The organism is Clavibacter phaseoli (genome assembly GCF_021922925.1).
GTDB classification, from domain to species: domain Bacteria; phylum Actinomycetota; class Actinomycetes; order Actinomycetales; family Microbacteriaceae; genus Clavibacter; species Clavibacter phaseoli.
Genome location: NZ_CP040786.1, coordinates 1590638 through 1645505, shown reverse-complemented (window position 1 = coordinate 1645505; position 54868 = coordinate 1590638). Strand labels below are relative to the sequence as shown.

Sequence of the window (54868 nt, the reverse complement as noted above, 5' to 3'; positions counted from 1 at the left end):
GCCAGCCGCCGAGCCAGGGGCGCTTCCGCCAGTCGAGGTCGCCGAGGCGCACGCGGCCCCAGAGGTTCGCGCGGCTCGCGGTGCCGATGACGCGCACGGGCGTCTCGTCGGCGCCGAGCGCCGCCTGCGTCTCCTCGAGGCGGGGGAGGAGCAGGCGCGTGAGGAGGAACGGCGCGAGGACGTTGCGTTGGAAGGTCGTCTCGTGGCCGTCGACCGTCATGGCACGCCGCGGCACGAGGCTGCCGGCGTTGAGGGCGAGCACATGGATCCGCGGGCACGTCTCCAGGAGCGTCGCCGCCAGCGCGCGCACCTCGGCGAGCCGGTCCATGTCGGCGAGGACGTGCCGCGCGCCGAGCTCGGCGGCGACGCCGCGCGTGCGCTCGGGATCCCGCCCGACCACGACCACGTCGGCGCCGCGCGCGTGCAGCTCGCGGGCGGCGATGCGGCCGATGCCCGAGCTCGCGCCCGTGATGACGACCGTGCGGCCGTCGAGCGGGCCGGTCACCGGTAGCCGCCCTTCTCGAGGCCGGCCTCGACCTCGAACCGGTTGCGCAGCGGATCCCGCCCCGCCCACCAGTAGAGCAGCGGCATCAGCAGTCCGTACCGGCGCCACTGCACGACGTGCACGGCCTCGTGCTCCAGCACCGCGGGTCCGGCGTTGTCACGCGTGAGGTAGACGCGGCCGACGCACGTGCCGCCGCGCCCGAAGGCCCAGGCGGGCAGACCGGTCAGGACGATGAGGTCGCCGTGGCGGCGGACCTCGCCCGTGCTGAGCGGCAGGCCGATCGCGAGGCCGACGCCGGTGGCGACGCCGCTGCCGGCGCGCGAGACGGCGGAGTCCAGCAGGACGCCGCGGACGGCTCCCGCCGCGGCGCCGATGCCGGCCCGGATCACGCGGTCGGCCGCCCGTACGTCTCGAGCAGGCGCAGCCACACCTCGCTGATGGTGGGGTACGAGGGCACCGCGTGCCAGAGGCGCGTGAGCGGCACCTCGCCGACGACCGCGATGGTCGCGGAGTGCAGCAGCTCGGCGACGTCCTGCCCGACGAAGGTGACGCCGACGACGACGCCGCGGTCCTCGTCGACGACCATGCGCGCCTTCCCCGTGTAGCCGTCGGCGTGCAGGCTCGAGCCCGCGACGGATCCGAGGTCGTAGTCGACGACGCGCGTGCGGATCCCGGCGTCGTCCGCCGCCTTCGCGGTGAGGCCGACGCTCGCGACCTCCGGGTCGGTGAACGTGACCTGCGGGACGGCGCGGTGGTCGGCGGTCGCGACGTGGACGCCCCAGGGCGCGTCGTCGACGGTGCCGCCGGTCGCGCGCGCGGCGATGACCTCGCCGGCGGCGCGTGCCTGGTACTTGCCCTGGTGGGTGAGGAGCGCGCGGTGGTTGACGTCGCCGACGGCGTACAGCCACGGCGTCTCCGCGTTGACCTCGCCCGTGACGAGCATCGTGTCGTCGACGTCGAGGTACGCGCCGGGCTCGAGGCCCACGGTGTCGAGGCCCAGGTCCTCGGTGCGCGGGGTGCGGCCGGTGGCGACGAGCACCTCGGCGGCCGTGACGGAGGATCCGTCGGAGAGCTCCACGAGCACCTCGTCGCCGTCGCGCGTGACGCGGGAGGGCGAGGCGCCGAGGCGCACGTCGACGCCCATCTCCTTCAGGCTGTCACCGACGAGCTCGCCCGCGAAGGGCTCCTGCCCGGTGAGCAGGCCGCTGCGGGCGACGATGGTGACGGCGCTGCCGAGCGACGCGTAGGCGGTGGCCATCTCGGCCGCGACCACGCCGCCGCCGATGACGACGATGGAGGTCGGCACGACCTCCACGCTGGTGGCCTCGCGGCTCGTCCAGGGCTGCGCCTCGGCGAGCCCGGGGATGTCGGGGAGGAGCGCGGCGGTGCCGGTGGAGACGGCGACCGCGTGGGTCGCCTCGTGCTCGGTGACGGATCCGTCGGGCGCGGTGACCGAGACGCGGCGCGGCCCGGAGATGCGGCCGTGACCGCGCGCGAGGTCGATGCCGATGCCGTCGAGCCAGCTCGCCTGGCCCTGGTCATCCCAGGAGCTGGTGAAGGAGTCGCGGCGCCTCAGCACCGCGGCGACGTCGAGGTCGCCCGTGGCGGCCTCCTTCGAGCCGGCGACGGCGCGCGCCGCGCGGAGGGCGCTGCCCGAGCGGAGCAGCGCCTTGCTGGGCATGCAGGCCCAGTAGGAGCACTCGCCTCCCACGAGCTCGGACTCGACGACGAGCACGGAGAGCCCGCCCTGCTTCGCGCGGTCGGCCACGTTCTCGCCGACGGGGCCGGCACCGATGACGATGAGGTCGTAGGAGGTCATGATCCCGACCCTACGCCCGGCCCCTGACACGATCGCCGGGCGGGTTCGGTCGGCGGATCAGCGGCCGACGAACTCCGCGGGACGCCTGGTCGCCGCGGCCCGCATGCCGCGCGCCGCGTCCTCGGATCCCGCGAGCCGCACGAGCTCGGCGGGGAGCGCGGCGGCCGCCGCCCCGTGCCCGTCGCGGACGGCGGCGCGGGCGTTGCGGAGGGTCGCCTGCACGGCGAGCGGCGCCTGCGCGGCGATGCGCTCGGCGATGGCGATGGCGGCCTGCAGCTGCTCGCCGTCCGGCACCACGAGCTGCACGATGCGCATCCGCCGTGCCTCCTCCGCGTCGAACGGATCGCCCGTGAGGATCCAGCGCATGGCGTCGCCCCAGCCCGCGACCGCGGGGAAGCGGAGGGTCGCGCCGCCGAACGGGAGGATCCCGCGCGCGACCTCGATCTGCCCGAACCGCGTGCCGGCGGCCGCCACCACGACGTCGCTCGCGAGGGCCAGCTCGATGCCGAGCGTGAGGCACGTGCCCTGCACCGCCAGGACGACGGGCTTGCCGGTGCCCTGGTCCGCCATGCGCCACGGGTCGACGCCGTCGGCGGGCACCGCGTCGAGGCCGCCGCCCGGACCCCGGCCGATGTGCGGGGCCACGTCCGCGAGGTCGAGCCCGCCCGTGAAGTGGTCGCCGACCGCGTGCACGACGCCCACCCGCAGCTCCGGGTCGCGGTCGAGCAGCCCGTACGCGCTCGCGAGCTCGCGGAGCATGCGCATGTCGGCGGCGTTGCGCTTGGCGGGCCGGTCGAGGCCGATGAGCAGCAGGCGGCCGCGACGCTCGACGCGCACGCGGGGCGCGCCGTCGGCCGGCTGGGCAGCGGTGGATGCGGTGCGGGCGTCGTCGCTCACGGCGGTCTCCTTCGATCGTCCTCCCCAGCCTCGCAGGGCCGGGCGCGCGGCGCGACCCGCCGCGGGGATCAGACCGGCCCGGTCAGCGCCCCGATGATCCGCAGGATGGTGCCCATGTCGTCCACGGCCGCCGCGGGGGACGAGGGCGCGAACTCGGTGATCCCGGCGCCCGCGAGCCGGAACGACCGGCGGAGCGCCTTGATCGACTCGGTGACGGCGTGGACGTCGAGCCCGAACGGCTCCGGTTGGCCGACGCCGGACATCCCGCCCGGGTCGAGCACGTCGAGGTCGACGTGGACGTACACGTCGGTGGCGCCGGTCGCTCGCACGGCCTCGACGAGCGCCTCCGGGTCGACCGCGTCGGCGCCGACGAGCGCGATGCCGCGCGACTCCACGAGGTCGGACTCGGCGTCGTCGAGGGCGCGCACGCCCGCCAGCACGACGCGGTCGGCGGTGACGGCGCCCGCGGGGAGCTCCAGCCCGTCGACGCCCTCGCCGATGACGGCGCGCAGCACCATGCCGTGGAAGGCGCCGCTCGGGGAGGAGGCGGGGGAGTTGAGGTCGGCGTGGGCGTCGAGCCACACGACCGCGAGGCCGGGATGCGCGGCGGCCGCGTGCCCGATGGACGCGATCTCCACGCCGCAGTCGCCGCCGACGGTGACGACCGGGGACGCACCGGACGCCGACGCCGCCTGCAGGGCGGCCTCCTGGCGCGTGCGCACCGCGAGCAGCGACGCGTAGCGGAGGACGCCGGTGCCGAGCGACTCGCCGGCCTCGACGGGCACGTCGACGACGTGCGTGGCGGACGACGGCAGGTCGCCGCGGATGGCCTCGGCGCCGTCCGCGAGCCTCATGGCGCGGGACGAGCCCGAGCCCTGCCATTGGGGGACGACGACGAAGGAGGCGGGCACACCCCAGTATCCCGCGGGAGGCCGGACATGGCGATGCCCGCCGTCTCCGCCGGGGCGGGGAGGGCGGGCATCGGCCGGGAGGACCGGGACTACATGTCGCGGTAGCGCTTCGCCTCGGCGAGCGCCTGGCGGAGGCCGTCGGCGTCGAGCCTCGGGCCGTAGCCGGGGGTGTCGCGCTGGATGCGCCAGCCCTCGGCGAGCGGTCCCGCGTCGACGGCGTCGTAGCCGAAGGAGTCGAGGATCGACGTGACGGTCGCCTTCGCCTGGGCGTCGTCGCCCGCGATCACGAGGGCGCGGCGGTCGGGCGTGCCGGCGGGGGTGCCGTGCTCGGTGAGGTCGGCCGCGTAGATGTGGTTGAACGCCTTGACGACCTTCGACTCGGGCAGGTGCCGCTGGAGCATCTCCGCGGTCGTCGTGGTCTCGTCGTCGAGCTCGGCGATGTGTCCGTCGCGCTCCGGGTAGTAGTTGTCGGTGTCGATGACGATCTTGCCCGCGAGGGGCGCGACCGGCACGCTGTCGATGTTCTTCAGCGGGATGGTGACGACGACGATCTCGCCGGCCTCGGCGACCTCCTCGACCGTGGCGGCGCGGGCGTGCTCGCCGAGCTCGTCGATCAGGTCGGTGAGGGTCTCCGGTCCGCGCGAGTTCGCGATGACGACGTCGTGGCCGGTGGAGGTGAAGAGGCGGGCGAGCTGGCTGCCGATGAGTCCGGCGCCGATGATTCCGATGTTGGTCATGGGGAGGGGAACCGGATCCACGGAGGCGGAATTCCCCCGGGACGACGACGGGCGCCGCCCCGGAGGACGGCGCCCGTGGATCCGGTCGAGGGCTACTCGCCGGACGTGACCTGCTTCGGCGCGGATCCGCCGGACTTCAGCGCGGCGAGGCGCGCCTCCACCTCGGTCAGCTCGCCGAGGTCCTCGAGCTCCTCGAACTGCGCGTCGAGGCTGGACGCCTGCAGCTCCTCGGCGCCGCGGACGCGGGCCTCCTCGCGGCGGATCTTCTGCTCGAAGCGGCTGACCTCGCTGGTCGGGTCCATGATGTCGATGCTCTTCATCGCGTCCTGCACCTGCGACTGCGCCTGCACCGTCTTCTGGCGGGCGTTCAGCTCGTCGCGCTTCGACGACAGCTGCTGGAGCTTGCCGCGCATGGTGTCGAGGCCCTGCTTGAGCTTCTCGACGACCTCGGTCTGCGACGCGATGGTGGGCTCGGCGCCCTTCGCCTCGCTCTCCGACTGCATCTGGCGCTGCAGCGCGACGCGGGCGAGCGCGTCGAACTTGTCGGCGTTCGGGGTGTTGCCGGCGTTCCGGTACTCGTCCGCCTTCTGGCTCGCGGCGAGGGCCTTCCGACCCCAGTCGCCCGCGGCCTGGACGTCCTCGCGGTGGTCGTCCTCGATCATCCGGAGGTTGCCGATGGTCTGGGCGACGGCGCTCTCGGCCTCGCGGATGCTCTCCGTGTAGTCGCGGACCATCTGGTCCAGCATGAGCTGCGGGTCCTCGGCCTGGTCGATGAGGTTGTTGATGTTGGCCTTCGCGAGCTGGGCGATGCGGCCGAGGATGGACTGCTTGGACATGGGTGCTGCTCCTTCTCGTCTGGTGCTTCGTCGGAATGGGTTGATCATGGGTCGCTCTCGTTCTCGTCGTGCTGCTGGTCGTGCGCGCGATGCGGGTGGGGCGTCGGGCCGCTAGGAGCTGCCGCTAGAAGCTGCCGCCTCCGAAGCCACCGCCCCCGCCGCCTCCGAAGCCGCCACCCCCGAAGCCGCCTCCACCGCCTCCGAAGCCGCCGCCTCCGAAGCCGCCGCCGCCTCCGCCTCCGCTCCAACCGCCGCCACCGCCGCCGCTGAGCAGACCGCCGATGATGCCGCCCATGATCGCGCCGCCGAAGGCGTCCCCGCCGCCGCGGCCGCCCATCATGCCGCCGCCGTATCCGCCGCCCTGGTCGAGGTCGCGCTGCGCGGCCTCGATGGCCTGCGCCGCGTAGGAGGTCGCGGCCTGGGACGCGGCGACCGCGCGCACGGGATCCCGCGGAGCGGCCTCGTGGGCGTCGTCGAGCGCGCGCTGGGCGTGGGCGAGGCGCGTGCGCGCCTCCTCGCCGACGCCGCCGCGACGCGTGGAGATGAAGTCGCGCGCCGTGGCCACCTGGCTCTCGGCGGTCGAGAGCGCCCGCGGCAGGTAGCCGATGGCGCGCTGCACCTGCTCCTGCTGCTCCCGCACGGGCGCGAGCGCCTCGTCGAGCCGGGCCTCCGCCTCCTGCAGCAGCGTGACGCTCGTGAGCGGATCAGCCAGCCGGCCCTGCAGCGGCTTCGCGTCGGCGATGGCCTGCTCGGCCGCCTCGACCAGGCGGGCCAGCTCCGGCATGCGCCCGCCGCGCTGGGCGGCGCGGGCGTCCTGGATGTCGCTGCGGACGTCGGCGATCTCCTCCTGCACGCGCGTGGACGCGTGCTCGAGGTCGGAGGACACGCGGTCGACGCCGTCGAGGAGCTTGCCGGCCTGGCCGACCGCCTGCTGCGCCGCGCGGACCTTGACCGCGATCTCGCCCGTCGAGGTCCGGTCGCCCGCGCGGATGGCCTCGGCGGCCTCCTGCGCGGTGTCGGTCGCGAAGGAGAGGAGCGAGCGGGCCTGGTCGACGTTGCCGGTGACGGTCGTCATCGACGGGCCGGCGTAGCGGCGGCCGAGGAGGTCCACCGCCTCCTGCGTCCGGTCGATGCGCGACTTCAGCGTCTCCGCGTCGGTGACGATCGCGGCGAGGGTCTGCGGGGCGTTCTTCTCCAACGCGCGCAGCTCCTCGAACGACGCGGCCTGCGCGTCGAGCTCGCCGCGCGCCTCCTCGCACAGGTCCACGATGCGGGCGGCCCAGGTGCGCCGCTCCTCGTCGGTGTCCTCGATCGTGTCGTCGAGCTTCTGCTTGAGGGCGAACGCCTCGCGGACCTTGCCGCCGGCGGACACGAGCACCTCCCTGTACGGGCCGACCGCGCCGGATCCGAACTCCGCCTCCGCGAAGCCGACCTCCTGCTCGCTGGTCTCGAGGGCGTCGTCGAGCTGCACGAGCATGCTGCCGGCGCGCTGCTCGGCCGTCCTCATCTCCGCGAGGGCGGCCTGGCGCTTCGCCGCGACGGCCTTCTTCTTCTTGCGGCGGCCGACGAGGGTCGTCGCGACGGCGGCCAGCAGGATCGCGCCGAGCACGTAGAGGAGGACGAGGCCGAAGTCGACGCCGGATCCGCTGTCCGTGGAGGGCGTGGAACCCGTGCCGGTGCCCGTCCCCGTGCCGGAGCCGGTCTGCGTCTGCGACTCGATCCCCTGCGCGGCGGCCACGGCGGCGCCGGCCCAGTCGCCGGACTGGAGCTCGGGCGTGATGGCGTTCTCCACGAGCTGGTCGCGGGCCGACTCCGAGAGAGCCGAGGGCGCCCCGAACGAGATCTCCCGCCCCTCGACGGCTACAGCCAGCAGGGAGTCCGTGCTGCCGAAGCCGTTGGCCGTGTTGGTGGCCTGCCCCCACGCCGCGAAGTCCGCGGGATCCGTGAACGTGTCCACGTAGGCGACGTGCAGCGTGATGCCCGTGTCCGCCTGCAGCTGGTCGATCGCCTGCTGGATCTCCTGCTCCTGCGCGGACGTCACCGCGTCGACCGGGTCGAGGATCGTCGCCCCGCCGAAGTCGACCGGCTCCGTCGCCTGCGCGGCGGTCGGCACCATGGCCCCGGCCAGGCCGAGCGCGAGCGCGGCCCCGATCAATCTCGCGGACCGCGGCATGCGACTCCTCCGTCGTCTCAAGGGCGTGCTCCATCCAGGCTAGTGGCGCGGGTGCGTGCGGTGGCCGTGAGGATCGCGGCCTCGCGGGTCACGCCAGCTCCGTCACGGTGCGGTCGCGCGGATCCCAGCGGCGGAGGCCCGCGGCCGGGGCGTCGAGCGGGTCGACGCGGCCGAGCGCCGCCACGGCGGAGCCGAGCTGCTCGGCGGTGAGCCGGAGCGCGAGCGAGACGTGCGGGGTCCACGAGCCGGGGCGGGTGTGCGGGACGACCGCGACGGGGTCCGCATCCGGGTCCGGGTCGGCGGGCGCCGCGTCGACGGCCGCGTGGATCCGCGCGTGCAGGTCGAGCAGGGCCCGGTCCACGACGACCTGCCGCGCGAGAACGAAGCCGCGCGGCGGGACGCCGAACACGACGAGCCCGCCGAGCCGGAGCGTCGGCAGGGGAGCGGAGGCGACGATGTCGCGCACGGCGTCGTCCGCGGATCCGCCGAGGCCGTCGGCCGCCAGCAGCGTCACGTGCGGCCGGTTGGTCTCCCCGGCGTGGTCGGCCAGGCTCGGCAGCCCGGCGTCGGCGAGGGCGCGCCAGGACGCACGGACCGCGGCGTCGGACGCCGCGTCCAGCGTGAGCTCGAGGCTGCCGGCGCTCAGCGGCGGGGCGGCGTCGCGGGCGGGACGGGACCCTGGCCGCCGCGGCCGCCGTCGGGGCCGAGCTTGCGGAGCTGGTCGTCGGCGGCCTGGCGCGCCTTCTGGATCTTGTCCGCGTGCTTGCTGCCGGTGGCCTTGTCGGCGATGCCGGACACCTTGTCGATGGCGGTGCGGCCGACGTCCTGGCCCTTCGACGTGCGCAGGAAGCCGGTGGCGGCGGCGGCGATGCGGGACAGCTTCACGGGTGGTCTCCTCGTTCAGGGGATCGGGTGGGCCGCCGTGCCCGGGCGGCGCGGCGGTCGTCCTGGGACCATCCTGGCGGTCCGCGCCTGTGCTGGAGCGGGGAGTCTCCCCGGGAGAGGGAATGCGTCGACGATGCCGGCCCGTGGCGGCGGCGCGGCGGGCCTCGCCGCCGGTGCTACCCTGGATCCGCGCTCGCGCGCACCCTGGCCCCCATAGCTCAGGGGATAGAGCACTGCCCTCCGGAGGCAGGGGCGGAGGTTCGAATCCTCCTGGGGGCACACCTTCCCATATCCCGTGTTGGTGCGGTGAGAGGCCGGTCCCGTCCGCGGGGCCGGCCTCTCGTGCGTCCGGGGACCCGCACCCGCCGCCGAGTCCGCCCGCCGCGGATCGACGCTCGCCGACGGCGACGGCGACGGCGACGGCGACGGCGTGCGCGCGGAAGCGAGGGCCATTTCGCATCGACTCGACGCACGGTCGCGGGGCGGCACGGGCGGAGGACGCGGAGAACACACGCGGCGGGGCCCGAGACGGGTCTCGGGTTCCCGCCGCGTGGTGCTGGGCCCAACTGGGGGAGCGGGCCTGAGGAAGAACCTACTCACGGACGGGCGAGACGACCACGCCGGCCGGTACTGGAAAAATCCAGTGGCAGGCGGACCAATCCGATTCGCGCAGGACGTCGAAGACGCGCCCCCGCGTGGGGCATCATCCCGCGCGGGGGCGTGCGGACCGGTGGTGCCGTCCGATCCGATCCGGTCCGCGTCCCCGGGCGTCCGCGGTCGGTCGGCCTAGGCTCGGCGCATGGCTGACGACGACGACTCCACCCCGGTCCGCGACCTCCTCAAGGGCGCGAAGCCGAAGCCCCACGACTTCCCCGGGCTCGACCCGGCCCATCTGCCGGATGACCCGATCGACCTCGTCATCGCGTGGATCCGCGACGCCGTCGCCCACGACGCGGCCGAGCCGAACGCGGTCGTCCTCGCGACGGCCGACGCGGACGGGCGCCCGAGCGCGCGGACGCTGCTGCTCAAGGACGTGACGCCCACGGTCGACGACGAGCCGGGCGCGCTCTGGTTCTCCTCGCTCGCCGACAGCCCCAAGGGGCGCGACCTCGAGGCCAACCCGCGCGCCGCGCTCGTCGCGTACTGGCGGGAGCGCGGGCGCCAGATCCGCGCCACCGGCCCCGTCTTCCACGGCGACCGCGAGGTGAGCGAGCGCGACTTCCTCGCCCGGCACCCGTCGTCGCGCGCCGAGGTCATCGCGGGCGACCAGAGCGAGCCGATGCCCGACGACGCCGAGCGCGACGCGCGGATCGCGCGGGCGCGCGAGGCCGTGGAGGAGGATCCGGAGCTCGTGGCCGAGTCGTGGCGCGCCTACGTGCTGCAGCCGACGGTCGTCGAGTTCTGGCAGGCGACCGAGGACCACGGGCAGCTGCGGATCATGTACCGGTCGGGGCCCGACGGATCCTGGTCGCACACGCTCGTCTGGCCCTGAGGCCCGCATTCGCCGACGCGTGTTGCGGAACATGACGCGCGGCGTGCGATCCCGGGGGCGACGCCGCAGACTGGAACCATGCCCACCCCCCTCCGCCGCCTCGCCGTCGTGCAGGTGACCCGCTCCCGCCCCGAGGCCGCCGCGTACAACACGCTCGTGCAAGGCCTCAACGCGCGCGTCGCCGAGGTCGCCGACGAGGCCGGCTGGCTGGTCGAGAACATCGCCGCGGAGGACGAGGGCGTCGAGTCGCTGCTCGCCCGCACGCGCGAGGCGGACGCCGTCGTCATCATGGGCGGCGAGGACGTCGCCCCGCGCTTCTACGGCGGGCCCGCCGAGTACGAGGGGCGCTCGACGCACCGCGAGGTCGCCGACGCCGGGCAGATCGCGCTCGTCCGCCGCGCGGTCGCCGAGGGCACGCCGCTGCTCGGCATCTGCCGCGGCGCCCAGATCGTCAACGTCGCGCTCGGCGGCACCCTGCAGCAGCACATCGAGGGCGTGGGGGAGCACCGCAACGACGCGACGGAGATCACGGCCGTCATGCGCGACCACGACGTGCGCGTCGCTGCCGGCAGCCGGCTCGCGCGCGTGCTCGGATCCACCGACGTCGTCGTGCGGAGCGCCCACCACCAGGCGGTCGACCGGCCAGGGACGGGGCTCCGCGTCGTCGCGGTCGCGCCCGACGGCGTGCCGGAGGCGGTCGAGCACGAGAGCGCGCCCGTCATCGGCGTGCAGTGGCACCCGGAGGACCCGGGCGCCGCGCGCGACCAGCTCCCGGCGCTGCTCGACGCGCTCGCCGAGGCCTGCGCGCTGCGCGAGCCCGCTGACGCCGCGCGCACCGCGGCCGCCTGAGCCGCGCGGCGCCCGACCCCGCGCACCCACGGACGCCACGCGGGTGTCGCCCGCCCGTGCGCGTCCTCTCGGGCGGATCCAATGCCACGATGGACCCATGCGCCGCGACGTCTCCTCCATGCTCGAGCTGCAGGTCTCCGGCGAGAGCGAGATGGCCTTCGCGGTCGCCGTCGCCCGCGGCGCCGACATCGCCTCCGAGCACCTCGCGTTCGCCCTCGACGGCCGGCCGATCGAGGCGGCCGAGGTGGTGGACCGGCACGACACCCGCCTGCACGTGCTGACGACCGGCGCGGGCGTGCTGACCATGGAGTACCGCGCCACCGTGACGGGCCGGCGGGATCCCGCCCCGGTCGACGAGGTGGACCTCTGGATCTACCGCCGCCCGAGCCGCTACTGCGAGTCGGACACGCTCTTCCCCACGGCGCGCGGCGAGTTCCGCGGCCTCGACGGCCTGCCCCTCCTCGCCGCCGTGCGCGCGTTCGTCGCGGAGTCGCTCCGGTACGCGCCCGGATCGAGCCTCCCGACCGACGGCGCCGTCCGCACTCTGCTCGCCCGCCGCGGCGTCTGCCGCGACTACGCCCACCTCGTGATCGCGATGCTCCGCGCGCTGGACGTGCCCGCGCGCCTGGCGGCCGTCTACGCGCCGGGCCTCAGCCCCATGGACTTCCACGCGGTCGCCGAGGCGTGGGTGGACGGCGCGTGGCACGTCGTCGACGCCACCGGGCTCGCGCCCCGCCAGAGCCTGCTGCGGATCTCCACGGGTCGCGACGCCTCCGACACCGCGTTCCTCACGAACACGCGGAGCCTCGTGACCATCTCCCGCATGGAGGTGCTGGCCACGGTCGACGAGCTGCCGGTCGACGACGTGGCCGCGCCCGTCCGCCTGGGCTGAGAGGCCCGCCCGGGCTGAGCCGTTCGCCCGGGCTGAGCCGTTCGCCCGGGCTGAACCGCCCGTCCGCGCAGGCGCCCGGCCGACGGCGCCGGGTCAGCCGCCGACGGTCGTGAGCACCGCGTTGCCGAGGTCGGCGTGGTCGCCGGGCTCGTAGAACGACGCGGAGCGCATGACCACCATGTGCTTCGCGGAGTAGATGGTCGCGACGCCGACGGCGTCCTCCAGCTCGAAGTAGGCCTCGACGCCGGACGGGTAGCCCGCGATCGGGTCCGTCCGGAGGATCGCCGCGTCGCGCCGGGACTGCAGCTCCGCGGCGACGGGCTGGGCCACGTCGATCTCGACCGCGGTGCCGTCCGACGAGCGGAAGGCGCAGGCGATCCCCTGCATCGCGAGGACGTCGTCGCGCAGCCCGTCGGTGGAGGTGTCGGCCGGGAGGGCCTCGCTCGCGAAGCCGGGCCCGAACTCCGCGAGGTCGGGCAGCAGCTGGTCGCACGTGGTGGTGACCGGGGTGCCCTTCGGCGGCGCGGGCGTGGGGGAGGCGGTCGGTCCGGTGCCGGATCCGCCGCCCTGCGCCTGGCCGCCGCCGGCGCTCGCCGAGGGCGCGGGCGTCGCCGGCTGGAGCGGGGCGGGGTTCGAGCAGCCGGCGAGGAGGAGGGCGATCGCGAGGCCGGTGGCGGCCGCGGGGACGGCGCGCGCGCGGCGGTAGCGGAGGGGCGCGGGGAGGCGGACGGGCATGGTGGTGCTCCTTCGGATCCGGGCGCGCCGCGGATGCGACGCTCGGCGCGCGGCGACGTGCCACGTGCGGGAGGCGGGATCGACACCCTACCGAGCCCGGTCGGTGCCCCGCTGGGACGCTCCGTCGCGCCGGGGGAGGCCCGGGCGGGCGCGTGCCACGGGCGGGGCGGGGCGCGCCCGCCGGTAGGATCGATCCCCATGACGACCCCCGACCTGACCGGCGCCCTGTTCGAGATCGTGGCCCGGACGGCAGGACGACGACCGGGGGGCGACGCCCTCGTCCTCAGCCCCGAGATGGTCGTGCTCGAGCGCCCGCGCAACCGCGACCACGGCGACTGGGCCACCAACATCGCCATGCGGATCGCGAAGCCGCTGGGCGAGGACCCGCGCGCGCTGGCGGCCGACATCGCCGCGGCGCTCGGCGAGCTGCCGCAGGTCGCGAAGGTCGACGTCGCGGGTCCCGGCTTCATCAACATCACGCTCGAGGCGGCGGCCGCGGGCGCCCTCGCGCGCACCATCGTCGACGCGGGCCCCGCGTACGGCCGGGGCACGACGCTCGCCGGGATCCGCATCAACCTCGAGTTCGTCTCCGCGAACCCGACCGGCCCCATCCACCTGGGCGGCGTCCGCTGGGCCGCCGTCGGCGACAGCCTCGCCCGCATCCTCCAGGCGGAGGGCGCGGACGTCACGCGCGAGTACTACTTCAACGACCACGGATCCCAGATCGACCGCTTCGCCCGCAGCCTCCTCGCGAGCCACCTCGGCGAGGAGACGCCCGAGGACGGCTACGGCGGCGCCTACATCGGCGAGATCGCCGAGCGCGTAGTGGAGGGGTACGACGGCGACATCGACGCGCTCTCCCGCGAGGAGCAGCAGGAGGTGTTCCGCAGCGCGGGCACCGAGCTGATGTTCGGCGAGATCAAGCAGAAGCTGCACGACTTCGGCGTGGACTTCGACGTGTTCTTCCACGAGGACTCGCTGCACGAGTCCGGCGCCGTCGACCGCGCCGTCGCGCGCCTGAGGGAGCTCGGCCACGTCTTCGAGGAGGACGGCGCCGTCTGGCTCCGCACCACGACCTTCGGCGACGACCGCGACCGCGTGGTCATCCGCTCGACCGGCGAGCCCGCCTACATCTCGGGCGACCTCGGCTACTACCTCGACAAGCGCGAGCGCGGCTTCGAGCAGAACATCATCATGCTGGGCGCCGACCACCACGGCTACGTCGGCCGCATGATGGCGATGGCCGAGGCGTTCGGCGACACCCCGGGCGTCAACCTGCAGATCCTCATCGGCCAGATGGTCAACCTCCTGCGCGACGGCGAGCCCGTGAAGATGAGCAAGCGCGCCGGCACGATCGTGACGCTCGACGACCTGGTCGACGCGGTTGGCGTCGACGCCGGCCGCTACTCCCTGGTGCGCTCCTCCGCCGACCAGAACCTCGACATCGACCTCGCGGTGCTCGGCAAGCGCACCAACGACAACCCCGTCTTCTACGTGCAGTACGCCCACGCGCGCACCTGCGCGGTGGACCGCAACGCGGCCGCGTCGGGCGTCGACCGGAGCGCGTTCGCGCCGGAGCTCCTCACGCACCCGACCGAGTCGGCCCTCCTCGGGCTCCTGCAGGAGTTCCCGCGCATTGTGGCGCAGGCCGCGGAGCTGCGCGAGCCGCACCGCGTCGCGCGCTACATCGAGGAGCTCGCGGGCTCCTACCACCGCTGGTACGACAGCTGCCGGGTCGTCCCGCGGGGCGACGAGGAGGTCACCGACCTGCATCGCACGCGCCTGTGGCTGAACGACGCGGTCCGGCAGGTGGTCGCCAACGGGCTCGACCTCGTGGGCGTCTCGGCCCCCGAGCGCATGTAGGGGAGCGGATCATGGCGGGGCGGTTCCAGGGCACGGAGGTCTTCGAGGCGCCCGAGCGCCGCGACCCGCGGGAGGCCCGCCGCCGCCGTCGCGGCCCGCGCGGCGGCACGGTGTTCATCTGGCTCCTCGTGCTCGCCGTGATCGGCGTGGGGCTCGCCTTCGGGCTGCGGATCGTCGACCAGACCGTGCGCGGCGTCGCCGAGGACCAGGCGGAGAAGCAGATCGCCGACCAGCTGCCCGGCCAGATCACGGGACGCGTGAACGTCTCGATCGAGGGCGAGTGGGTCATTCCGCAGCTCATCCGCGGCACGCTCGACCGCGTCGTGCTCGACGGCCCGAACCTCCAGGCCGACGGCACGCCGTTCCAGGCGCACATCGTCGCGACCGACGTGCCGACCGACCAGGAGCGCACCGTGGGGGACGTGGTCGCGACCGTGTCGATGGACCAGGATCCGGCGAGCGCCCTGCTCGCGAAGACCGCCGGCACGCCGCCCGACCTGCGCTTCGGCGACGGCACGCTCGGCTACTCCGGGTCCACGCGGGTGCTCGGCCTCACGCTCGGCTACACCGTGGCCGCGGAGCCGGTCCTGCGCGACGGATCGACGGTCGTGATCACGCCCGCGCAGGTCGAGCTGCAGGCGGGGTCGCTGAAGGTCGACCTCGCGCAGACCATCCAGGGGATCCGCGACATCACCTACCCCGTGTGCGTCGCGCAGTACCTCCCCGCGGGCGTCCAGGTGCAGGACGTGACCGTCGCCGACGGACGCGCGTCGATGACCGTGCGGTCGTCCTCGGTGAAGCTCACGCGCGACTCGCTCGGCGTCACCGGCAGCTGCGGCTAGCGGCCCCGGCGGGGCTCCGGCCGGGCGCCGGGAGCCGTCGTCACATGGGCGGGGGCCCCGTCCCGCCTCGGTAGGATGGCTCGCACCGCCCCCCTCGGCTCCAGGGACCACACCGGGTCCGCTCGCCATCCCGCACGTCCGCCCCGCGCCCGAAGAGGTGACCCGAGTGACCGCGAACCCGCTGGCCCCGTCCTGGCTGCGGCCGCCCGACGACGCGAACGCGCTGGATCCGGCCGTCTGGTCCCGCGGCGCCGCCCGCGACGACGACGGAGTCCTCCGCATCGCGGGCGTGCCCGCGCCCGAGCTGGCCGCGCGCTTCGGCACGCCGCTGTACGTGATGGACGAGGACGACGTCCGCGCCCGCGCCGCCGAGACGCTCGCCGCGTTCACCCGCGAGGCCGCGGCCGTCGGCACGAGCGCGCGCGTCTACTACGCGGGCAAGGCGTTCCTCAGCATCGAGGTCGCGAGGTGGATGGTCGAGGAGGGCCTCCACATCGACGTCTGCTCCGGCGGGGAGCTCGCCGTCGCGCTCGCGGCCGGCGCGGATCCCTCCCGCCTCGGCTTCCACGGCAACAACAAGTCGGTCGCCGAGATCGACCGCGCGGTGGGCGCGGGGATCGGCCAGGTCGTCATCGACAGCGCCATCGAGGTGGAGCGCGTCGCCGCCGCGGCCGCCGCGCACGGCCGCGTGCAGTCCGTGCGCCTCCGCGTGAACAGCGGCGTGCACGCCCACACGCACGAGTACCTCGCCACCGCCCGCGAGGACCAGAAGTTCGGGATCACGCTCGCCGACGCGCCGGACCTCGTCGCCCGCATCCGGTCGCACTCGTCCCTCTCCTTCACGGGCCTGCACGCGCACATCGGCAGTCAGATCTTCGAGACCGACGCCTTCGTCGAGTCCGCCCGCCGGCTCCTCGACCTGCACGAGCGACTGCTCGCCGACGGACCCGTCCCCGAGCTCAACCTCGGCGGCGGCTTCGGCATCGCGTACACGTCGGTCGACCGGCCGGTGCCCGTGCCGGAGATCGCCCGGCGCCTCGCGCGCATCGTCGGCGACGAGTGCGGCCGGCGGGGGATCGCGGTGCCCGTCATCGCGGTCGAGCCCGGCCGCAGCATCGTCGGACCCTCCACCGTCACCCTCTACTCGGTCGGCACCGTCAAGGACGTGCTCGTGACCGTGGGCGGCGTCGACGGCGCGGTCGCGGAGGCCGAGTCGGCGACGGGCGACGTCGAGGACCCGCGCGTCGCGGAGGAGGCCGAGACCGCCGTCCGCCGCTACGTGAGCGTCGACGGCGGCATGAGCGACAACGCGCGGCCCGCCCTCTACGGCGCCGACTACTCCGTGCGGATCGCGGGCCGCGCCTCGGCCGCGGATCCCGCGCTCGTGCGCATCGCCGGCAAGCACTGCGAGAGCGGCGACCTCGTCGTCCTCGCCGACTACCTGCCGGGCGACGTCCGCCCGGCCGACCTCCTCGCCGTCCCCGCGACCGGCGCCTACTGCTGGGCGCTCGCGAGCAACTACAACTGGATCGGCCGCCCGCCCGTCGTCGCCGTGCGCGACGGCGAGGCGCGCGTCATCGTCCGCGGCGAGACCGAGGCCGACCTGCTGGCCCGCGACATGGGCACGCCCGCGGCCGCATCCCCCGACGTGAACGGAGCACGATGATCGAGTACCGGAACCTGCGCGTCGCCCTGCTGGGCTGCGGCTCGGTCGGCACCCAGGTGGCGCGCCTCATGCGGGAGCACGGCGACGAGCTGGCGCAGCGCGTGGGCGCGCGGCTCGAGCTCGTGGGCATCGCGGTCCGCGACCAGGACGCGCCGCGCGACCCGTCGGTGCCGCGCGAGCTGCTCACCACGGACGCCGAGTCGCTCATCCTCGGCGCCGACATCGTCATCGAGCTGATGGGCGGCATCGAGCCGGCCCGGGCCCACATCCTCGCGGCCATCTCCTCCGGCGCCGACGTCGTCACGGCCAACAAGGCGCTGCTCGCGACGCACGGCCCCGAGCTCTTCGAGGCCGCCGAGCAGGTCGGCGCGCAGCTCTACTACGAGGCCGCTGTGGCCGGCGCGATCCCCATCATCCGGCCCCTCCGCGACAGCCTCGCGGGCGACCGGGTCGAGCGGATCCTCGGCATCGTCAACGGCACGACGAACTACATCCTCGACGAGATGGACGCCCATGGGCTCGGCTTCGACGAGGCCCTCGCGACCGCCACGGAGCTCGGCTACGCGGAGGCGGATCCCACGGCCGACATCGAGGGCTACGACGCCGCCCAGAAGGCCGCCATCCTCGCGAGCCTCGCCTTCCACACGCGCGTGCCGGTCGAGGCCGTGCACCGCGAGGGCATCACGGGCCTGTCGGCCGCGCAGTTCGACTCCGCCCGCAAGGCCGGCTACGTGATCAAGCTGCTCGCCATCTGCGAGCGCCTCACGGATCCCGCCACCGGCCGCGACGCCGTCTCCGCGCGCGTCTACCCGGCGCTCGTGCCGCGCGACCACCCGCTCGCCGCGGTGCACGGCGCGAACAACGCCGTGTTCGTCGAGGCCGAGGCCGCGGGCGACCTCATGTTCTACGGCGCGGGCGCCGGGGGAGTGCAGACCGCGTCCGCCGTCCTCGGCGACGTCGTCTCGGCCGCGCGGCGCCACGTCGTCGGCGGCCCGGGCGTCGCCGAGTCGACGCACGCCGACCTCGAGACGCTGCCCGTCGGCGCCATCACGACCCAGTACCAGATCACGCTGCAGGTGGCGGACGAGCCGGGCGTGCTCGCCCGCATCGCGCACCTGTTCAGCGAGCACGGCGTCTCCGTGGAGACGCTCGAGCAGACCACGCACCAGGCCCCCGTGGCGGGAGGGGCGGGCGACCGGCCCACCGCTAGCCTGGTGATCGGCACGCACCGCGCCACCGACGCGGCCCTCCGGGCCACCGTCGACGCGGTCTCGAACCTCGACGCGGTGACGGCAGTCGCGAGCGTCCTCCGAGTAGAAGGAGCCTGATGGCCCACCAATGGCGCGGACTGCTCCGCGAATACGCCGACCGACTCGACGTCACGGACGCCACCCCGATCATCACGCTCGGCGAGGGCGGCACGCCGCTCATCCCCGCGCCCGCGCTGTCCGCCCGCACGGGCGCGAAGGTCTGGGTCAAGTACGAGGGCATGAACCCGACGGGGTCCTTCAAGGACCGCGGGATGACCATGGCGATCTCGAAGGCCGTCGAGCACGGCGCGAAGGCCGTCATCTGCGCGTCGACCGGCAACACCTCGGCGTCGGCCGCGGCGTACGCGACGCACGCGGGCATCACGGCCGCCGTGCTCGTGCCCGAGGGCAAGATCGCGATGGGCAAGCTCAGCCAGGCCGTCGCCCACGACGCGCAGCTGCTCCAGGTGCGCGGCAACTTCGACGACTGCCTCGACATCGCGCGCGAGCTCAGCGCGAACTACCCGGTGCACCTCGTCAACTCGGTCAACAACGACCGCATCGAGGGCCAGAAGACGGGCGCGTTCGAGGTCGTCGAGGTGCTCGGCGACGCGCCCGACTTCCACCTCATCCCCGTCGGCAACGCCGGCAACTACACGGCGTACACGCGCGGCTACCGCGAGGACCTCGAGGCGGGCAACGCCACGAAGCTGCCCCGCATGTTCGGCTTCCAGGCCGCGGGCAGCGCGCCCATCGTCGACGGCGCCATCGTGAAGGACCCCGACACGATCGCCAGCGCGATCCGCATCGGCAACCCCGCGTCGTGGAAGCTCGCCCTCGAGGCGCAGCTGCTCACCGACGGGTACTTCGGCGCGATCTCCGACGCCAAGATCCTCGAGGCGCACCGCATCCTCTCCGCGGAGGTCGGCATCTTCGTCGAGCCCGCGTCGGCCATCAGCGTCGCCGGGCTCCTCGAGCGCGCCGAGGCCGGCCAGATCCCGAAGGGCGCGACGGTCGTCCTCACGGTCACGGGCCACGGCCTCAAGGACCCGCAGTGGGCGCTCCGCACCGCGGACGGCTCGGACGTCGCCCCCACGAGCGTGGGCGTCGACATCGCCGAGATCGCGGGCGTGCTCGACCTGGTCGCGTCGTGACCGACGGTCCGATGCGATCGGCGCTCGCGACCGGCCGCCGCGTCCAGGTGCGCGTGCCCGCGACGAGCGCCAACCTCGGCCCCGGCTTCGACACGCTCGGCCTCGCGCTCGCGCTGTACGACGACCTCACGGTGACGGTGCGCGACGCGCCCGGCGCCACGGTCGACGTGCGCGGCGTGGGCGCGGGCGAGGTGCCGACCGACGAGCGGAACCTCGTCGTCACGGCCATCGCCCACACGTTCGCCGCCTTCGACCAGCCGATGCCCGGCCTCGACCTCGTGGCGGAGAACCGGATCCCGCACGGCCGCGGCCTCGGGTCCTCGGGCGCCGCCATCGTGTCCGGGATCATGGCGGCCCAGGGCCTCCTCGCCGGCACGGTCGAGATCGACGCCGACGCGCTGCTCCGCCTCGCCACCGAGATGGAGGGCCACCCCGACAACGTCGCGCCCGCGCTCTTCGGCGGCCTCACCATCGCGTGGGTCGACGGCCAGGGCCCGCAGCACAAGAAGCTCGCCGTGCACCGCGGCGTCTCGCCGCTCGTGCTGGTGCCGGTCGCGACCATGTCCACGGCGCTCGCGCGCAGCCTGCAGCCGGAGTCCGTGCCGCACGAGGACGCGATCTTCAACGTGTCGCGCTCGGCGCTGCTCATCGCGGCGCTCATCCAGAGCCCCGAGCTGCTGCTGGCGGCCACCGAGGACCGGCTGCACCAGGACTACCGCGCCGCCGCGATGCCCGAGACGAACGAGCTCGTGCACCTGCTGCGCGAGCGCGGCTACGCGGCCGTCGTCTCCGGCGCGGGTCCTTCGCTCCTCGTCCTCGGCAGCGACCCGGGCCAGCGCCTCACGGCCGCCGAGCTCGTCGCCGAGCGCAGCGCGAACCCGTGGACCGCGCTCATGCTCGCCGTCGACGTCAAGGGCTCGACCGTCCAGGTCGTCGACGAGGGATCCGCGCCCGCCGCCTAGCCGGATCGCGCGGGTCCCGCACCCGGCGCGTCGTTCCCTCCGCGGGCGGCGCGCCGGGTGCTAGGCTCTGCTCGACCCCGGAATCAACGGATCCACGCATGCGCGTCGGAGATCCGGTCCCGGTGGTCGTTCTCACCACTCATCCGCTGTCGTCTCTGCAAGATCCCGTGCCTTCGTGCCCGACAGCAGCTCCGGACGGAATCAGACCGTCCGCCGCTTTCGCAGAGACACACGCGATCGGCTCTCCTCCGCACGGGCTTCGTCCCGCCGGATCGGGGAAAGGACCCACGCACATGACCGATGTCGACACCCGCGCCACCACCGCGGACCTGAGCGCGCTCCGCGTCTCCCAGCTCCAGGCGATCGCCTCCGAGCTCGGGATCCCGGGCGGCTCCAAGCTCCGGAAGGGCGAGCTCGTGACCGCGATCTCCGAGATCCAGGCAGCCCGGGGGCTCACCGTCCCCGCCGACGCGACGGCCCCCGAGGCCGCCGCGCCCGCCGAGGCGAGCGAGGCGACCCCCGCGGTCGCCGAGCCCGCCGCCGTCGTCGAGGAGGCCCCCACCTCGGAGCCCGTCGTCGCCGACGCCGCCCCGACGGCCGACGCCGCCCCGACCGCGGAGGCCGCTCCCGTCGCAGATGCCGCCCCGGCCGCGGACGCGACCCCCGCCGAGCAGCCCGCGCGCTCCGGCCGCGGATCCCGCCGCGCCAGCACCGCCCGCATCGTGCCCGAGCGCATCGCGGAGCCCGTCGATGCGCCCGCCGCGGTCGAGCCCGCCGGCACCGGCCTCGAGGCCCGCATCGCCGAGGCCACGAGCGGCCGCACGCAGGAGCCCCGCACCGAGGCACCCCGCGCCGAGCAGCCCCGCACCGAGGCGCCCGCCGGACGCCGCGGATCCCGCCGCGCCACGAGCTCCGGCGTCGTGGACCCCGCCGCCGAGGCCCCGCGCCAGGCCGCGCAGCACGTGAACAGCGGCCAGACCGCCGACCAGCTCGTCCCCGCCGACGCCGAGGCGCCCGCCGCCGAGGCGCCCGCCGAGGAGCAGGCCCCCGCTCAGCGCTCCGGCCGCGGCCGTCGCCGCGGAGGCCGCGACGCCCAGGACGGCGCCGACCGCGGCGCCGCGCAGGACGCCCCCGCGCAGGACGCCGCCGACGAGGCCCCCGCCGCGTCCGAGCAGGCCGACGCGCCGCGTGACGAGCGCGACGCCGACGACCAGGGCGGACGCCGCGACGAGCAGGGCCGCGAGGGTCGCGAGGGCGGCCGCAACCGCAGCCGCAACCGCCGCAACCGCGACCGCGGTCGCGACCAGGACGACCAGCAGCAGGGCGGCCGCGACCAGGCGCCCCGCGACCAGGCCCCGCGCGAGCAGGACGCCGACGACGAGGCTCAGGAGGAGGCCCGCACGGGTCGCCAGCGCCAGAGCGGCCGCGGCCAGGGCGACCGCACGCAGGACGTGCGCGCCGACCAGGCCCGCGCCGACCTCGGCCGCGACGACGACCGCGGCGGCCGCAGCCGGTACCGCGACCGCAAGCGCGGCCGCGGCCAGGGCGGCGACGACTTCGAGCCCGAGGTCACCGAGGACGACGTCCTCCTGCCCGTCGCGGGCATCCTCGACGTGCTCGACAACTACGCGTTCGTCCGCACGAGCGGCTACCTGCCCGGCACGAACGACGTCTACGTCTCGCTCGGCCAGGTCAAGAAGCACTCGCTGCGCAAGGGCGATGCCATCGTCGGCGCGATCCGCCAGCCGCGCGAGAACGACAGCCAGAGCCGCCAGAAGTACAACGCGATCGTGAAGATCGACTCGGTCAACGGCCTGCCGCCCGAGGAGGCGGTGAACCGCGTCGAGTTCGGCAAGCTCACGCCGCTCTACCCGCAGGACCGCCTCAGCCTCGAGACCGAGCCGGCCAAGCTGACCACGCGGATCATCGACCTCGTGTCGCCGATCGGCAAGGGCCAGCGCGGCCTCATCGTCTCGCCGCCCAAGGCCGGCAAGACGCTCGTGCTCCAGGCCATCGCGAACGCCATCGCCACCAACAACCCCGAGGTCCACCTCATGGTCGTGCTGGTCGACGAGCGTCCCGAGGAGGTCACCGACATGCAGCGCACGGTGAAGGGCGAGGTCATCGCCTCGACCTTCGACCGTCCCGCCGAGGACCACACCACGGTCGCCGAGCTCGCCATCGAGCGCGCCAAGCGCCTCGTGGAGCTCGGCCACGACGTGGTCGTGCTGCTCGACTCCATCACCCGCCTCGGCCGCGCGTACAACCTCGCGGCGCCCGCGTCGGGCCGGATCCTCTCGGGCGGCGTCGACTCGTCGGCGCTCTACCCGCCGAAGCGCTTCTTCGGCGCCGCGCGCAACATCGAGCACGGCGGATCGCTCACGATCCTCGCCACGGCGCTCGTCGAGACCGGATCCAAGATGGACGAGGTCATCTTCGAGGAGTTCAAGGGCACCGGCAACATGGAGCTCCGACTCTCGCGCGCCCTCGCCGACAAGCGGATCTTCCCCGCCGTCGACGTCAACGCCTCCGGCACGCGCCGCGAGGAGATGCTCATGGGCGCCGACGAGGTCAAGGTCACCTGGAAGCTGCGCCGCGCCCTCGCCGGGCTCGAGCAGCAGCAGGCCCTCGAGATCGTCCTCAGCCGCCTCAAGGAGACGACCTCCAACGTCGAGTTCCTCATGAAGGTCCAGGCCTCCATGCCCAATACCGGCAACGGCGTGTCCCACCAGAGCCACGGGCACGGCGCGCACGAGAAGGGCTGACGCGTGTTCGAGTCCGTCGTCCAGCTGCTGGAGGAGCACGAGGAGCTCCAGCAGCAGTTGGGCGACCCCGAGCTCCACGCCGACGCGTCGCGATCCCGCAAGGTCAACCGCCGCTACGCGGAGCTGAGCCGGATCGTCGCCGCGCACGCGGAGTGGACCCAGCTCGGCGACGACCTGGCCGCCGCGCGCGAGCTGGCCGAGGAGGACCCGGCGTTCGCCGACGAGATCCCCGGCCTCGAGGAGTCGCTCGATGCGGCGCAGGAGAAGCTCCGGCGTCTCCTGATCCCCCGCGACCCCGACGACGCGCGCGACGTGATCATGGAGATCAAGATGGGGGAGGGCGGCGCCGAGAGCGCGCTGTTCGCCGCCGACCTGCTCCGGATGTACCTGCACTACGCCGAGTCGCGCCGATGGAAGACCGAGGTCCTCAGCCAGACGCAGAGCGACCTCGGCGGGTACAAGGACGTCCAGGTCGCCATCAAGGGCACGTCCGACGACCCCGCGCTCGGCGTGTGGGCGCACCTCAAGTACGAGGGCGGCGTGCACCGCGTGCAGCGCGTGCCGGCGACCGAGTCGCAGGGGCGCATCCACACCTCGGCCGCGGGCGTCCTCGTGATCCCCGAGGTGGAGGAGGTCGAGGAGGTCGACATCAACCCCAACGACCTCAAGATCGACGTGTACCGCTCGTCCGGCCCCGGCGGCCAGTCTGTCAACACGACCGACTCCGCCGTCCGCATCACCCACCTGCCCACGGGCATCGTGGTCGCGATGCAGAACGAGAAGAGCCAGCTGCAGAACCGCGAGGCCGGCATGCGCGTGCTCCGCGCGCGCGTCCTCGCGAAGCAGCAGGAGGAGATCGACGCGGAGGCCTCGGCCGTGCGCCGCAGCCAGATCCGCACGATGGACCGGTCCGAGCGCATCCGCACGTACAACTTCCCGGAGAACCGCATCGCGGACCACCGCACGGGATACAAGGCGTACAACCTCGACGCCGTGATGAACGGCGCCCTCGACCCGGTCGTGGAGTCCTGCATCCTGGCCGACGAGGAGGCGCGGCTCGACGCGCTCGGGACCGACGCGTGACCGCCGCGCCCGGCCCGCTCGCCCGTGGCTGACGAGGAGGGCGTCCCGGTCACCGTGGACGCCCTCCGCATGCGGGTCGGGCAGGCGCTCGCGGCCGCCGGCATCGAGGATCCCGCGGTCGACGCGGAGCTCCTCGTGGGCCACGTCCTCGGGCTCTCGCGGGGGCAGGTGCAGTCGCGCGCCGTCACGCGCGCGGCCGTCGACGCCGCGGACGCCGCGCGCGTCCTGGCGCTGACCGCCCGCCGCGCCCGCCGCGAGCCGCTGCAGCACATCACCGGCGTCGCGCACTTCCGCTCGCTCGAGCTCCTCGTGGGTCCCGGCGTGTTCGTCCCGCGGCCCGAGACCGAGCACGTGGCGCAGCTCGCCATCGACGCGCTCTCCGCCGCCCCCGGCGAGGCGCCCGTCGCGGTGGACCTCGGCACGGGATCCGGCGCGCTCGCCCTCGCGCTCGCGACCGAGGTGCCGCACGCGCGCGTGCACGCGATCGAGGTCTCGCCCGAGGCGCACGCCTGGACGGCCCGCAACGTCGAGCGCATCGCGCCCCGCGTCGACCTCGTGCTCGGCGACCTCGCCCACGCGTTCCCGGGGCTCGACGGCACGGTCTCGGTCGTCGTCTCGAACCCGCCCTACATCCCGGTCGACGCGATCCCGCGCGACCCCGAGGTGCGGCTGCACGATCCCGCGCTCGCGCTCTACGGCGGCGCGGACGGCCTCGACCTGGTGCGGCTGGTCTCGACGACCGCCAGGCGGCTGCTGCACCCGGGAGGCGCGCTCGTGATCGAGCACGGCGAGCTGCAGGGCGACGCGATCCGCGCCCTGCTCGACGCCGACGGCTGGCGCGCGACCGCGACGCACCAGGACCTCACCCGGCGCGACCGCGCGACGACCGCGCTGCGCTGACGCGGATCCGCCGGCCCGGCGCCGCGGATCAGCGCGCCTGGGCCTGCGTCCGCGCCTGCGCCCGGATGAAGTCCTCGACCGCGGGCAGCAGGTCCCCGTCGCCCCGCACGTGGTGCGCGGTGATCCCGAGCGCGCGCGCCGACGCGACGTTGTCGGCCCGGTCGTCCGCGAAGAAGGTCCTCTCGGCCGGATGCCCGTACGCGGCGAGCACCCCGCGGAACACGGCCGGGTCGGGCTTCCGCGCGCCGTACCCGCTCGACGTCCGCAGGTGCTCCACGCCGAACAGCGGGACGAGCTCGGGCGCGAGCTCCGGCAGGTGCCGGGCGGCCAGCGCGTTGTTGTTCGTCAGCAGCGTGATCCGCCCCGCCTCGCGCGCCCGCGCGACCGCCTCGAGCGCCGACGGCCGGACGACCATCGACGCGCGGCGGCGGCGCACCCACTCGTCCTCGTCCATCTCGACGCCCACCGCCGCGCAGAACGCGTCGAGGTAGGAGTCGGCGTCGAAGCGGCCCGCCTCCGCGGCCCACTCGCCCTCGTCGTTGTACCAGCGGCGCCGCAGCTCCGGGAGGTCGTGTCCGGTCGCCGCCGTGATGCGGTCGGCGGGCCCCCGCCAGTCGTGGTCGTACAGCACGTCGTCCATGTCGAACACGAACAGGAGGCCGTGGGGGCCGGGGGAGGAGGGCGCGGAGGTCACGAGGCCCAGTATGCGGGCGCGGGCGCCACGCGGATCGCCCGCTCAGGGCGCCGGCCATGCGCTCGGCTACGATGAGCGACGACATGGCGCGCATCTACGACTGCTCAGTCGACACCGACCTCCTCACCGGCATGAGACTCGCCCGACAGGCGGTGGGCCGCGGCGAGGTCGTCGTCATCCCCACGGACACGGTCTACGGCATCGCCGCCGACGCCTTCAACCCGGACGCCGTCCAGCGCCTGCTCGACGCGAAGGGCCGCGGGCGCGACGCCCCGCCGCCCGTCCTCATCCCCGGGCAGTCGACGCTCGACGCCCTCGCCGACTTCGTGCCCGACGTCGTCCGCCGCCTGGTGGACGAGTTCTGGCCGGGCGGCCTCACGGTGATCCTCGTGGCGCAGCCCTCCCTCGTCTGGGACCTCGGCGAGACCCGCGGCACCGTCGCGCTCCGCATGCCCGCGAACCCCTACGCGCTCGAGCTCCTCGCGGAGACCGGCCCGCTCGCCGTCTCGTCCGCCAACAGGACCGGCCAGCCCGCCGCCGCGACCGCCCAGGAGGCCGTCGACCAGCTCGGGGAGTCGGTCGACGTCTTCCTCGACGGCGGCGCCGCCGGGGGAGCGGCCTCCACCATCGTCGACGCCTCGCGCGTCACCCAGGCCGGCGGCCGCGTGCGCATCGTGCGCGAGGGCGCCGTCACGCGCGCGCAGATCCAGCAGCTCATCGGCGACGAGCTCGAGCCCGTCGTGGCGGCGCCCACGGAGCCCGAGCGGGAGCCGGAGCAGGCGCCCGCCCCCGACCAGCCGGAGGGCCCCCGCGGCACGGCGAGCGGCGCCGAGCCGGTCGACGGATCCGCGGACCCCGCCGCCGTGCGCCCCGCCGCCGAGCCGACGACCGACGCCGGCCCGACCTACCCCGAGTTCGTCGAGCCCGCCGCCGCGCCCGCCGAGGCGTCGCCGACCGCGGCCGCCCCGGACGACGCGGCCGCGACCGAGCCCCCCGCGGACCCGCCCGCGCACCCCCGGTGACCTACTACGCCGCCATGGCGGTCGTGTCGGCGGTCATCACGCTCGTCCTCTCGATGGTCGTCATGAAGCTCGGGTACCGCTACCGGCTCTACCCGGCGATCCGCGCGCGCGACGTGCACACGCGTCCCACGCCCCGGCTCGGCGGCGTCGCCATGTTCGCGGGCATCCTGGTGGCGTTCGCCGTGGCGTCGCAGGTCTCCTGGTTCGGCCTCGTCTTCGACCGCCCCGGCCCCGTCATCGCGATCCTCGGCGCCGCGCTCATGATCGTGGTCATCGGCGTGCTCGACGACATCTACGACCTGGACTGGATGATCAAGCTGGCCGGCCAGATCCTCGCCGCCGGCCTCCTGGCCTGGCAGGGCGTCGCCATCTCGTCCCTCCCCATCGGCGGCCTCACGGTCGGCTCCTCGCAGATGTCGATCATGCTGACGATCTTCGCGATCGTGCTCGTCATGAACGCCGTCAACTTCATCGACGGCCTCGACGGCCTGGTCGCCGGCGTCGCCATCATCGCCAACGGCGCCTTCTTCCTCTACAGCTTCCTGCTCTCGGACACGGCCACCGGCCAGACCGAGCGCTTCAACCTCGCCTCCCTCATCAGCGCGATCCTCATCGGCGCCTGCCTCGGCTTCCTCCCGTTCAACTGGCACCCCGCGAAGCTGTTCATGGGCGACGCGGGCGCGCTGCTCGTCGGCCTCCTCATGGCCACGAGCGCCATCGCCGTCACGGGCGAGATCGACCCGAACCCGGAGACCTTCGGCCGCTCGCAGCTGCTGCCCGCCTTCCTGCCGATCCTCCTGCCGTTCGCGATCCTCATCGTGCCGCTGCTCGACTTCGCCCTCGCGGTGTTCCGGCGGCTGAAGGCCGGCAAGTCGCCCTTCAGTGCCGACCGCAAGCACCTGCACCACCGCCTGCTCGACATGGGCCACTCGCGCCTGCACGCGACGCTGATCTTCTACGCGTGGACCGGCGTCGTGTCCGTCGGCTGCCTGCTGATGTTCGTCGTCCAGCCGTACGCGTGGGGCGTGGCCTTCATCGCGGTCGGCATGGTCGCCTGCGCCGTCGTCACGCTCTCCCCGCTCAGCCGCCGCAAGCGCCTCGAGGCCGCCGCGCAGCTCGTCCCCGCCGACGCCGAGTCCGAGGACGCCGCCGCCTTCGACCCGCTCGACGAGGCCGCGGTCGACCGGCCCCTCGCGCGCCTCACGGAGTCCGAGCTCGAGGCCGTGGAGCGCGATCACGCGGAGCTCGCCACGGGATCCATCGCGACCCGACCCACCGACGCCCCGCACCCGGGGACCACCAAGGAGACGACATGACCGACAGCCCGAGCGCGCCCGCCCCCGCGGAGCGCCCCGCGAAGAGGGACGTCTTCCAGCGCATCCTCATCGGGGGAGCGATCCTCGCCCTCGCCATCGCGGTCGTCGGCGGCATCGTCGGCTTCGCGGTCGACGGCGGCCGCGGCCTCCTCAGCGCCGTCATCGGCAGCGCCATGGCCCTCGTCTTCCTGGGGCTCACGGCGGGCAGCATCCTCTTCGCGAACCGCTTCCAGTCCTCGCCGATCTACCCGACCCTGTTCTTCTCGGTCGTCCTCGGCGCGTGGCTGCTGAAGTTCGTGGTGTTCCTCGCGGTCGCGATGGTGCTGAAGGAGCAGCCGTGGATCAACCTGGTCGTCCTGTTCGTGACCGTGATCGTGGGCGTCGTGGGCGCGCTGGTCATGGACATGATCGTCATCACCAAGGCCCGCGTCGGCTACGTGAGCGACGCCCACCTGCCGGGGAGCTAGGGCGGTGCCCGGGGCGGTCCACGCGTGGGACGCGATTAGTCAGGGCACCCTCATTGTTGATAGTCTCTCTCGTGACGATTCCCGTCGGGCCGTGCCCAGATCCACCTCACGCCGGCGTCTTCTCACCCCATCCGTTCGTCGCCGCGAGAGCTCGCGCTCCACGCCCCGAAACAGGAGATAGCGCTGTTAGCCACCGCTGCACCCAGCATCATCACCCTCGCCGCTGAAGACTCGGGTGAGGGGTTCCACGCTCCCACGCTGTCGGAGTTCTTCCCGCCGATCGCCTTCTTCGAGGGCACGGGCTTCGACCTCAACCGCATCATGCTCATCAGGCTCCTGGTGATGGCGGTCCTCGTCGTCCTGTTCATCGTGGGCACGCGCAAGCTCGCGCTGGTCCCCGGCCGCGGCCAGAACCTCATGGAGATGGGCGTCGACTTCGTCCGCGTCAACATCGCGGAGGACATCCTCGGCAAGAAGGACGGCCGCCGGTTCCTCCCGATCCTGATGACCATCTTCTTCCTGGTCCTCGGCATGAACCTCACGGGCGTCATCCCCTTCCTCAACATCGCCGGCACCTCGGTGATCGGCCTGCCGCTCCTGCTGGCGCTCGTCGCGTACGTGACCTTCATCTACGCCGGCATCAAGGATCGGGGCGTCGGGTTCTTCAAGAACACGCTCTTCCCGCCCGGGGCGCCCAAGGCCGTCTACCTCCTGCTCACGCCCATCGAGTTCCTCTCGACGTTCATCATCCGGCCGGTCGCGCTCACGCTCCGACTCCTGATGAACATGCTCGTGGGGCACCTCCTGCTGGTGCTCTGCTTCTCCGCGACGTGGTTCTTCCTCTTCGAGGCGCAGGGCGCGCTCAAGATCCTGGGCGCCGGCACCCTCGTCCTCGGGTTCGCGTTCACGCTCTTCGAGCTGCTCGTCGCCGTCCTGCAGGCCTACATCTTCGCCCTCCTCACCGCCGTCTACATCCAGATGGCCGTGGCGGAGGAGCACTAAGCGATCTCGTCGACCAACGAGATCACCCAACCGGAAGGAAACCCCAGTGGACCCCATCATTCTCGCCGAGATCAACGGCAACATCGCGACCGTCGGCTACGGCCTCGCAGCGATCGGCCCCGGCATCGGTGTCGGGATCGTCGCGGGCAAGACCGTCGAGGCCATGGCCCGCCAGCCCGAGATGGCCGGCAGCCTCCGCACCACGATGTTCCTCGGCATCGCGTTCTCCGAGGCGCTCGCGCTCATCGGCCTCGCGACCTACTTCATCTTCGCCAACTGAGGGACGCGCACATGCTCACGCCCCACAACGTGATGGCGGCAGGTGAAGAAGCGCCGAGCATCCTCCTACCCGCGGTCTACGACATCGTGTGGTCGGCGGTCGTGTTCGTCGTCCTCCTGGTCGTCATCTGGAAGTACGCGCTCCCGCGCGTCTACGCCATGCTCGACGGTCGCACCGAGGCCATCGCCGGCGGCATCGAGAAGGCCGAGCGCGCGCAGGCGGAAGCCGACGCCGCGAAGGCCGAGCTCACCGCGCAGCTCGCCGAGGCACGCGCCGAGGCCGGCCGCATCCGCGAGCAGGCCCGCGTCGACGCCACGGCGATCGCCGCGGAGATCAAGGAGCAGGCCACGGCCGACGCCGCCCGGATCACCGCGAGCGCGCAGCAGCAGATCGAGGCGGAGCGCCAGCAGGCGATCGTCTCGCTCCGCTCCGAGGTCGGGTCGCTCGCGATCGACCTCGCGTCGGGCGTCATCGGCCAGAGCCTCACGGACGACCAGCGCTCCACCGCGCTCGTCGACCGGTTCCTCGCCGACCTGGAGGCCAGCGAGACCGCCGGCAGGACGGGAACCGCCAGCTGATGGGCAGTGCATCGCGCGCATCGCTGGACTCGGCACGCCGCGTCCTCGCGGAGCTCGGGGGCGTCGACCTGTCGACGGCCGGTCAGCTCCTCGGAGCCGGCCGCGCCATCGGCGGATCCACGCACCTGCTCTCCGCGCTGGCGGACACCGGCATCGCGCCGGAGGTCAAGCACAGCATCGTGGACCGGGTCTTCGGCGCCACCGTGCAGGAGCCGGCGCTCCGCGTCCTCCGCGCGGTCGTCGACGGCCGCTGGTCGTCGCACGACGAGCTGCTGGCGGGCGTCGAGGAGCTCGGCATCCGCGCCGTGGCCATGTCGGCACCCGCGGGCACGCCCGTCGAGTCCGAGCTGTTCACGTTCGGCCGCGCCGTGGCCGCCGACGACGGCCTCGAGCTGGCGTTCGGCGACAAGCTGGGCGACCCCGAGGCGAAGTCCACGCTCGTCCACCGTCTCCTCGACGGCCGTGCGTCGGAGCAGACCGTCGTCATCGTCGAGCAGCTCGTGCAGCAGCCCCGCGGCCGCCGCATCGGGGAGCTCGTCCGTCACGCCGCCACCCTCGTGGCCGACCAGGCGGGACTCACCATCGCCACGGTCAGCGTCGCCTCGCCCCTGTCGCCCGAGCAGTCGGAGCGGCTCGCGCAGGCACTGAGCCGCCGGTACTCCCGGCGGGTCGAGCTGAACCAGGTCGTGGACCGCGACCTCGTCGGCGGCCTCCGCGTCCAGATCGGCGACGACGTCATCGACGGCAGCGTCGCCACCAGGATCAACGATTTGAGACTCCAGTTCGCCTGACCGGCGGGCGTCACCTCGGAGGACGCAAGGCTTCCGTGAATGCAAAGGGAAAGAAGATGGCAGAACTTTCGATCAGCCCCGACGAGATCCGGGACGCGCTCAAGGACTTCGTGCAGTCCTACGAGCCCGGCAAGGCCTCGACCACCGAGGTCGGCTACGTGCTCGACGCGGGCGACGGAATCGCCCACGTGCAGGGCCTGCCCGGCGTCATGGCCAACGAGCTCATCACGTTCGCCGACGGGACCCTGGGCCTCGCCCAGAACCTCGAGGAGAGCGAGATCGGCGTCATCGTGCTCGGCGAGTTCGCCGGCATCGAGGAGGGCATGGAGGTGCGCCGCACCGGCGAGGTGCTCTCCGTCCCCGTCGGCGACGGCTACCTCGGCCGCGTCGTGGACCCGCTGGGCAACCCCATCGACGGCCAGGGCGAGATCGCGAGCGAGGGCCGCCGCGCCCTCGAGCTCCAGGCGCCCGGCGTCATGCAGCGCAAGAGCGTGCACGAGCCCATGCAGACCGGCATCAAGGCCATCGACGCCATGATCCCGATCGGCCGCGGCCAGCGCCAGCTCATCATCGGCGACCGCCAGACCGGCAAGACGGCCATCGCGATCGACACGATCATCAACCAGAAGGCCAACTGGGAGTCCGGCGACACCAACAAGCAGGTCCGCTGCATCTACGTCGCCATCGGCCAGAAGGGCTCCACCATCGCCTCGGTGCGCGGCGCCCTCGAGGAGGCCGGCGCCATGGAGTACACGACCATCGTCGCGTCCCCCGCGTCCGACCCCGCCGGCTTCAAGTACCTCGCGCCCTACACCGGCTCGGCCATCGGCCAGCACTGGATGTACGGCGGCAAGCACGTCCTCATCATCTTCGACGACCTGTCCAAGCAGGCCGAGGCCTACCGTGCCGTCTCGCTCCTCCTGCGCCGCCCGCCGGGACGCGAGGCGTACCCCGGCGACGTGTTCTACCTGCACTCCCGCCTGCTCGAGCGCTGCGCCAAGCTCTCGGACGAGCTGGGCGCCGGATCGATGACGGGCCTGCCCATCATCGAGACGAAGGCGAACGACGTCTCGGCGTACATCCCGACCAACGTGATCTCGATCACCGACGGCCAGATCTTCCTCCAGTCGGACCTGTTCAACGCGAACCAGCGTCCCGCGGTGGACGTCGGCATCTCGGTGTCCCGCGTCGGCGGCGACGCCCAGGTGAAGAGCATCAAGAAGGTCTCCGGCACGCTCAAGCTCGAGCTCGCGCAGTACCGCTCCCTCGAGGCGTTCGCGATCTTCGCGTCCGACCTCGACGCGGCCAGCCGTCGCCAGCTCGCCCGCGGCGCGCGCCTCACCGAGCTGCTCAAGCAGCCCCAGTACTCGCCGTTCCCCATCGAGGAGCAGGTCGTCTCGATCTGGGCGGGCACGAAGGGCAAGCTCGACGAGGTCCCCGTCGAGGACATCCTCCGCTTCGAGCGGGAGCTGCTCGACCACCTCCACCGCAACACGGAGGTGCTGTCGCAGCTCAAGGAGAAGAACGTCCTCACCGACGACATCGTCGACGCGATGGACAAGGCCGTGGACCAGTTCAAGCTCGAGTTCCAGACGGGCGAGGGCAAGCCGCTCGCCTCCGTGGGCAACGAGCGGTTCGAGCCCGCCAAGGCCGAGGACGTCAACCAGGAGCAGATCGTCAAGGGCAAGCGCTGACGCGCTCGCCCCACCGATCCGCCACCGACCGAGACCGATAGGGAGACTCATGGGAGCGCAACTCCGGGTCTACACGCAGAAGATCAAGTCCGCGCAGACGACGAAGAAGATCACCCGCGCGATGGAGCTGATCTCCGCGTCGCGCATCCAGAAGGCGCAGCAGCGGATGGCGGCGTCCGCGCCGTACTCCCGCGCCGTCACGCGCGCGGTCTCGGCGGTGGCGACGTTCTCCAACGTCGACCACATCCTCACGACCGAGCCCGAGAAGGTGGAGCGGGCGGCGATCGTCGTCTTCGCCTCCGACCGCGGCCTCGCCGGCGCGTTCAGCTCCAGCGTCCTGAAGGAGTCGGAGCAGCTCGCCGAGCTCCTCCGCTCGCAGGGCAAGGAGATCGTCTACTACCTCGTGGGCCGCAAGGCCGTGGGGTACTTCAAGTTCCGCAAGCGGGACTCGGAGCGCATCTGGACGGGCAGCACCGAGAAGCCCGAGTTCGAGACCGCGAAGTCGATCGGCGACGCGCTCGTGGAGAAGTTCGTGACGCCGGCGTCCGAGGGCGGGGTGGACGAGATCCACATCGTCTTCAACCGCTTCGTGTCGATCGCCACGCAGAAGCCCGAGGTCGTCCGGCTGCTGCCGCTCGAGGTCGTCGAGGGGGTGGAGGCGCCCGGCGAGGGTGCCGTCCTGCCGCTCTACGAGTTCGAGCCCGAGGTGGGCGACGTGCTCGACGCGCTGCTGCCCGTCTACATCGAGAGCCGCATCTTCAACGCGATGCTCCAGTCGGCCGCCTCCGAGCACGCCGCGCGCCAGAAGGCCATGAAGTCGGCGAGCGACAACGCCGACAAGCTCGTGACCACCTACACGCGGCTGCGGAACAACGCGCGCCAGACCGAGATCACGCAGCAGATCTCCGAGATCGTCGGCGGCGCGGACGCGCTCGCCACATCCAAGTAACCCACGCTCCACGAATGAAGAAGAGAGACATCAATGACTGACACCGCCACTGCGCCGGTCGCCAGCGACAGCGTGGCCGGCGTCGGACGCATCGTCCGCGTCACCGGCCCGGTCGTGGACATCGAGTTCCCGCACGACTCGATCCCCCCGGTCTACAACGCCCTCAAGACGACGATCACCCTCGGCGAGGAGACGACGGAGATCACGCTCGAGATCGCGCTGCACCTCGGCGACGACGTCGTGCGCGCCATCGCCCTGAAGCCGACGGACGGCCTCGTCCGCGGCCAGGAGGTGCGCGACACGGGCGCCGCCATCTCGGTGCCCGTCGGCGACGTCACCAAGGGCAAGGTCTTCAACGTCACCGGCGACATCCTCAACAACGTCGGCGGCGAGCCGATCGAGATCACCGAGCGCTGGCCCATCCACCGCAAGCCCCCGATGTTCGACCAGCTCGAGTCCAAGACGCAGCTGTTCGAGACCGGCATCAAGGTCATCGACCTCCTCACCCCGTACGTGCAGGGCGGCAAGATCGGCCTGTTCGGCGGCGCGGGCGTCGGCAAGACCGTCCTCATCCAGGAGATGATCCAGCGCGTCGCGCAGGACCACGGCGGCGTGTCCGTGTTCGCCGGCGTCGGCGAGCGCACGCGTGAGGGCAACGACCTCATCATGGAGATGGAGGAGGCCGGCGTCTTCGACAAGACCGCGTTGGTCTTCGGCCAGATGGACGAGCCGCCGGGAACGCGCCTGCGCGTGGCCCTGTCCGCGCTCACGATGGCGGAGTACTTCCGCGACGTGAAGAACCAGGACGTGCTGCTCTTCATCGACAACATCTTCCGCTTCACGCAGGCCGGCTCCGAGGTCTCCACGCTGCTCGGCCGCATGCCGTCCGCGGTGGGCTACCAGCCGAACCTCGCGGACGAGATGGGCGTGCTCCAGGAGCGCATCACGTCGACCCGCGGCCACAGCATCACGTCGCTGCAGGCCATCTACGTCCCCGCGGACGACTACACCGACCCGGCGCCGGCCACCACGTTCGCGCACCTCGACGCGACCACGGAGCTCAGCCGCGAGATCGCGTCGCGCGGTCTCTACCCGGCCGTCGACCCGCTGACGTCCACCAGCCGCATCCTCGACCCGCGGTACCTGGGCCAGGCGCACTACGACACGGCCACCCGCGTCAAGGCGATCCTGCAGAAGAACAAGGAGCTGCAGGAGATCATCGCGATCCTCGGCGTCGACGAGCTCTCCGAGGAGGACAAGGTCACGGTGTCGCGTGCGCGCCGCATCCAGCAGTTCCTCTCGCAGAACACGTACATGGCGAAGAAGTTCACGGGCGTCGAGGGCTCCACGGTGCCGCTGAAGAACACCATCGAGTCCTTCTCGAAGATCGCCGACGGCGAGTACGACCACGTGGCGGAGCAGGCGTTCTTCAACGTCGGCGACCTCGACGACGTCGACCGCCGCTGGTCCGAGATCCAGAAGGAGAACGGCTGAGATGGCCCGCGCTGATCTCACGGTGACCGTGGTCTCGGCCGACCAGCAGGTGTGGTCGGGCCAGGCCTCCATGGTCGTCGCGCGCACCAGCGAGGGCGAGATCGGCATCCTGGCCGGTCACGAGCCGCTGCTGGCGATCCTCGCGACCGGCAACGTCCGCATCACGCAGGACGGCGGCGCCGTGATCACGGCCGACGCCGACGAGGGCTTCCTCTCGGTGGAGAACGACAACGTGACCGTGGTCGCGCGCAAGGCCGCGCTGGTCGCGTAGCGTCACCTCCGTCCGAAGGCGGGCGGTCCCCTCGGGGGCCGTCCGCCTTCGTGCGTCCGGCGGGTGCGTGCCGCCCGCCCGTCCCTGTCCCGACCCGACCCGCCACCCGATCCCGGAGGTCCCGTGCTCGTCCTGCTGCCCCCGTCCGAGACGAAGCGCGACGGAGGGGCGGAGGGATCGCGGCTGGATCTCGACCTCCTCGCCTTCCCGGAGCTGACGGAGGAGCGGCGCACGGTCGTGCGCGCCGTCGCCGACCTCGCCCGGGATCCCGAGGCCGCGGCGCGCGCCCTCAAGCTCGGGCCCCGCCAAGCGGCCGAGGTGGAGCGGAACCGCGTGCTCGCGTCGTCGCCCACGATGCCGGCGCTCCTCCGCTACACGGGCGTGCTCTACGACCCCATCGGCGCCGACGCGCTGGACGCGGCGCAGCTCGCCTTCGCCGGGCAGCACGTGGCCGTGCACTCCGCGCTCCTCGGTCCCGTCCGGGCGACCGACCCGATCCCCGCCTACCGGCTCTCGCACGACAGCCGCCTGCCCGGCATCCGGATGAAGGCGCACTGGGTCACGTCGGTGCGCCGCGTGCTCGAGGGGATCCCCGGCCTCGTCCTCGATCTGCGCTCCGAGGGGTACGCCGCCCTCGGACCGCGCCCGGGACACGCCGACTCCGCCGTCGTGCGCGTGGTCGCCCGCGGGGAGGACGGCACCGTCCGCGCGCTCAACCACTTCAACAAGAAGGCGAAGGGCGAGCTGGTGCGGGCGCTGATCCTCGCCGGCCGCGACCTCGGATCCGTGGCCGAGCTGCTCGACTGGGCCGGCGGCGCGGGCATCGAGCTGTCTCGCGGGGACTCCGGCGAGCTCGTCCTGGTCGCCGCGCCGCGGTGACCGCGCCGAGGGGCGCGCTCGCGCCCTAGGGTCAGGCGGCCCGATGGCAGCCGACGACGTGGTCGTCGACGAGCCCGGAGGACTGCATGAGCGCGTAGACGGTGGTGGGGCCCACGAAGCGCAGGCCGTGCGCCTTGAGCTCGCGGCTGAGGGCCGTCGACTCCGCGGTGACGGCGGGGATCTCTTCCGCCGTGGCCGGTCGGGGGCGGACCCGCGGATCGGACGCGTGCGCCCAGATCATGCGGTCGAGGGCGCCGTCGCCGTGCTCGTCGACGAGGGACCGCACCGCGCGCGCGTTGCCGGACGCCGCGAGGATCTTCGCGCGGTTGCGGATGATCCCGGCATCGCCCATGAGCCGTTCGACGTCATCCTCGTCCATCGCGGCGACCGCGTCGATGTCGAAGCCGTGGAAGACCTCGCGGAAGCGCGGGCGCTTGCGGAGGATGGTGATCCACGACAGCCCCGCCTGGAAGCCCTCGAGGCACAGCTTCTCGAACAGCGGACGGTCGCCGTGCAGCGGGCGTCCCCACTCCTCGTCGTGGTACCTGCGGTACTCCGGGTCTGCGGCCGACCAGGCGCAGCGCGCGATGCCGTCCTCGCCGACGGCGAGCGAGGGCCGCGTCACGACAGCACCGAGCCCTCGAGCGCCAGCAGCCGGACCTTCGTGGCGACCCCGTCGCCCGCGCTGAAGCCGGTCACCCGACCGTCGGAGCCGAGGACGCGGTGGCAGGGGACGAGGATGCAGAGGCGGTTGGCGCCGACGGCCCCGCCGACCGCGCGCGCCCCACCGGGACGCCCTGCCGCCTGCGCGAGGGCCCCGTACGTGGTGACGCCGCCGTGCGGGATGCGGGTGAGCGCCTCCCAGACGGCGACCTGGAACGGGGTGCCCGTCAGCCGCACGGCGACGTCGAACGACGTGCGGTGCCCGGCGAAGTAGTCGTCCAGCTGGCGGGCGGTCTCCTCGAGCACGGGGCTCGGCCGGTCGTCCAGGTGGTCGAGCGGCAGGACGCCCGCGGTCGCGATGGAGAGGGCGACGATCCGGTCGCCCTCGGCGACGAGCTCCAGTCGGCCGACGGGCGAGGGCACCCGGAGGAGCGCGGAGCCCTCGGGCAGGAGCCCCGGCGCGGGCGGGAGCGGGAGGCGCGGGTCGGGCCCGGGCAGGGGCGATCCGGGACGACGGGACCGGGGCAGGGGATCCGGCAGGCGCGCGGGGGCGGCGGCGGGAGCGGAGGAGGGGGTCATGCGGCGACCGTACGACGGGCCGCGATGACGGATCCGGGGACGGCCCGGTCGGGGGAGGGGCCGCGAGGAGGGCCTGCGGGGGAGGGGACGGGCGGCCGCGTCACCGCGAGCGCCCGTGCCCGTCCTGCGTGTGGACCTTGAGGTAGACGAACGTCTCCGTGCTGACGACGCCCTCCAGCCCGCGGATGCGGCCGTTCAGCAGCTCGACGAGCTCCTCGTCGTCCTCGCACACGACCTCGGCGAGGAGGTCGAACGTGCCCGCCGTCATCACGACGTAGTCGACCGCCGGGATGTCCGCGAGGGCGTCCGCCACCACGCGCACGTCGCCGCTCACGGTGACGCCGATCATGGCCTGCCGGGTGAGCCCGAGCTGCTGGGGGTCGGTGAGCGCGACGATGCGGATGACGCCCGCGTCGGTGAGCTTCTGCACGCGCTGCCGGACGGCGGCCTCGCTGAGCCCCACGGCCTTGCCGATCTCGGCGTAGGACCGGCGCCCGTCCTCCCGCAGCTGGTCGACGATGGAGCGGGAGATCGCGTCGACGGGGAGCCCGCGGGCGGAGGGGCGCTGCGGCGTGCTCATCGTCCGAGCATGGCAGTCCGGCGGGAGCCGGGCAACCGGATCCGCGGCGACCGGCCTCCCCGACGGTCCGGATGCCCCTCCGCGAGCCCGCCGCGGGCCCCTGTCCGACGGCCGGCGGACCCCTCGGACGGGCCGCGCCCGCGCGATAGGATCCCTGTCAGCGCGTCCGACCGCCCGAGGCCCGGCGCCGACCGCCCGACCGGGCGCCGACCCTCGATGGAGCCGATGACGTGAGCGAGGGCTCCCACCGTTCCTCTCCCGCCGCGGCGGGATCCCCCGGGCTCGCGGTCGTGACGCCCCACGTCGTCGTCCTCCTGCCCGCAGGCGCCTCGACGCGCGTCGTGGAGGACCTCTGGCGCGTGGTCGCGGATCCCGCCGTCACGGCCGAGGCGGTCGTCGCGGCGCTGCCGCTGCGCGGCGACGACGGGATCGCGTCCTTCGCCGTCCTCGTCCACGAGGCCGGCACGCCGGAGGGCGCGCGCCTCCAGGTGGTGCTGCGGGGCGACGCCGTGATCGACGCGGACATCGCGGGCGCGGATCCGCGCCGGGTCGACGCCAGGCAGGCGCAGCCCTTCTACCTGGCCACGCTCGACCGGGTGCGGGCGTACCGGGTCGGGCGGGCCGAGGCCGAGGCGGGGACGGCGGCGGCCCTCCCGCTGGAGGCCGGCGTCGTCGCGGCCGATGCGGTGGCCTGGCGGCGCGACGACGCGCGATCCCGGGGCGCCGCTGCCGCCGACGCCGACCCCCGTGACGCCGCGCCGTCCGGACGCCGCGCGGCCCCCGCGCCCGTGGACCCCGCCCTCGTCGCCACGGTCCTCGACGGGCCCGCGGACGTCGCCGCGCCGTCCCCCGGCGCCGGCGTCAGGGAGGCCGGCGCCCCGGATGCCGACCCCGCGGCCGGCGGTCCCCGTCACGCGCGGGCGGACGCGGATCCGCGCGGGGACGCCGCCGCCCGCGCCGGGTCCGCCGGCGTCCCCACCGCCGCCATGCCCACCGCGCCCGCCGCGGACGAGTCCCCGACCGCCCCGCGCGTCGTCCACGCCTTCCGCGTCGTGCGCGACGGCGTCCCGCACGCCGAAGCGGCCGCACCCGACCGCATCCCGCTCGACGCTCCCGTCATCGTCGGCCGCCGCCCGCGCCCGCCGCGCGTCGTCCGGGGCGTCGCCCCGCGTCTGGTGGCCGTGCCCTCGCCTCTCGGCGAGATCTCCGGCACGCACCTCGGCCTCCGGCAGGACGGGGCCGTCGTCGTCGTGACCGACCTCGACTCCACGAACGGCACCGTCGTGCTCGCGCCCGGGGCCGAACGGCTCGCGCTGCGTCCGGGGGAGTCGCTCGTGGTCGTGCCCGGCACGCGCATCGACATCGGCGACGGCGTCGCCCTCGAGATCCTGTCCGCCCGATGACCGCCATCGGAGCGGACGTCGCCGAGACCTCCCTCGCCCTCCCCGACGGCCGCGCGCTCGTGCTCGGCTGGGCGTCGATGACCGACCGCGGCCTCCGCCGCGACCACAACGAGGACAGCGTGCTCGCGGCCCTCCCGTACTTCGCCGTGGCGGACGGCATGGGCGGGCACGCCGCCGGCGACGTGGCCAGCGACGCCGTCATCCGCCGCCTCGCCGAGGAGCAGGAGCGCGCGGAGTCCGGGTTCGCGGATCCCGAGGGCGTGGAGCCCGCGCTCGAGCTGGCCGTCGGCGACATCCGCGAGGAGACCGGCGACCTCGAGCTGCACGCGGGCACGACCGTCACGGGCGCGTGCCTCACCCTCGTGTCCGACCGCCCGTACTGGGCCGTCTTCAACGTCGGCGACTCGCGCGTCTACCAGCTGCGCGGCGACGTCCTGGAGCAGGTGACCGTCGACCACTCGGTCGTGCAGGAGATGGTGGACGCCGGCCGCATCACGCGCGCGCAGGCCGACCGGCACCCGGACGGCAACATCATCACGCGGGCCGTGGGCGTGGGCGACGCCGCCGAGGCGGACTACTGGCTGCTGCCGGTCACCGCGCGGCTGCGGCTGCTGGTCTGCTCCGACGGGCTGACCAAGGAGCTGGCCGACGCGGAGATCCGCGGGCACCTGCTGCGCGCCGACGACGCGGCCACGGCCGTGCGCGACCTCGTGGTGCACGCGCTGGAGAACGGCGGCCGCGACAACGTCACGGCCGTGGTGGTCGACGTGCTGCGGATCGATCCCGCGGCCGATGCGCCCCCGGCCCCGCGGCGCCGCGGGCTGCGCCGCTAGGCCGGACGCCGTCCGTCCGCGCGGCCCGCGCTAGGCGTGCAGCGCGTCGTTGAGGATGGAGCCGCCGCCGCGCCGCGGGACCGCCTCGACGGCGCCCGTGAGCGAGTTGCGGCGGAACAGGATCCCGGGCCGCCCCGACAGCTCGACCGCCTTCACCTGCGGCACCGTGCCGTCGGCGCCGGGGGCCTCGCCCGCGAGCCGGACCTTGGTGCCGGCCGTCACGTAGAGGCCCGCCTCCACGACGCTGTCGTCGCCGATCGAGATGCCGACGCCCGAGTTCGCCCCCAGGAGCGCGCGCTCGCCGATGACGACCCGCTCGGTGCCGCCGCCCGAGAGCGTCCCCATGATGGACGCGCCGCCGCCGACGTCCGAGCCGTCGCCCACGACGACGCCCTGCGAGATGCGCCCCTCGACCATGGAGGAGCCGAGCGTGCCGGCGTTGAAGTTGACGAAGCCCTCGTGCATGACCGTGGTGCCGGGCGCCAGGTGCGCGCCGAGCCGCACGCGCGAGGCGTCGGCGATGCGCACGCGGTCGGGCGTGACGTAGTCGAGCAGGCGCGGGAACTTGTCGACGCCGTGCGCGGCGATGCCCGCCCGCTGGAGCGACGGCCGCAGCCGGTCGAAGTCGTCGGGGTGCACGGGGCCGGCGTTGGTCCACACGACGATGGGGAGGTGGCCGAAGATCCCGTCGAGCGAGATCGTGTTCGGCGCCACGAGCAGGTGGCTGAGCAGGTGCAGGCGCAGGTACGCGTCGGACGTCGACGCGGGCGCCGCCTGCAGGTCGATCTCGACGGTCACGATGTCGACCGTCACGCCGCGGCGCGGGTCGGCGACCGCGAGCTCCTCGATCCAGGCCGGCGCGATCCAGCGGTCGCGGCCGGCCGGCAGCGACCCGAGCTCGGGCGCCGGGAACCAGGTGTCGAGGACCGTCCCGTCGGAGGCGACCGTCGCCAGGCCGTACCCCCAGGCGGATCCGGAGGCGGGAGAGGAGGCGGGCGCGGCGGACGGGGTCGGAGCGGGGGAGGCCATGCGGCCAGCGTACCGATCGCCGCGCGCCGTCCCGGGTCCTCCTCAGGACCGCGTCCCGCCGCCGACCTAGGATGATCCGCATGCCGACCGAGACGCCTCCCGTGCCCGAGCTGGACCTCACCGCGGGGAGCGTGGAGGTCACCCGCGCGATCTGCGACATCGAGTCGGTCTCCGGCGACGAGGCGCCGCTCGCGGACGCGATCGAGCGCGCGCTCGCCGGGTGCGCGCACCTCGAGGTCGTGCGCGACGGCGACGCGGTCGTCGCCCGCACGCACCTCGGCCGGGACCGCCGTGTCGTCATCGCCGGCCACATCGACACCGTGCCGCTCAACCGCAACCTGCCCACGCGCACCGAGCACGAGGGCGGCGTCGAGTACCTCTGGGGCCGCGGCACCGTCGACATGAAGGCGGGCGTCGCCGTGCAGCTCGTGCTGGCCGCCGAGCTCGTGGATCCCGCATACGACATCACCTGGATCTGGTACGACCACGAGGAGGTCTCCGACAGCCTCAACGGGCTCGGCCGCCTCGCGCGCACCCGCCCGGATCTCCTCGAGGGCGACTTCGCGATCCTCGGCGAGCCGACGCGCGCGGAGATCGAGGGCGGCTGCAACGGCAACCTCCGAGTCGAGGTCCGGGCCTTCGGGAAGCGCTCGCACTCGGCCCGCTCCTGGGTGGGCGAGAACGCCATACACCGCATCGCCCCCGTGCTCGACACCCTGGCCGCGTACGAGGCGCGCGAGGTGGAGGTCGACGGCCTCGTCTACCGGGAGGGCCTCAACGCCGTCGGCGTCTCGGGCGGCATCGCGGGCAACGTCATCCCCGACGAGGCCATGGTGCACGTCAACTACCGCTTCGCCCCCAGCCGATCCGGCGCCGAGGCCGTGGAGCACGTCACGGGGCTTTTCCCCGGCTTCGAGGTCACGGTCGTCGACCTCGCGGAGGGCGCGCGCCCGGGCCTCGACGCCGAGATCGCGCAGCCGTTCCTCGCGGCGGTCGGCGGCGAGGCGCGCCCCAAGTACGGCTGGACCGACGTCGCCCGATTCAGCGCGCTGGGCATCCCCGCCGTGAACTACGGCCCCGGGGATCCGCTCCTCGCCCACCACGACGACGAGCGCGTCGACGTCGCCCAGATCACGTCGTGCGAGCGCGGCCTCCGGGCGTGGCTGACGGCGCGCTGACCCGGCCGGTCGGGCGGACGGCGCGGCTCGACCTGCCGGATGAGCGAGCCGCCGGGCGCCTGCCCTGGTGGGCGGCGGTCCTCGGCGTCTACGCGCTCAGCCGCGTCCTCACCACCGTGCTGATGCTCGTCGCCGCGCGCAGCCAGATCCGCACCCCGTGGGGCCCCGCGTCCCCCTCGTACCTGCAGTTCGCGACGTTCTGGGACGCCGGCTGGTACCGCGACATCGCGACCTTCGGCTACCCGACCGTCCTCCCCGTCGACGCGGCGGGCCACGTGCAGTCGAACCCGTGGGCGTTCCTGCCCGTCTACCCGGCCATCGTGCGCGCCATCCAGGACGCCACGGGCGCGCCGTTCGACGTCGTGGCCGTCACGGTCTCGGTGCTCGCCGGGGGCGGCGCCGTGCTCGTGCTGCACCGCCTCCTGTCCCGCTCCCTGTCCCCGTCGTCCGCGCTCATGGCCGTGGTCATCGTCTGCGTGGCCCCGGTCTCGCCGCTGTTCCAGATCGCGTACGCGGAGAGCCTGCAGACGCTCCTGCTCCTCATCGCCCTGCTGCTCCTGGTCGAGCGGCGCTACGTGCTGCTCGCGCCCGTCGTGGTCGTCATGGCGTTCACCCGTCCCCTCGGCCTCGCCTTCGCGCTGGCGCTGGTCCTGCACGGCGCCTACCGCATCCAGACGGCGCGCCGCGACCCGTTCCCGACCGCGGAGCGCGCCCGGCTCGTCCTCGCGACGACCGCCGCCGTGGCCGCCGGGGCCGCGTGGCCGGTGATCGCCTGGATCCGCACGGGCTCGTTCTCGGCCTACACCGACACGGAGCTCTCCTGGCGCGCGGCCTACGTCGGCTACCGCCACCTCGTGCCCTTCGAGGCGTGGTTCGACGCCGGCGACTTCTGGATCGGCGGGGTCGCCGGCGTGCTCGCCGTCCTCCTCGCCGTGGCGGCCTTCGTCCTCATCCTCCTGCGCCCCTCCGTGCGCGCCCTCGGCCCCGACCTCCGCATCTGGATCGCGTCCTACGGCCTGTACCTCTTCGCGGTCTTCTTCCCGCAGTCGAGCGTCCTCCGCCTCCTGCTGCCCATGATCCCGCTGGCCGGGGCCCTCGCCGTGCCGCGGTCGCGCGCGTACCGCGTCGTCGTCATCGTCGCCATGATCGTCGGCCAGTGGATCTGGATCGACGTCTTCTGGCGCGCCACCTCGGGCGACTGGACGCCGCCGTGACCCGGTCCCGGCGGCGCCCGGCGGCGTCTCCGACGCGCCCCCTCCACGGCCGGACGGGGGCGCGTCGGCCGTAGCACGGAGCCGCGCGTTCATCGAGGGGCGTGTCCATGCGGGATAATGGATGCACATCCACGAAAGGGGAGCCGAATGGCAGCCATGAAGCCCAGGACCGGCGACGGACCGATGGAGGCCGTGAAGGAGGGCAGGCTCATCATCGTGCGCGTGCCCTTGGAGGGTGGCGGACGACTCGTCGTCTCCGTCAACGACGCCGAAGCGAAGGAGCTTCACGACGCTCTCGCCGCGGTGACCAGCGCGAGCTAGTCGCGACCGCACCACGCGACACCGCCCGCCCCGTCGACGACGGGGCGGGCGGTGTCGTCTGCGCGGGGCCCGCCGCGGACGGCGCGCACGGCGGGCGGGCCGCGGAGGTCAGCGCCCGGTCTTGGCGATCTGCAGCAGGCCGTCGCCCGCGGGGGAGAGCGACGCGACGACCGCCCCGGATCCCGCGGTCTCCTGCACGAGCGTGCGGAACGCGGCCGTCTGGGCGTCGCGCGCCGCCGGGTTCTGCACTCGGCCGCGCCAGAGGGCGTGGGGCACGAGGACCAGGCCGCCCGTGCGCGCGAGGCGCAGGCCGTGCTCCACGTACTCGATGACCTGGGCGGGATCCGCGTCCACGAGCACGAGGTCGTAGCTCGCGTCGCTCATGCGCGGCAGCACGTCGAGCGCGCGGCCCGTGATGAGGCGCACGCGGTTGGCGGGCACCTCCGCGTCCGCGAGGATCTCGCGCGCGGCCTGCTGGTGGTCGAACTCCACGTCGATGCTGGTGAGCACCGCCCGCGGGGCGCCGCGGAAGATGCAGAGGCCCGAGACGCCGGCGCCCGTGCCGATCTCGATGACGCTGGTGGCGCGCGTGGCCGCGGCGAGGAGCGAGAGCTGCGCGCCCACGGCGGGGGAGACGGCCTCGATGCCCAGCTCGCGGGAGTGCTGGCGCGCCAGGGCGATGTGCTCGTCCTCGACGACGACGTCCTCGGCGAACTTCCACCCGGTCTCCTGGTCGGACACGCGGCACCTCTCTCTTCCGGGTCCCCAGGGTATCGGCCCGGCGGCACCCGCCCGACCGGCCGGGTGTCCGGTGGCGACCCGATGCGGCCCCTCGGCTGACGGGAGCCTGCGGGCGGGCGGAGATCGGGCATCGACCGACTAGCCTGTGATCATGTTCGGCCTGACGTTCGAGAAGCTGATGCTCATCGGCATCATCGCCGTGTTCCTGCTCGGCCCCGAGCGGCTGCCGGTCTACACCCAGAAGCTCGCGGACCTGGTGAAGGCGGCGCGCCGCATGGCCACCGGCGCCCGGGAGCGCATGCGCGACGAGCTGGGGCCGGAGTTCGACGAGGTCGACTGGAAGAAGCTCGACCCCCGCCAGTACGACCCGCGCCGCATCATCAAGGAGGCGCTGTTCGAGGACGAGCCCGTCGTCACGAAGCCGCGCGTCCCCGTCGAGACCACCATCGCCCGCCGGCAGCGGCTGGAGCGCGAGGCGGCCGCGGCGTCGGCGCAGCCCGCGCCCTTCGACGCCGAGGCCACCTGACGCGCGTCACCCGACCGCGATCCGTCCCATCGGGTCGTCCCCTCTCGCGCGCGACCCCTCAGCCGTTCCCGCTGAAGCGCGCGTCCACCGCCCGCGCCTCCTCGCGGAGCGCGTCCACGACGGCCCGCACCGACGGGCGCTCGGCGCGGTCCGGGCGCAGCAGCACGTGCAGGTGCCGCTTCGAGGCGACGCCCGACAGGCGCTTGACCACCACGCCGTCGTGCTCGCCCGCCGTGTAGCGGGGCAGCAGCGCGATGCCGTGCCCGGACGCCACGAGCGACTCCGTGATGCGCGTGTCGCTGAACCGCTGCACCACGCGCGCGGGCGCGCCGACGGCCTGCTCGATGTCGAGGAGGATCCGGTCGAAGGGCAGCCCCTGCGGCACCCCGATCCACGGCTCCCCGCTGAGGTCCGCCGGGCTCACCGAGGTCCGTCCGGCGAGGCGGTGGTCCGCGGGCATGGCGACGTCGAGCGGCTCCACCATGAGCGGCACGATCACGAGGCCGAGACCGCGCCAGGTGCCGGCGCCCGCGAGCGAGTGCGCGAGGACGACGTCGAAGTCGGCGGTGAGGTCGGCGAACGCGCGGGACGCCGGATCCCGGTCGCTGGCCCGCAGCGTGAGGTCCGGGATCCCGGCGACGCGGTCGAGGAGCCCGGGCAGCAGCATCTGCGCCGCGGTGGGGAACGTGGCGAGCGTGACCTCGCCGGACGGCTGGTGCCGGAAGTCCTCCCACAGCGCCTCGGCGCGGGCGACCGCGACGGCGATGTCGGTCGCGGTCCGGGCGAGCGCGCGGCCGGCGTCGGTCAGCACGATCCCGCGACCGGAGCGCTCGGTGAGCGGCACGCCGGCCTCGCGCTCGAGCACCTTGAGCTGCTGCGAGACGGCGGAGGGGGTGCGGCCGGCGGCGCGGGCGACGGCGCCCACGCTGCCGCGGTCGGCCAGCTCGCGGAGGAGCTCGAGGCGACGGATGTCCATGTAGCCAGGCTACACAGCCAGGCAAGGACTATGAGCTTGTCCTGAACGTTCTGCGGTGGTCCCATGGAGGTGCGGCGGAATGCGCCGCCATCCGCCTTCCCGCAGGAGCACCACCATGACCGTCTTCCTCATCGCCGTCGCCGCCCTCTCCGTCTCCGCCATCGCCGGCACCGTCGTCGTCACCGCGCGCGACGGCTACCGCTCGGTGCCCACGCGCACGCACCGCAGCCACGTCTAGGCAGCACGCGCACCGCGCACGAGGAGGACGGCAGCCCGCGGGCTGCCGTCCTCCTCGTGCGTCGTGGGGTCGTCGACCGGTGCGACGCGGGCGCGGCGCCTAGGAGACCGACAGCCCGAGCCGCCGGCCCGCGAGACCGCGGCCGCGCGAGGCCAGGTGGTCCGCGACGCGCAGGATCTGCACCGCGGCGGGATCCGTCGGCGCCGCGAGCACGAGCGGCGCCCCCGCGTCGCCGCCCTCGCGCAGGGACACGCTGAGCGGCACGCTCGCGAGGAGCGGCACCCGCTCGTCCTGGCCCGCGGAGAGGCGACGCGCGACCTCCGCGCCGCCGCCCGCGCCGAACAGCTCCAGCACGGATCCGTCGGGCTGCGCGAAGCCGGCCATGTTCTCGACGACGCCGGCGACGCGCTGGCCCGTCTGCCGGGCGACCAGGCCGCTGCGCTCGGCCACGTCGGCGGCGGCCGGCTGCGGGGTCGTGACGACGAGCACCTCCGCGTTCGGCAGGAGCTGGCCGACCGTGATCGCGACGTCGCCCGTGCCCGGCGGCAGGTCGAGCAGCAGCACGTCGAGGTCGCCGAAGAAGACGTCGGTGAGGAACTGCTGGATCGTGCGGTGCAGCATGGGCCCGCGCCAGGACACGGCCGTGCCGCCGGTGGCGTCGGGATCGAGGAACATGCCGATGGAGATGACCTTCACGCCGTGCGCGACGGGGGGCAGGATCATGTCGCCCACCCGGGTGGGCTGCGCGGTGCGGCCGTCGGCGCCCACGAGGCCGAGGATCCCCGGGATCGAGAACCCGTGCACGTCCGCGTCGACGAGGCCGACAGCGAGGCCCTTCGCCGCGAGCGCGACCGCGAGGTTGGCCGTGAGCGTGGACTTGCCGACGCCGCCCTTGCCGCTCGTCACGGCGTAGACGCGCGTGAGGCTGTCCGGGCCGAAGGGGATGCCCCGCTGCGCCGCGGGACCCCGGAGCCGCTCGGTGAGCGCGCGGCGCCGCTCGGGGCTCATCACGCCGACCGTGAGCTCGAGCCGCGCGACGCCCGGGACGGCCTCGACGGTCTCGCGCACGTCGCGCTCGATCGAGGTCGCGGCCGGGCAGCCGACGATCGTCAACGCGATGTCCACGAGCGCCACGCCGCCGTCCTCGATCCGGACGTCGGAGACCATGTCGAGCTCGGTGATGGGACGGCGGATCTCGGGATCCACCACGCGGGCGAGCGCCCGCCGCACGGCGTCCGCCGTCAGCGGCCCCGGGACCGCGGCCTCAGCGGCCATGCGTCCTGCGGCGGCCCTCGGTCTCGGCGTCGTCCGCCTCGGGGTCGTCGCGGCGGTCGAGCTCCTCCAGGAGCTGGCGGAGCTCGGCGCGGATGAAGTCCTTCGACGCGACGTCCTTCATCTGCAGGCGGAGCGACACGACCTCGCGGGCGAGGTACTCGACGTCGGCGACGTTCCGCTCGGCGCGCTGGCGGTCCTGCTCGATCTGCACGCGGTCGCGGTCGTCCTGCCGGTTCTGCGCGAGCAGGATGAGCGGCGCGGCGTACGAGGCCTGCAGCGACAGGATCAGCGTGAGCGCCGTGAAGCCGAGCGCGGCGGAGTCGAAGCGCGCCGACTCGGGGCCGTACGTGTTGTAGCCGATCCACACGAGGCAGAACGCCGTGAGGCCGAGGAGGAACCACGGCGTGCCCATGCCGCGCGCGATGGACTCGGTGAAGCGGCCGAACCGGTCGCGGCTCGCGCGGTTGCGCATCGGGAGGACGGTCGTGCGGAGGCCCTTGGGGGCGTCCAGCCGGACGTCGCGGTTACTCTGCCGTGCCACGGGGGATCCTCCGTCCTCGTGCGGGTCCTGCGGTGGGGATGGCGGCCGTGGCCGTGCCGTGGAAGCGGGCGGTGGCGCGCTTGCGGGTCTCGCGCTCCGCGTCGGCGCTGCGCCAGTCGTCCGGCAGGAGGTGGTCGAGCACGTCGTCGATGGTGACGACGCCGACCAGGCGGTGGTTCTCGTCCACAACGGGCACCGAGACGAGGTTGTAGCTCGCCATGATGCGCGACACCTCGGCCGCGCTCGTGTCCGCGCGCACGGGTTCCAGGCCCTGGTCGAGCAGGGTGCCGAGGCGCTCGTGCGGCGGGTAGCGCAGCATCCGCTGGAAGTGCACCATGCCGAGGAAGCGGCCGGTGGGCGGCTCGTACGGGGGCAGCGTCACGCAGACGGCGGCGCCGAGCGTGGGCGCGAGCTCGTGGCGGCGGATGAGGGCGAGACCCTCCGCGACGGTGGCGTCGCCGGAGACGATGACGGGATCCGTGGTCATGAGGCCGCCCGCGGTGTCCGGCGCGTAGCTGAGGAGCATGCGGACGTCGTCCGCCTCCTCCGGCTGCATCAGCTCGAGCAGCGCCTCGCCGCGCTCCTCGGAGAGCTGCGCGATGAGGTCGGCCGCGTCGTCCGGCTGCATCTGGTCGAGCACGTCGGCCGCGCGGTCGTCGTCGAGCGTGGCCATGATCTCCACCTGCTCGGACTCCGGCATCTCCTCGAGCACGTCGGCGAGGCGCGCGTCCGGCAGCTCCTCGGCGACCTCGAGGCGGCGGGCCTGCGGCAGGTCGAGGAGCGTGTTGGCGAGGTCGGCGGGCAGCAGGTCGGAGTAGGCGGCGAGGAACTGGGACGCGGACTGCGCCACGCCCTCGTCCTGCAGCTCCGCGACCTCGTCCCAGCGGGCGAAGATCGTCGCGCCCTTGGCGAAGGGGGAGGGGCTCGTGCGCGGCCGGCGGCAGAAGAGCTGCGAGACCTCCCACTCGGCCTGGCCGGACTCCTCGATGGCGACGTCCTCGATGACGGCGGTGCCGGATCCGTCGCGCATGCTCACGCGACGCCCGAGGATCTCCGCGATGACGCGCACCTCGCCGCCGCGCTGCTCGAAGCGGCGCAGGTTGATGAGGCCCGTGGTGATGATCTGCCCCGAGCCGATGCTCGTGACGCGGCCGATGGAGAGGAAGACGCGGCGCTTGCCGGGGATCTCGACGATGAGGCCCACGACGCGCGGCGGGTCGTCCTTGCGGTAGACGACGAGCACGTCGCGGACGCGCCCGACGCGGTCTCCTGCGGGGTCGAACACGCTGCACCCGGCGAGCCGGGCGACGAAGACTCGGGAGGCGCTCACAGAGTCAATCTAGTCGCTCGCCCAGCGGCCGCCCGGCACCCCGTGGAACACTGGACCGGTGACCAACCCCCTCCTCGGACGCTCCTCCCGTGCCCGCATGCCGAAGCTGCCGAAGGGGGAGCCCGTCGCCACCTACGAGACGTACGACGAGGCGCAGAAGGCCGTCGTCACGCTCGCCGAGGCGGACTTCCCGGTGACGCAGGTGAGCATCGTCGGCAACGAGCTGACGAGCGTCGAGCGGGTCACGGGCAAGCTCACCTCCGCCCGGGCGGCCGTCGCGGGGGCCGCGAGCGGCGCGTGGCTCGGCCTGTTCCTGGGCCTCGTCACGTTCCTCTTCTCGCCCGTGCCGAACCTCTCGTTCGTCGTCGGCGCGGTCATCATCGGCGTCGGCTTCGGCGCCATCTACGGGATCGTCAGCTACAGCATCACGCGCCGCCGTCGCGACTTCACGTCGGTGATGCAGGTCACCGCCACGAGCTACTCCGTCGTCGTCGACCCGGACTCGCTGCACCGCGCGCGGAACGTGCTCGGCATCGGCGGAGTCGGCACGTCGGTCTACGGAGAGCCCGTGGTCGCCACGCCGCCGCCGGCCGCGCCGCCCGTGGCGGGTCCCGCCGGCCCGTACGGGGAGCGCGTGCCCGAGCCGGGCGCTTCAGACGCCCCCGAGCCGACCGCGCCCCCGACGTCGACCGATCGACCGGTGGGCGAGCAGGGCACGGCGGGGGCCTGAGCCCCGCGCGCCCGCCCGCCGCGGCGGCTACGCGCGTCCGGCCATCCACTCCTCGACCTCGTCGGCCGTGCGGGGGATCCCCGCGGACAGGTTCTCGGCCCCGTCGCGCGTGACGAGGACGTCGTCCTCGATGCGCACGCCGATGCCGCGGAAGCGCTCCGGCACGGTGAGGTCGTCGGGCTGGAAGTACAGGCCGGGCTCGATCGTGAAGACCATGCCGGCCTCCACGATCCCGTCGATGTACATGTCGCGGCGGGCCTGCGCGCAGTCGTGCACGTCGAGGCCGAGGTGGTGGCTCGTGCCGTGGACCATGTACCGGCGGTGGTGCTGGTTGTCGGCCTCGAGCGCCTCCTCCGCGGTGACGGGGAGCATGCCCCAGTCGGCGGCCTTCCGCGCGATGACCTGCATCGCCGCGGCGTGCACCTCGCGGAAGCGGATCCCGGGGCGCACGATCGCGAGGGCGGCGTCGGCCGCCTCGCGCACGGCCTCGTAGACCTCGCGCTGGACGTCGGTGAAGGTGCCCGAGACGGGGAGCGTGCGGGTGATGTCAGCCGTGTACAGGCTGTCGAGCTCCACGCCGGCGTCGATGAGGATCAGGTCGCCCGGCAGCACGCGGCCGTCGTTGCGGGTCCAGTGCAGGATGCAGGCGTGCGGGCCGGACGCCGCGATGGTGTCGTAGCCGACCGCGTTGCCGTCGGCCCGGGCGCGCGCGTTGAAGACGCCCTCGACGACGCGCTCGCCGCGCGCGTGCGCGACGACGGAGGGCATGTCGGCGATCACGTCGGAGAAGCCGCGGCCGGTGGTGTCGACCGCTTCGCGCATCTGGGCGATCTCGTAGGCGTCCTTGACGAGGCGGAGCTCGGAGGCGTCGCGGGCGAGGAGGGCGTCGCCGTCGGCGGGGTCCTGGTCGGTCGCGTCGTCGTCGGCGGTGGCGGTCGCGGCGGCGCGGGCGGCGTCGACGCGGGCGGCGATGGCGGCGTCGGCCTCGCGGATCACGCGCACGGGACCTGCGGCGGCGATGGCGGCGTCGACGTCGGCGAGGGGCGCGGTGGCGATGCCGAGGTCGGCCGCGACCTGGCGGAGCGAGGGGCGCGGGCCGATCCAGAACTCGCCGATCTCGGCGTTGGCGTAGAACTCGTCGCTGTCGCGGCCGGCGCGCTCGCGGAAGTAGAGGGTGGCCTCGTGCGCGGATCCGTCGGCGGCGGATCCGTCCGCCACGGGCTCGAGGACGAGGACCGCGCCGGGCTCGCTGTCGGCGGCCCAGCCGGTGAGGTGGGCGAAGGCCGAGTGGGCGCGGAACGGGTAGTCGGTGTCGTTGCTGCGCTGCTTCAGGCGGCCCGCGGGGATCACGAGGCGCGTGCCGACGTGGAGCGCGGAGAGGCGGCGACGGCGATCGGCGGCGTACGGGGCCTGCTCGCGGGCCGGCGGGTCGACCTCCTCGCGGTCGGCCCAGTTCGTGGAGACGAAGTCGCTGAACGCGGTGCTCGCGGGCGTGGTGCTGCGGTTGGAGGTGGCGCGGGGGACGGGGGCGTCGCCGGATCCGGGCGCCGGGGTCCCGGCGGGAGCGGCCACCGCGGGGGCCGCGGTCTCGGTCGTGGCCAGCGGCGCGGCCGGGTCGGCGGCGATGTCGGCGGGGGCGGTCTCGGACGCGGTGTCGGTGTTCTCGGCCATCCGTCGATCATCCCACCTGCGCGCACGGCGGAGGCGGGGCGCGGGTCGGGTCAGCGGAGGGGCGTCAGCCGCGCGATGGCCTCGCGACCTGTGCGGGGTCAGCGGAGAGGTGTCAGCTGCGCGATGATCGGGCGGTGGTCGCTCCCGGCGCCGTCGCGGTCCTCGACGACGCGGAAGCCCGTGACCGCCCAGCCGGGCGTCGCCATGATGTGGTCGATCGGCGTGCCGAGGAGCGCGGGGAGGCCCGTGGGCCAGGTTCCGACCGCGCCGTTCCCCGAGGCGCGCGCCGCGTCCACGCACTGCCCGAGGTCGGTGACCTGGTCGCGCTCGGTGGGCGTGCCGCCGTACCGGCTCATGTGGTCGAGCGTGGCGTTGAAGTCGCCCGCGATGATCACGTTGCCCTCGTCGCAGCGCTTCCCGAGCCAGGCGAGGTCCGCGCGCCAGTTGTCCATCTGCTCCGGGATAGGGGAGACGGGGTGCACGGCCATGATGACGGGGCCGTTGCCGTCGACCGGCTCCATGATGACCGTGGGTAGCACGCTCGTGGTGCCGCGCGACTCGTCCATCCGGTAGTCGCCGTAGGCCGCGCTGATGAGGATGGTGGTGGAGCGGGCCGCGGCCACGTCGTCGAACGCGGCGGTGCGGACCCACATCGGCCGGCCCGCGTCGCGCATGAGGACGGCGATCTCCGCCCCGGTCTCCTCGCGCGTCTCGGGGAGCGTGATGACGTCGGCCCCGGACTCGATGGCGAGGTCGGCGACCGCCCGCGCGCCCGTCGCGCCGCCGAGCGTGTTCCACGAGAGCACGGTGACGTCGTCGTCCTGCGCCTCCTGGAAGGCGGTGTCGCCGAGGCCGCGCGTGGCCAGCACGGCGGAGTTCGCGCCGATGAAGACCACGAGCAGCACGGCGATGCTGCCGAGCAGCCGGCGGCCGGGGCGGATCGCGAGGCAGAGGACGAGGGTCAGCACCAGGACGGCGGCCGCCGCGGCGACGAGGCCCCCGCGGATGGCGACGGCGTGGGTGACGAGGTACGTCTGCTCCAGGCCGAGCAGCTGCGGCCACGTGACGACGAGGAGTCCTGCGGCCGTGATGAGGATGACTGCTGCTCCGACGACCCGACCCATGACGTCCACCACACTATGGCGGCTCTCTGGGAGAGCGCCGCCGCGGGTCCCGGCCGGCCGGGGCGCCGGGGGCCGCCGCGTAGGATGGCGGGATGCCGGACGAGCAGCGGGGTCCCATCGACCTGCACACGCACAGCTCCGTGTCGGACGGCACCGAGACGCCCGCGGAGCTCGTCGCGCAGGCCGCCGCGCAGGGCCTGTCGGCCGTGGCGCTGACCGACCACGACTCGACCGCCGGCTGGGCCGACGCCTCCGCCGCGGCCCTCGCGCACGGCATCGAGCTCGTCCCGGGCATGGAGATGAGCACGCAGCTGGAGTACGCGAGCGTGCACGTCCTCGCGTACCTCTTCGATCCCGAGGACGCGGATCTCATGGCCATGACCGCCCGCGTCCGCTCCGAGCGGATGACCCGCGCCGAGGCGATGGTGGGCCGCATCTCCCGCGACTACGACCTGACGTGGGCCGACGTGCTCGCGCAGACGACGCCCGGCAGCACCATCGGCCGGCCGCACATCGCCGACGCGCTCGTCGCCCGCGGGCACGTGCCGACGCGCACGGCGGCGTTCGAGAGCATCCTGCACTGGCAGGGCGGCTACTACCGTCCGCACTACGCGCCGGATCCGATCCTCGGCGTCGAGCTGATCACCGCGGCGGGCGGCCTGGCCGTCCTCGCCCACCCGGGCGCCCGCGGGCCGGAGCGCGTGCTGTCGGACTCGCGCATGTCCGCGCTCGTCGCCGCGGGGCTCTTCGGCCTCGAGGTGCGGCACCGCGACAACCCGCCCGCCTCCCGCGTGCGCCTCACGGAGCTGGCGGAGCGGTTCGGGCTCGAGGTGACGGGATCCAGCGACTACCACGGCGACGGGAAGCCGAACCGGCTCGCGGAGAACAGCACGGATCCCGCGGTGCTCGCGCGCATCGTCGAGCGCGCCACGGGCTGGGCGCCCGTCGTGCCCGTGCCCGCGGCCTGATCAGGGAGCCGGCCGTCGCGCGGACCGGGCAGGAAAGAGGGGGCCGCATCCGATGGATGCGGCCCCCTCTTCGTGCGCGCTGCGCCCGGCGCTAGGCCGTGGCGGTCGGGCGGTCGCCGCCCGAGCGGCGGCGCCGGTTGCGCGAGCGCGGGCGGGTCTGGCCGTCGGCGTGGGGCGCGTCGTGGCCGCCCGCCGTGTTCGGCTGCTCGCTGCCGATGGACGCGGTGGCCTCGGCGGGGGACGTGGCCGTGGGGGTCGACGTGCTGCGGCTGCGCGAGCGGTCGCGGTCGCCGGA

57 protein-coding genes and 1 tRNA gene (2 of these 58 cut by a window edge) are annotated in these 54868 nt (G+C 74.0%); 34 read left to right on the top strand and 24 right to left on the bottom strand.

Annotation, left to right across the window (positions count from 1 at the left end; all coding sequences use genetic code 11):
• The 10 genes from FGI33_RS07665 to FGI33_RS07620 form a co-directional block, all read right to left on the bottom strand.
• Positions 1-505 carry the 5' portion of an SDR family NAD(P)-dependent oxidoreductase gene (locus tag FGI33_RS07665; RefSeq protein ID WP_119434544.1) on the bottom strand. The gene continues 374 nt to the left of window position 1, outside the view, so 505 of the gene's 879 nt are visible here — the first part of the coding sequence; its start codon is at positions 503-505; its stop codon lies beyond the left edge, outside the window.
• A complete protein-coding gene (locus FGI33_RS07660) occupies positions 502-894 on the bottom strand; it encodes a Fe-S oxidoreductase (protein ID WP_119434545.1) in 393 nt (130 codons plus the stop codon). Before FGI33_RS07660 ends, FGI33_RS07665 begins: the two co-directional genes overlap by 4 nt.
• Positions 891-2324: a dihydrolipoyl dehydrogenase family protein gene (locus tag FGI33_RS07655; RefSeq protein ID WP_119434546.1), complete on the bottom strand. Its 1434-nt coding sequence runs from the start codon at positions 2322-2324 to the stop codon at positions 891-893. Before FGI33_RS07655 ends, FGI33_RS07660 begins: the two co-directional genes overlap by 4 nt.
• Positions 2325-2381: 57 nt before the next feature.
• Positions 2382-3221, bottom strand: coding sequence for a crotonase/enoyl-CoA hydratase family protein (locus FGI33_RS07650; RefSeq protein ID WP_204586584.1), 840 nt, complete (start codon positions 3219-3221; stop codon positions 2382-2384).
• Between the two features lie 68 nt (positions 3222-3289).
• Entirely contained in the window at positions 3290-4132 is an 843-nt protein-coding gene (locus FGI33_RS07645; RefSeq protein ID WP_119435202.1) for an arginase family protein, read from the bottom strand.
• Between the two features lie 89 nt (positions 4133-4221).
• A complete protein-coding gene (locus FGI33_RS07640) occupies positions 4222-4869 on the bottom strand; it encodes an NADPH-dependent F420 reductase (protein ID WP_119435203.1) in 648 nt (215 codons plus the stop codon).
• A gap of 92 nt (positions 4870-4961) precedes the next feature.
• Positions 4962-5705, bottom strand: a complete 744-nt coding sequence (locus FGI33_RS07635; RefSeq protein ID WP_086520663.1) for a PspA/IM30 family protein — start codon at positions 5703-5705, stop codon at positions 4962-4964.
• Between the two features lie 124 nt (positions 5706-5829).
• Positions 5830-7878, bottom strand: a complete 2049-nt coding sequence (locus FGI33_RS07630; RefSeq protein WP_237581582.1) for a TPM domain-containing protein — start codon at positions 7876-7878, stop codon at positions 5830-5832.
• 88 nt (positions 7879-7966) lie between these two features.
• The gene (locus FGI33_RS07625; RefSeq protein WP_237582464.1) at positions 7967-8428 is read right to left on the bottom strand and encodes a 2'-5' RNA ligase family protein; all 462 of its coding nucleotides are present in this window, start codon (positions 8426-8428) and stop codon (positions 7967-7969) included.
• A 92-nt stretch (positions 8429-8520) separates the two neighbouring features.
• On the bottom strand, positions 8521-8763 hold the full coding sequence (locus FGI33_RS07620; RefSeq protein WP_043670678.1) for an antitoxin: 243 nt from the start codon (positions 8761-8763) through the stop codon (positions 8521-8523).
• A gap of 207 nt (positions 8764-8970) precedes the next feature.
• Between FGI33_RS07620 and FGI33_RS07615 the strand changes: the two genes are divergently transcribed.
• The 4 genes from FGI33_RS07615 (at position 8971) to FGI33_RS07600 (ending at position 11996) form a co-directional block, all read left to right on the top strand.
• Positions 8971-9042, top strand: a tRNA-Arg gene (locus tag FGI33_RS07615).
• A 520-nt stretch (positions 9043-9562) separates the two neighbouring features.
• On the top strand, positions 9563-10255 hold the full coding sequence (locus FGI33_RS07610) for a pyridoxine/pyridoxamine 5'-phosphate oxidase (protein ID WP_119435456.1): 693 nt from the start codon (positions 9563-9565) through the stop codon (positions 10253-10255).
• A gap of 78 nt (positions 10256-10333) precedes the next feature.
• Complete coding sequence (locus FGI33_RS07605; protein WP_237581580.1) at positions 10334-11104, top strand: gamma-glutamyl-gamma-aminobutyrate hydrolase family protein; 771 nt, start codon at positions 10334-10336, stop codon at positions 11102-11104.
• 97 nt (positions 11105-11201) lie between these two features.
• The gene (locus FGI33_RS07600; protein ID WP_119435647.1) at positions 11202-11996 is read left to right on the top strand and encodes a transglutaminase-like domain-containing protein; all 795 of its coding nucleotides are present in this window, start codon (positions 11202-11204) and stop codon (positions 11994-11996) included.
• A gap of 93 nt (positions 11997-12089) precedes the next feature.
• Here the strand turns inward: FGI33_RS07600 and FGI33_RS07595 are convergent, their stop codons facing one another.
• Entirely contained in the window at positions 12090-12731 is a 642-nt protein-coding gene (locus FGI33_RS07595) for a hypothetical protein (RefSeq protein ID WP_237581578.1), read from the bottom strand.
• A gap of 198 nt (positions 12732-12929) precedes the next feature.
• On the opposite strand from FGI33_RS07595, the gene argS reads away from it, so the two are divergent.
• The 9 genes from argS to prmC all read left to right on the top strand — a co-directional run bounded on the left by argS (position 12930) and on the right by prmC (position 25216).
• Complete coding sequence (gene argS / locus FGI33_RS07590) at positions 12930-14594, top strand: arginine--tRNA ligase (RefSeq protein ID WP_119434413.1); 1665 nt, start codon at positions 12930-12932, stop codon at positions 14592-14594.
• Between the two features lie 11 nt (positions 14595-14605).
• Entirely contained in the window at positions 14606-15436 is an 831-nt protein-coding gene (locus FGI33_RS07585; protein ID WP_119401978.1) for an LmeA family phospholipid-binding protein, read from the top strand.
• Positions 15437-15602: 166 nt separating this feature from the next.
• The gene (locus tag FGI33_RS07580; protein WP_119434414.1) at positions 15603-17102 is read left to right on the top strand and encodes a diaminopimelate decarboxylase family protein; all 1500 of its coding nucleotides are present in this window, start codon (positions 15603-15605) and stop codon (positions 17100-17102) included.
• A complete protein-coding gene (locus FGI33_RS07575; protein WP_119401976.1) occupies positions 17099-18430 on the top strand; it encodes a homoserine dehydrogenase in 1332 nt (443 codons plus the stop codon). The genes FGI33_RS07580 and FGI33_RS07575 overlap by 4 nt, the downstream gene beginning before the upstream one ends.
• A complete protein-coding gene (gene thrC, locus FGI33_RS07570) occupies positions 18430-19506 on the top strand; it encodes a threonine synthase (RefSeq protein ID WP_079532519.1) in 1077 nt (358 codons plus the stop codon). Before FGI33_RS07575 ends, thrC begins: the two co-directional genes overlap by 1 nt.
• A gap of 11 nt (positions 19507-19517) precedes the next feature.
• Complete coding sequence (gene thrB / locus FGI33_RS07565; RefSeq protein WP_119401980.1) at positions 19518-20468, top strand: homoserine kinase; 951 nt, start codon at positions 19518-19520, stop codon at positions 20466-20468.
• Between the two features lie 293 nt (positions 20469-20761).
• Positions 20762-23233 carry a transcription termination factor Rho gene (gene rho, locus FGI33_RS07560; RefSeq protein ID WP_237581576.1) on the top strand — a complete coding sequence of 824 codons (2472 nt, stop codon included), beginning with the start codon at positions 20762-20764 and terminating at the stop codon, positions 23231-23233.
• Positions 23234-23236: 3 nt separating this feature from the next.
• Positions 23237-24316: a peptide chain release factor 1 gene (gene prfA / locus FGI33_RS07555; protein WP_119402993.1), complete on the top strand. Its 1080-nt coding sequence runs from the start codon at positions 23237-23239 to the stop codon at positions 24314-24316.
• A 24-nt stretch (positions 24317-24340) separates the two neighbouring features.
• Positions 24341-25216: a peptide chain release factor N(5)-glutamine methyltransferase gene (gene prmC / locus FGI33_RS07550; RefSeq protein WP_237581575.1), complete on the top strand. Its 876-nt coding sequence runs from the start codon at positions 24341-24343 to the stop codon at positions 25214-25216.
• Positions 25217-25244: 28 nt separating this feature from the next.
• Here the strand turns inward: prmC and FGI33_RS07545 are convergent, their stop codons facing one another.
• Positions 25245-25910, bottom strand: a complete 666-nt coding sequence (locus FGI33_RS07545; protein WP_119435515.1) for an HAD-IA family hydrolase — start codon at positions 25908-25910, stop codon at positions 25245-25247.
• 83 nt (positions 25911-25993) lie between these two features.
• Here FGI33_RS07545 and FGI33_RS07540 point away from each other — a divergent pair, with 83 nt between their 5' ends.
• From FGI33_RS07540 to yaaA, 12 genes are all read left to right on the top strand, one after another.
• Entirely contained in the window at positions 25994-26932 is a 939-nt protein-coding gene (locus tag FGI33_RS07540; RefSeq protein WP_420022560.1) for an L-threonylcarbamoyladenylate synthase, read from the top strand.
• Positions 26929-28248, top strand: a complete 1320-nt coding sequence (locus FGI33_RS07535; RefSeq protein ID WP_237581573.1) for an MraY family glycosyltransferase — start codon at positions 26929-26931, stop codon at positions 28246-28248. The genes FGI33_RS07540 and FGI33_RS07535 overlap by 4 nt, the downstream gene beginning before the upstream one ends.
• Positions 28245-28715, top strand: a complete 471-nt coding sequence (locus tag FGI33_RS07530; RefSeq protein ID WP_119401630.1) for a Cg1360 family ATP-synthase-associated protein — start codon at positions 28245-28247, stop codon at positions 28713-28715. Before FGI33_RS07535 ends, FGI33_RS07530 begins: the two co-directional genes overlap by 4 nt.
• A gap of 321 nt (positions 28716-29036) precedes the next feature.
• Positions 29037-29717, top strand: coding sequence for a F0F1 ATP synthase subunit A (gene atpB, locus FGI33_RS07525; RefSeq protein WP_337249868.1), 681 nt, complete (start codon positions 29037-29039; stop codon positions 29715-29717).
• Between the two features lie 46 nt (positions 29718-29763).
• A complete protein-coding gene (locus FGI33_RS07520) occupies positions 29764-29997 on the top strand; it encodes an ATP synthase F0 subunit C (protein WP_119401632.1) in 234 nt (77 codons plus the stop codon).
• Between the two features lie 11 nt (positions 29998-30008).
• Positions 30009-30575 carry a F0F1 ATP synthase subunit B gene (locus FGI33_RS07515; RefSeq protein WP_119434131.1) on the top strand — a complete coding sequence of 189 codons (567 nt, stop codon included), beginning with the start codon at positions 30009-30011 and terminating at the stop codon, positions 30573-30575.
• Complete coding sequence (locus tag FGI33_RS07510; RefSeq protein WP_119434132.1) at positions 30575-31366, top strand: F0F1 ATP synthase subunit delta; 792 nt, start codon at positions 30575-30577, stop codon at positions 31364-31366. The genes FGI33_RS07515 and FGI33_RS07510 overlap by 1 nt, the downstream gene beginning before the upstream one ends.
• Positions 31367-31422: 56 nt before the next feature.
• Complete coding sequence (gene atpA / locus FGI33_RS07505; RefSeq protein WP_119401634.1) at positions 31423-33060, top strand: F0F1 ATP synthase subunit alpha; 1638 nt, start codon at positions 31423-31425, stop codon at positions 33058-33060.
• A gap of 49 nt (positions 33061-33109) precedes the next feature.
• Positions 33110-34009: a F0F1 ATP synthase subunit gamma gene (locus FGI33_RS07500; protein ID WP_119401635.1), complete on the top strand. Its 900-nt coding sequence runs from the start codon at positions 33110-33112 to the stop codon at positions 34007-34009.
• 33 nt (positions 34010-34042) lie between these two features.
• Positions 34043-35503, top strand: coding sequence for a F0F1 ATP synthase subunit beta (gene atpD, locus FGI33_RS07495; RefSeq protein ID WP_119401636.1), 1461 nt, complete (start codon positions 34043-34045; stop codon positions 35501-35503).
• A gap of 1 nt (position 35504) precedes the next feature.
• The gene (locus tag FGI33_RS07490) at positions 35505-35774 is read left to right on the top strand and encodes a F0F1 ATP synthase subunit epsilon (protein ID WP_012037856.1); all 270 of its coding nucleotides are present in this window, start codon (positions 35505-35507) and stop codon (positions 35772-35774) included.
• Between the two features lie 123 nt (positions 35775-35897).
• Positions 35898-36653, top strand: a complete 756-nt coding sequence (yaaA, locus tag FGI33_RS07485; RefSeq protein ID WP_119434133.1) for a peroxide stress protein YaaA — start codon at positions 35898-35900, stop codon at positions 36651-36653.
• A gap of 31 nt (positions 36654-36684) precedes the next feature.
• Here the strand turns inward: yaaA and FGI33_RS07480 are convergent, their stop codons facing one another.
• From FGI33_RS07480 to FGI33_RS07470, 3 genes are all read right to left on the bottom strand, one after another.
• Positions 36685-37278 (bottom strand): DNA-3-methyladenine glycosylase I, encoded by a 594-nt coding sequence (locus FGI33_RS07480; RefSeq protein ID WP_119434134.1) that lies wholly within the window; start codon positions 37276-37278, stop codon positions 36685-36687.
• Positions 37275-37895, bottom strand: a complete 621-nt coding sequence (locus tag FGI33_RS07475; protein WP_182478373.1) for a methylated-DNA--[protein]-cysteine S-methyltransferase — start codon at positions 37893-37895, stop codon at positions 37275-37277. The genes FGI33_RS07480 and FGI33_RS07475 overlap by 4 nt, the downstream gene beginning before the upstream one ends.
• A 100-nt stretch (positions 37896-37995) precedes the next feature.
• On the bottom strand, positions 37996-38475 hold the full coding sequence (locus FGI33_RS07470; protein ID WP_119401640.1) for an Lrp/AsnC family transcriptional regulator: 480 nt from the start codon (positions 38473-38475) through the stop codon (positions 37996-37998).
• Between the two features lie 230 nt (positions 38476-38705).
• Between FGI33_RS07470 and FGI33_RS07465 the strand changes: the two genes are divergently transcribed.
• Together FGI33_RS07465 and FGI33_RS07460 are read left to right on the top strand one after the other, a co-directional pair.
• Positions 38706-39878 carry an FHA domain-containing protein gene (locus FGI33_RS07465; protein WP_237581571.1) on the top strand — a complete coding sequence of 391 codons (1173 nt, stop codon included), beginning with the start codon at positions 38706-38708 and terminating at the stop codon, positions 39876-39878.
• Positions 39875-40711 (top strand): PP2C family protein-serine/threonine phosphatase, encoded by an 837-nt coding sequence (locus FGI33_RS07460; RefSeq protein ID WP_119435695.1) that lies wholly within the window; start codon positions 39875-39877, stop codon positions 40709-40711. The genes FGI33_RS07465 and FGI33_RS07460 overlap by 4 nt, the downstream gene beginning before the upstream one ends.
• A gap of 30 nt (positions 40712-40741) precedes the next feature.
• Here the strand turns inward: FGI33_RS07460 and dapD are convergent, their stop codons facing one another.
• Positions 40742-41740, bottom strand: a complete 999-nt coding sequence (gene dapD, locus FGI33_RS07455) for a 2,3,4,5-tetrahydropyridine-2,6-dicarboxylate N-succinyltransferase (protein WP_119434601.1) — start codon at positions 41738-41740, stop codon at positions 40742-40744.
• 80 nt (positions 41741-41820) lie between these two features.
• Here dapD and dapE point away from each other — a divergent pair, with 80 nt between their 5' ends.
• The 3 genes from dapE to FGI33_RS07440 all read left to right on the top strand — a co-directional run bounded on the left by dapE (position 41821) and on the right by FGI33_RS07440 (position 44453).
• Positions 41821-42918, top strand: a complete 1098-nt coding sequence (gene dapE, locus FGI33_RS07450) for a succinyl-diaminopimelate desuccinylase (RefSeq protein ID WP_119434600.1) — start codon at positions 41821-41823, stop codon at positions 42916-42918.
• Complete coding sequence (locus FGI33_RS07445) at positions 42900-44132, top strand: hypothetical protein (protein WP_119434602.1); 1233 nt, start codon at positions 42900-42902, stop codon at positions 44130-44132. Before dapE ends, FGI33_RS07445 begins: the two co-directional genes overlap by 19 nt.
• A gap of 147 nt (positions 44133-44279) precedes the next feature.
• Positions 44280-44453: a DUF3117 domain-containing protein gene (locus FGI33_RS07440; RefSeq protein ID WP_012037866.1), complete on the top strand. Its 174-nt coding sequence runs from the start codon at positions 44280-44282 to the stop codon at positions 44451-44453.
• A gap of 108 nt (positions 44454-44561) precedes the next feature.
• Here FGI33_RS07440 and FGI33_RS07435 read toward each other — a convergent pair whose 3' ends face one another.
• Positions 44562-45194 carry an O-methyltransferase gene (locus FGI33_RS07435; protein WP_043587585.1) on the bottom strand — a complete coding sequence of 211 codons (633 nt, stop codon included), beginning with the start codon at positions 45192-45194 and terminating at the stop codon, positions 44562-44564.
• A gap of 151 nt (positions 45195-45345) precedes the next feature.
• Between FGI33_RS07435 and FGI33_RS07430 the strand changes: the two genes are divergently transcribed.
• Positions 45346-45720, top strand: coding sequence for a twin-arginine translocase TatA/TatE family subunit (locus FGI33_RS07430; protein ID WP_012037868.1), 375 nt, complete (start codon positions 45346-45348; stop codon positions 45718-45720).
• A 58-nt stretch (positions 45721-45778) separates the two neighbouring features.
• Here the strand turns inward: FGI33_RS07430 and FGI33_RS07425 are convergent, their stop codons facing one another.
• On the bottom strand, positions 45779-46696 hold the full coding sequence (locus tag FGI33_RS07425; RefSeq protein WP_119434599.1) for a LysR family transcriptional regulator: 918 nt from the start codon (positions 46694-46696) through the stop codon (positions 45779-45781).
• A 115-nt stretch (positions 46697-46811) separates the two neighbouring features.
• Here FGI33_RS07425 and FGI33_RS15475 point away from each other — a divergent pair, with 115 nt between their 5' ends.
• Positions 46812-46934, top strand: a complete 123-nt coding sequence (locus FGI33_RS15475; RefSeq protein WP_259336535.1) for a hypothetical protein — start codon at positions 46812-46814, stop codon at positions 46932-46934.
• 99 nt (positions 46935-47033) lie between these two features.
• On the opposite strand, the gene FGI33_RS07420 is transcribed toward FGI33_RS15475, so the two are convergent.
• From FGI33_RS07420 to FGI33_RS07410, 3 genes are read right to left on the bottom strand one after another with little or no spacing between them, the layout of a single operon-like run.
• A complete protein-coding gene (locus FGI33_RS07420) occupies positions 47034-48209 on the bottom strand; it encodes an Mrp/NBP35 family ATP-binding protein (protein ID WP_237581569.1) in 1176 nt (391 codons plus the stop codon).
• Complete coding sequence (locus FGI33_RS07415) at positions 48199-48750, bottom strand: DUF1003 domain-containing protein (protein ID WP_119435235.1); 552 nt, start codon at positions 48748-48750, stop codon at positions 48199-48201. Before FGI33_RS07415 ends, FGI33_RS07420 begins: the two co-directional genes overlap by 11 nt.
• A complete protein-coding gene (locus FGI33_RS07410) occupies positions 48734-50080 on the bottom strand; it encodes a magnesium transporter MgtE N-terminal domain-containing protein (protein WP_119435236.1) in 1347 nt (448 codons plus the stop codon). Before FGI33_RS07410 ends, FGI33_RS07415 begins: the two co-directional genes overlap by 17 nt.
• Before the next feature lie 58 nt (positions 50081-50138).
• Here FGI33_RS07410 and FGI33_RS07405 point away from each other — a divergent pair, with 58 nt between their 5' ends.
• Entirely contained in the window at positions 50139-50810 is a 672-nt protein-coding gene (locus FGI33_RS07405) for a YflT domain-containing protein (RefSeq protein ID WP_237581568.1), read from the top strand.
• 27 nt (positions 50811-50837) lie between these two features.
• Here the strand turns inward: FGI33_RS07405 and FGI33_RS07400 are convergent, their stop codons facing one another.
• Positions 50838-52481 carry an aminopeptidase P family protein gene (locus FGI33_RS07400; RefSeq protein WP_237581566.1) on the bottom strand — a complete coding sequence of 548 codons (1644 nt, stop codon included), beginning with the start codon at positions 52479-52481 and terminating at the stop codon, positions 50838-50840.
• Between the two features lie 98 nt (positions 52482-52579).
• Positions 52580-53605: an endonuclease/exonuclease/phosphatase family protein gene (locus FGI33_RS07395; protein ID WP_119435500.1), complete on the bottom strand. Its 1026-nt coding sequence runs from the start codon at positions 53603-53605 to the stop codon at positions 52580-52582.
• 92 nt (positions 53606-53697) lie between these two features.
• Here FGI33_RS07395 and FGI33_RS07390 point away from each other — a divergent pair, with 92 nt between their 5' ends.
• Positions 53698-54573 carry a PHP domain-containing protein gene (locus tag FGI33_RS07390; protein ID WP_119435501.1) on the top strand — a complete coding sequence of 292 codons (876 nt, stop codon included), beginning with the start codon at positions 53698-53700 and terminating at the stop codon, positions 54571-54573.
• A gap of 91 nt (positions 54574-54664) precedes the next feature.
• Here the strand turns inward: FGI33_RS07390 and FGI33_RS07385 are convergent, their stop codons facing one another.
• A protein-coding gene (locus tag FGI33_RS07385) for a DEAD/DEAH box helicase (RefSeq protein ID WP_119456587.1) crosses the window boundary here: on the bottom strand, positions 54665-54868 show its 3' end. Its footprint extends 1344 nt past the window's final position; 204 of the gene's 1548 nt are visible here — the last part of the coding sequence; its start codon lies off the right edge, out of view; the stop codon is at positions 54665-54667.

What these genes read in the sequence shown, in the direction of transcription:
- FGI33_RS07655 (WP_119434546.1), bottom strand. Translation starts at nt 2,324, where the DNA reads ATGACCTCCTACGACCTCATCGTCATCGGTGCCGGCCCCGTCGGCGAG.
- FGI33_RS07640 (WP_119435203.1), bottom strand. Translation starts at nt 4,869, where the DNA reads ATGACCAACATCGGAATCATCGGCGCCGGACTCATCGGCAGCCAGCTC.
- FGI33_RS07635 (WP_086520663.1), bottom strand. Translation starts at nt 5,705, where the DNA reads ATGTCCAAGCAGTCCATCCTCGGCCGCATCGCCCAGCTCGCGAAGGCC.
- FGI33_RS07630 (WP_237581582.1), bottom strand. Translation starts at nt 7,878, where the DNA reads ATGCCGCGGTCCGCGAGATTGATCGGGGCCGCGCTCGCGCTCGGCCTG.
- FGI33_RS07610 (WP_119435456.1), top strand. Translation starts at nt 9,563, where the DNA reads ATGGCTGACGACGACGACTCCACCCCGGTCCGCGACCTCCTCAAGGGC.
- FGI33_RS07605 (WP_237581580.1), top strand. Translation starts at nt 10,334, where the DNA reads ATGCCCACCCCCCTCCGCCGCCTCGCCGTCGTGCAGGTGACCCGCTCC.
- FGI33_RS07600 (WP_119435647.1), top strand. Translation starts at nt 11,202, where the DNA reads ATGCGCCGCGACGTCTCCTCCATGCTCGAGCTGCAGGTCTCCGGCGAG.
- FGI33_RS07595 (WP_237581578.1), bottom strand. Translation starts at nt 12,731, where the DNA reads ATGCCCGTCCGCCTCCCCGCGCCCCTCCGCTACCGCCGCGCGCGCGCC.
- argS (WP_119434413.1), top strand. Translation starts at nt 12,930, where the DNA reads ATGACGACCCCCGACCTGACCGGCGCCCTGTTCGAGATCGTGGCCCGG.
- FGI33_RS07585 (WP_119401978.1), top strand. Translation starts at nt 14,606, where the DNA reads ATGGCGGGGCGGTTCCAGGGCACGGAGGTCTTCGAGGCGCCCGAGCGC.
- FGI33_RS07575 (WP_119401976.1), top strand. Translation starts at nt 17,099, where the DNA reads ATGATCGAGTACCGGAACCTGCGCGTCGCCCTGCTGGGCTGCGGCTCG.
- thrC (WP_079532519.1), top strand. Translation starts at nt 18,430, where the DNA reads ATGGCCCACCAATGGCGCGGACTGCTCCGCGAATACGCCGACCGACTC.
- thrB (WP_119401980.1), top strand. Translation starts at nt 19,518, where the DNA reads ATGCGATCGGCGCTCGCGACCGGCCGCCGCGTCCAGGTGCGCGTGCCC.
- rho (WP_237581576.1), top strand. Translation starts at nt 20,762, where the DNA reads ATGACCGATGTCGACACCCGCGCCACCACCGCGGACCTGAGCGCGCTC.
- FGI33_RS07540 (WP_420022560.1), top strand. Translation starts at nt 25,994, where the DNA reads ATGGCGCGCATCTACGACTGCTCAGTCGACACCGACCTCCTCACCGGC.
- FGI33_RS07530 (WP_119401630.1), top strand. Translation starts at nt 28,245, where the DNA reads ATGACCGACAGCCCGAGCGCGCCCGCCCCCGCGGAGCGCCCCGCGAAG.
- atpB (WP_337249868.1), top strand. Translation starts at nt 29,037, where the DNA reads ATGCTCATCAGGCTCCTGGTGATGGCGGTCCTCGTCGTCCTGTTCATC.
- FGI33_RS07515 (WP_119434131.1), top strand. Translation starts at nt 30,009, where the DNA reads ATGCTCACGCCCCACAACGTGATGGCGGCAGGTGAAGAAGCGCCGAGC.
- FGI33_RS07510 (WP_119434132.1), top strand. Translation starts at nt 30,575, where the DNA reads ATGGGCAGTGCATCGCGCGCATCGCTGGACTCGGCACGCCGCGTCCTC.
- atpA (WP_119401634.1), top strand. Translation starts at nt 31,423, where the DNA reads ATGGCAGAACTTTCGATCAGCCCCGACGAGATCCGGGACGCGCTCAAG.
- FGI33_RS07500 (WP_119401635.1), top strand. Translation starts at nt 33,110, where the DNA reads ATGGGAGCGCAACTCCGGGTCTACACGCAGAAGATCAAGTCCGCGCAG.
- atpD (WP_119401636.1), top strand. Translation starts at nt 34,043, where the DNA reads ATGACTGACACCGCCACTGCGCCGGTCGCCAGCGACAGCGTGGCCGGC.
- FGI33_RS07490 (WP_012037856.1), top strand. Translation starts at nt 35,505, where the DNA reads ATGGCCCGCGCTGATCTCACGGTGACCGTGGTCTCGGCCGACCAGCAG.
- FGI33_RS07475 (WP_182478373.1), bottom strand. Translation starts at nt 37,895, where the DNA reads ATGACCCCCTCCTCCGCTCCCGCCGCCGCCCCCGCGCGCCTGCCGGAT.
- FGI33_RS07470 (WP_119401640.1), bottom strand. Translation starts at nt 38,475, where the DNA reads ATGAGCACGCCGCAGCGCCCCTCCGCCCGCGGGCTCCCCGTCGACGCG.
- FGI33_RS07460 (WP_119435695.1), top strand. Translation starts at nt 39,875, where the DNA reads ATGACCGCCATCGGAGCGGACGTCGCCGAGACCTCCCTCGCCCTCCCC.
- dapD (WP_119434601.1), bottom strand. Translation starts at nt 41,740, where the DNA reads ATGGCCTCCCCCGCTCCGACCCCGTCCGCCGCGCCCGCCTCCTCTCCC.
- dapE (WP_119434600.1), top strand. Translation starts at nt 41,821, where the DNA reads ATGCCGACCGAGACGCCTCCCGTGCCCGAGCTGGACCTCACCGCGGGG.
- FGI33_RS07440 (WP_012037866.1), top strand. Translation starts at nt 44,280, where the DNA reads ATGGCAGCCATGAAGCCCAGGACCGGCGACGGACCGATGGAGGCCGTG.
- FGI33_RS07430 (WP_012037868.1), top strand. Translation starts at nt 45,346, where the DNA reads ATGTTCGGCCTGACGTTCGAGAAGCTGATGCTCATCGGCATCATCGCC.
- FGI33_RS07425 (WP_119434599.1), bottom strand. Translation starts at nt 46,696, where the DNA reads ATGGACATCCGTCGCCTCGAGCTCCTCCGCGAGCTGGCCGACCGCGGC.
- FGI33_RS15475 (WP_259336535.1), top strand. Translation starts at nt 46,812, where the DNA reads ATGACCGTCTTCCTCATCGCCGTCGCCGCCCTCTCCGTCTCCGCCATC.
- FGI33_RS07420 (WP_237581569.1), bottom strand. Translation starts at nt 48,209, where the DNA reads ATGGCCGCTGAGGCCGCGGTCCCGGGGCCGCTGACGGCGGACGCCGTG.
- FGI33_RS07400 (WP_237581566.1), bottom strand. Translation starts at nt 52,481, where the DNA reads ATGGCCGAGAACACCGACACCGCGTCCGAGACCGCCCCCGCCGACATC.
- FGI33_RS07395 (WP_119435500.1), bottom strand. Translation starts at nt 53,605, where the DNA reads ATGGGTCGGGTCGTCGGAGCAGCAGTCATCCTCATCACGGCCGCAGGA.
- FGI33_RS07390 (WP_119435501.1), top strand. Translation starts at nt 53,698, where the DNA reads ATGCCGGACGAGCAGCGGGGTCCCATCGACCTGCACACGCACAGCTCC.